This is a genomic window from Gluconobacter sp. P5H9_a (genome assembly GCF_018812085.1).
In the GTDB taxonomy this organism is placed as follows: domain Bacteria; phylum Pseudomonadota; class Alphaproteobacteria; order Acetobacterales; family Acetobacteraceae; genus Gluconobacter.
In genome coordinates, this window is record NZ_JACRVW010000002.1 from 288,357 (window position 1) to 346,027 (window position 57,671).

The following is a 57,671-nucleotide window of genomic DNA, read 5'->3' on the forward strand; positions in this document are numbered from 1 at the left end:
GCGGCAAGGTCTCGGGCGCGGGCGGTGGTGGTTTCATGATGTTCATCGTGCCGCCGGATCGCCGTGTGCAGGTGATCCGTGGCCTGAATGGTGCTGGCGCGCAGGCTGGTGGCGTGCATCTCGTGACGGAAGGAGCCGAAACATGGATGAGCTGAATCCGGTGACCGATGAAAGCCCGTTCACAGACAGTATGAGATGGGACGGCAAGGAACGGCTCGCGGGGGAAGAGTATATTCCCATCACAGAGCCGGCAGTCGAAAAGCATGTGCGTGCGCTTATCGAGAATCAGCTGGAACAGGCCATGGGGCGTGTTTACCACGTGGAGGAACGGAGCCGTCATCTGGAACGTCTGTTCGCACGCGAGCCGGTTTCAGAGCATGAAATTCAGGCGCTGACCCGCAGCAACACGGAACTGCGCAACCAGCTTCAGCAGCTCCAGGCGGAGCATCGGCTGCTACTTCAGTCCACCGCATGGCGGGTGGGACGGCGGCTGCGGGATCTGGCGCAGCGTCATCCGGTCTTTGCCCGTCATGCACGCCGAGCCGCCAAGTTGACATATTGGACCCTCACGCTGCGTCTATGGTCGCGTATCCAGGTTCGGCAGGGTGCAAAAAAAGGCATTGCCCTTCTTGCACAGTCCCCGCTGTTCGATGCCGTATGGTATTGCAAGCGTTATGCGGCAATGTTGCCCCCAGGAACTGATCCGGTCGCACATTACTACTGGACAGGTGCAGCGCAGGGGCTGGATCCGCATCCGCTGTTCAGCAGTAACTGGTATACTGCTGCGCTGCCGGTTGAGGCGGCGATCAATCCGCTTGTTCATTACATTACTCATCAGGGACGCAACCCACCCGATCCGCATCCTCTATTCGATACAGGCTTCTACCTGAAGCAGGTCGGGAAGATAGCGCCTGGACGCACACCGCTGGAAGATTTTCTGGCGCGTCCTTCTGGATCCGACATCAGGCCAAATGCTGTTTTTGACCCGGTGGCCTATGCAGAGGAATATGCTTCCAGCCTGAAAGACGGAACCAATCCTCTGGCGCATTATGCCGCAGAAGGGGAAGCGGGAGGATTCTGGCCACATCCGCTGTTTGATCCGGTATGGTACACGGCGCGCTATCCGGCAGCCATGGAGTTCGGGGCGCTGGCGCATTACCTGCGGGAAAAGAAATGCGCGAAGGGGGTAGTCTGTTCCGAGCATATGGAGCAGCTGGGGGATAAGACGCTGTCCCTGCCGTTTTCGCTATCGTTTCCGGAGGAAAATGATCCGGAAGTCTCGATCATTATTCCGGTCTATGGCCATTATTACGATACCTGGCGCTGTCTGGCGTCCGTAATGCTGCTGACGCGCAAAGTGACGTATGAGGTCATCATCGCGGATGACCGCCCATCCCGCCCGATTGCGTCCCTTCTGGGCGCGAAAGGTGCGGTGCAGATCATCAATACCGAGAATCTCGGCTTTCTCGGTAATAGCAATTCTGCCGCGAGACGCGCGCGGGGCCGCGAACTGATGTTTCTGAATAATGATACGACTGTAGGGGACAACTGGCTGGCCCCGATGCTGTCGATCATGAAGGCCGACCCCTGTGTGGGGGTGGTAGGCTGCAAGCTTCTGAACGGTGATGGCACAGTGCAGGAGGCAGGGGGAATCATCTACGGAACGGGCTGGGGTGACCCGTTCGGAAAGAATGATCAGGCAGACCGCGGCTGCTATAATTACGTCCGTGAAGTAGATGTAGTGACGGGGGCCTGTTTCCTCGTTCGCCGCCATTTATTCGAAAAAATGGGCGGCTTCGATGGCCGGTATGCCCCGGCGTTCTATGAAGAGTTCGACCTCGCCACCAGCATCCGGGATGCAGGATACCGGGTAGTGTATCAGCCTGCGAGCCGTGTCCGCCATCATGGGAGTGCGTCCTATGGCACGGAGATGCGCGACAAGCAGACGCTGAAGAACCATGCGACCTTCTGCCGCAAGTGGCAGACGCTCCTGGCGACGCAGCCTGCGCCGGATACGTCCAGATTCCTGAGCCGGGAGCGGCCCTCTCCGCGGGGCATCATCCTCGTCATTGATGACAAGGTGCCGGAATATGACAAGCATGCTGGTGCGGTCACGTTGTTTCAGTACCTGCGCCTCATGCGCGAGCTGGGCCTGCGGGTGATCTATGCGCCGCAGGATGGCAAGCCGCTGGAGCCTTATACGGCTGCTCTCCAGCAGCTTGGCATCGAAGTTCTTCATGCGCCGGACCGGCTGGACCGATGGCTGCGCGCGTATGGCCTTTACGTGGATTTCATCTGGACGGCTCGGCCGGATGTAACGTTCCCGATCTTGGCGCAGCTTCGCCGCCACACCGGCGCGCCGATTCTGTATTACACCCATGACCTGCATTATCTGCGGGAGATGCGCCGTTACGAACTGGAAGGCAGCATCTGGGCGCTTCAGGAATCCCAGCGCCTCAAGCCCATGGAATTGAAAATCTTTGATGTCGTCGATCACGTCTTGACACCGAGCGCGGAAGAAAAGCGCGATATCCTCCTGGAGGTGCCTCACGCAAATGTCACAGTTGTACCGCCTTATCTGTTTGGCGATACGGACCTGACAGACGCGCCGGCCGATTTCGCATGCCGCAGGGACCTGATCTTCGTGGGAGGGTTCGACCACACACCCAATGTGGACGCTGCGGTCTGGCTGGGTCAGGAGATTATGCCGCTGGTCTGGGAAAAGCATCCGGACAGCACACTGTGGATCGTGGGGAACGTGCCGCCGCCGAATGTGCAGGCGCTGGCGTCGGAGCGGGTAAAGGTGACGGGATTTGTGCCGGAACTGGAGCCATATTTCGAAAAGGCCCGCGTTTCGGTCAATCCGCTGCGTTACGGGGCAGGCGTCAAGGGCAAGATCGTCACGTCATTGCAGGCAGGTATTCCGGTTGTTACCACTACCTGCGGGAATGAAGGCATCCAGCTTGCAAACGGGGAAGAGGCGCTGATTGCCGATACGTCCGCGGATATTGCGCAGGCGGTCATCTGTCTTCTGGATGACGAGGCGCTGTGCCGGACGCTGATCCGGTCTGGGGCGGAGGTGGTGCGGAAGCGCTTTTCCGCCAGCCGGGCGAGGGAGATCCTTCGGAACGTTCTGGGAGATGCGCTCTGCCCGGTCTGTGGCAGCCGCCCGCGGCAAGGACGTCATGCGGATGGGGACTGGCGCCTGGGGCTGCACTGCACGAATTGCGGGGTGGATAACCGTGGGGCCGGGGTGGCGCAGGTTTTGGTGGCGCCGTGGCACCGGCAGCGGGTCAACACCGTGCGCGAGGCGCTGCCGTATCTGCAGGATCTGCGGATGCATGAATTCGGCAGGGGCGAGGCGTTGCGTGCTACCCTATCGGGGCTGGCAGGATATACCTGTTCTGAAAAGGCTATCAACGAGTTGTTCGATGAGGACGGCCTGATCGATCTGTTCCTTAGTCCCGAAGGGCAGGTACAAGACCTACCGACGTTGCATCGTATTCTGAAGCCTGGCGGTAAATATATTTGTGCGGTCCTGAAGCAGGTGAATGAAACGGCACAGTCCCTAAGGGAAATTGGCTTTCAGGTTACAATCCATAACGTCGATATGTCCGAAAGCGATGAGGCTTCTTTGCAGATCATTGAAGCTCTTCGGGACTGAGGCGTCTTTCTTGAGGAGTTCATAAAATTAGGCCTTGGCAAGCCGTTCTTTTCGATACTGAAATGAGAAAGAGCGGCTTGCCAAGGAAGATAAGATCATGTGCGGGAAAATAGACCGGCTAAACAAGGGTTAGCCAATTGTCGGTGGACCGCCCAGAATCGGTTTCTTCGAGGTTTGTGTTATTCACCTCGGCAGTTCTGAGATGAGTTGAAATCGGAAAATGGATCCCAATTTCCGAGGCCGTGCGCAAGCCGCTATCGGACTGGAGAAAAAGGATTCTAGCGGCAAAAACGGCTAAAAAGCATTCAAGGGCTTAAATCGCAGTTTTGAGTAGTGCTGCCCTAAGGGACGTATCTTATCACTCGCCAAAGGACAAACATGCCCGCTACCACCTGAAGTTCATGAAGGCGAAGCGACAGCATGGTGGCACAATTCCATCAATCATTCTCGCCATTCCCGTTGACAAAAGTTTATAGGATCGGCGTGAGATCTGATTCACTTTGTGGCTGGGGAATAATGGGCAGAGAGGACAGGTATGGCCCGAGGCGATCTGACGGATCAGGAATGGGTGGTTATTGGTCCGCTTCTGCCTCCTGAGCGCGAACGTKGGGCACGACCCGCRGGAGATAACCGCCGGTTTCTCAAGGGTATGCTGCATGTCCTGCGCCTCCGTTTGTCCGTGGCGGGACATGTATGAGCCCTACGGCAGGTGAAACTCCGTGCATGTCCGATTTTGTCGTTGGGCCGAACAGAGCCATATGGGACGTTCTGCTACAAACCCGTATGAAAATGAGGGTGACCGATGACTGGCAGCATATGGTCGATAGCACCGTGAGCGGTCCCATTCACAGGCCACAGACGCAAAAGGGGGCTCGTACGGAAGCATTTGGTCGATCACGTGGCGACTTACGAGAAAAATCCATGCCCGATACGACAATCAGGGGCGTCCTCTTAGCTTTGTAGGCAGGTCTCGGACTATAAAGCCCTGATAGCACTTCGAGCTCCAAACCTAGGACCATGCTCACCAACCGGAGCTATGACAGCGGCAGCTTTTGCCAGGATCTGTTGGTCCACGGGATCCTGCCGGTCATTCCCTCGCGCAAAGGCCGCATCACAACGCGCTATACAGAAAAGAGAAAATATCGGGTGTCGTTGTTGCCGCCGGGCATAAGGTATTCTCATGGTCTTTAGCGAGACTACATGAAATCCCCTAAGCATTTTCTAGAAAATGATGGGAAAGCATAGACTTCCCCATCATCTTTTAAAATCTGTTATCCGACCTTACGGAGATCGAAACTGGAAGAGTGAGCTTCCATTACATAGGGTCCGCTAGACACCACCTGAATGGAGAGAATGCTTGGCTCTCTGACGAACATACCACTACTCTGGAGTGGCAGAACCGCATTGCCATCTGTCCAGCGATATCTTGAGGATTCTACTTCATGCCAGCCTGACAGGTTGGACAAGGAAAGATGCGCCGTCAGTTTCGTTGTCCGGCGAGAGGCAAAAAGCGAAATATCGCCGACAAGAACACCAAGATTACGACGATCGTCCATAAACGGGCCGATCGTGTCACTTGGACGATTGGCACGCGACACCAGACGAACTGTCGTAACACTTGTCGGGATCATGAACGTAACCCGCTCATTCGCCTGCCTTAGCGGACGGATAACCTGACCAAAATCTGTGACCAAATGAAGATCAGCGTCTTCAGTGAGGGTTACAGGTGCATTCTGAGAAACCAGCCCTGCTGACTGCGCACGGAGTTCAATATCATGGAAAATGGGCTCTACGAACGAACGACTAACGCACAGTGGGGCAGCCGCGTCTTCGCTCCATGTCTTTTGCCGTCCCGTTAGAGTGGCGAGGCCGCCATCTTGCCGGAATGTACGACGATTGCCTGTATCGAGATAGCTCTCTGTCAGCATTCCGTCTGCTATTATTACAGAATGCTGTTCCGTCTCGATATGATAATAGTCGTAAGAGGTCAGTGACTTGTCATAGAAAATAGAAATTCCGTTGACGAGCATACGTGCGGGGACAAACTTGCCGTTAAAATACAGACAGTGTTCCGCCGTGATCAGCATGTCTTTATAAGGAACACCTTCAGCAATCGCATTTTTGAGAATGCGAACAGGGTAGCCTGCTTCATCCGTAGACCGCTGTGAGTTCACTACGGCACGCTTTCTGCCTGCCCAGACAATCTTCTGCGTGCTTTCCTGCCCATTTTCATAGACAGAAACGACATCTCCAATTGTCAGATCCTGAATTGCCTTGACGCCAGAAGGTGTAGCGATCATTGAATCTGCCAGGAAGCAGACTTCATAAACAAGATCGCCATCACTGTTTGCGGTGAGCGTATAACCCGCGTCTTTAACGCCAATGATGTTCATCGTAACCGACGAGCCGTCTTTGAGAGTCAGCACGACATGATCGGCATCTGAGTAATTCACAGTCGTGACGTCTGCGGCTTTGACGTCAGCAAGAGTAATACCGTCAGAGGAACCCGCTGCAGTGCCCGAGAAACCACTGATGACCGTGGTGGGGCTACCAGTCCCGGTGATGACCAGGCCTGTGTTGGTATTACCCTGAAGATCAACTATGCCACCGGCTGTAGACGGAATGGTCGCCGTTGCACCGTCAGCAAGGGTAATCGTTCCGGATATTATTGCGCCACTGAATCCGCTGATCGTGCCACCACTCGCGACGGATGTATCTCCAATCATAGCGCCCGAAGATACGTATACCGTAGCGCCGCTGTTCACGGTCGTGTTGGTTGCCTTGCCTCCCGAGGCAATATCGAGCACGCCGCCACTTTGGAGTGTAGTACTGGTTGCATTTCCCTGAACGCCTATGCCGCCCGCGACGGTAGCGGACACGGAAGAACCTCCAGCATAAACCGCTAGCGTACCGCCAGAAGAAATAGTGACATTGGTGGTCGTAGCACCTTTGTTAATAATTTCCTTGCCGTTGCTAAGAACAGTGGACCCGCTATCTACACCTGTGTTCTTAACATTCAGCACGCCACCGGAGCCGATCGTTGCTGCGTACGAGGAGCCTTTCTCTACTGTGAGATTGGCACCATTACCGGAGACAGTAGTATTATAAACCTGTCCTCCACTGCGTACGTCCTGACCTGCACCGTTTCCGGACACCACGGTGCCGTAAGCAGCGCCACCATAGACCTGCTCAACGGGATATTTTCCCTGGAGCTGTGTATTGCTCGTGACGCCGCCGCTTTCAACGCGCACAATGCTGACGCCGTTTTTGCCATCGTCAACAGCAGAGAGATAGTTGGCGCTTCCGCCAGCCTGAATGTCAATCAGTGCAGCTTTACCCGATGCAACAGTTGTCCGGATAAAACCCCCGCTGGTGGCGACCGCCGTTCCGCCAGCGGTAATGCGCGAGGCAGCAATTGTCCCGCCGTCGCCCGCACTGATCGATCCACCATTGGATACTGTGGCCTGCGCCACATTAGCACCCAAGATAGCTCTGATTGCACCACTGCTTAGAACCGTGGCCGCATACATGGCTGCACTGCTGCCCTCAACATCCACTTCTCCGCCAGAAGAAAGGATACTGCCTGTATCGGTGCCGTATACAGTTGCGAAGGTTATATGGTCATCTTGGCCAATGAATGTATTGCTGGTGGAAACACCGCCATTCTCCACCGTGAAATCGGCTTGGGCTTGCACAGTAATCCGGGTCGCGCTGCCACCGGCTTCGACCGTCATCTGGTCATAGCCGGCGCTAAGCGTAATGCCAGAAAGTGTGGTGCCTGAAGAGGCTACATACTGGGTCATACATAATGCCTAAAATTTATTAACAATTATTCACTACAAGGAATAGGTTAAATATCTCAAGTCAAGAATCGGAAATATTTTGAATAAAATTAATAAATAATAGAAATTAAGGGGCGTTTTTATAATATAACAAATATTAACGATCAAGAATATGGGGATATTTGCTTGTATATATTATAGTTTTAAGAATATTATTCTTATGGAAACAAACCTTTTCTCTATAGGAAACACCCTCCTAATAACGAATTTTATTGATTGCGGAGCTACGTTTTATCTGGGTTTATCACTCATAAAACTACCCTTTCGCGATCGGGGAACCGTTGACTGAGGTTCCAACGCGATAATTTCTTGTGTTGGATCGCAAAAGAACTCCAGGCCTCTGAAGCCCCTGATCATCCCACACAACATGGGGTTTTGAGCTCAGAGTGCCCGTCGCTACCGCTCTGGGAACATGATAGGACCAGGTACCATGAGCACTGACCCCAATATGAGCCCTTCCATTACTGCTGTTCCGATTAATCGTACCAACAGTACAGAACATGCCCTATCCACATTTGTCACTCTTTGCATGGCTGTTGCTGCTGGAGTTGCGGTCGCTAACATCTATTATAACCAGCCCATGCTGGGGATCATGAAACGTGACCTGCCAGGTTCGATCACAAACCTGATCCCAACAGGCACTCAGCTTGGATATGCCGCTGGACTGTTCCTCCTTGTGCCTGTCGGGGATATTCTGGAGCGCAAGCGACTTATTATTCTTCAGTTCATTCTCCTCGCATTAGCTCTTTCGGGTGCTGCAGTCGCACCTAATGCAATGACACTGCTCGTAGCGTCTGTCGCCGTAGGGGCCTTTGCCACTGTTGCGCAGCAGATTGTTCCCTTTGCAGCACATCTTTCATCCCCTGAACGGCGGGGGCACACAGTTGGTATTGTCATGGGAGGACTGCTGGGTGGTATCCTGCTTAGCCGAACTCTGGCTGGTGTAGTCGCCACGTACACTGGATGGCGCGAGATGTTCTGGCTGGGCGTTCCGATCGCTTTAGGCGCGGGCGCCTTGATGGCTTGGTGTCTCCCCACGAGCAAACCCGACACCAAACTCCACTACGGTCAATTACTGACATCCCTGATGGGCCTCTGGAATGAATTTCCTCAGTTGCGCCTAGCGTCAGTCACTCAAAGCCTTCTTTTCGGAGCTTTTAGTGTCTTCTGGACGATCCTAGCACTTCATCTGCAAGAGCCTCGGTTTGGGTTAGGGGCCGCCGCGGCCGGCCTTTTCGGTATCGTAGGGGCCGTTGGTATCCTCGCCGCTCCACTTGCGGGGCAGATTGCCGACAAACATGGCCCTCAAAAGACCATTGTCTTTGGGGCTGGTCTGATACTCGCATCATGGGTCGTTTTCGGCCTCTGGAATTCACTTTCAGGCCTGATTGCAGGGGTCATCATTCTTGATTTTGCGATACAGGGCGTGCTCGTGTCCCATCAGCATGTTGTCTATGCGTTGCGACCTGAGGCGCGAGCACGCCTGAACACCATTTTTATGGGAACGATGTTCTTGGGTGGAGCGATCGGTTCCGCTAGCGCAATGCTGGTTTGGCCTCCATTTGGTTGGACAGGTATTGTCTTTCTCGGCGCAGGCCTCGCGCTTTTTGCTACGTTATTCCAAGTCTGGAACTGGAAGAGATTACGAGTGAAATAAGCTTAAAGCACGAGTTGACCGCTCATTATTGGTTTACAGAGCTTACAGGCAGCTCGAGACCAAGAATTTTTAAAAGATGATTACGATAGCCCTGTATGACGTCATCAATGGCCGGCGCCTTTATGACATCTGTCGCTACATAAGTAGAGAGAGGGCTCATTCCCAGAAACTGGTTCGCCTTATGGAAGGGAAAATAAACACCATCAATCCCTTTGCCTTCAAAGAACTGTTCTGGGTCCTCAAAGGCTTCTTTCGGTGCGTTCCACGTCAGTGACAGCATATAGTGCTTTCCCTGTATCAGACCACCTGATCCATATTTGCGCGCAGGGTTGGAGCGGGTGCGCCCGTCATTGGCATACAGAGAGCCATGTCCGGCCGTGAACACTTCATCAACATACTTCTTGACAATCCATGGTGCGCCCATCCACCAGCCGGGCATCTGATAGATGACCAGATCCGCCCAGAGGAAGTTTTCAACCTCGGCCTGAATATCGTAGCCTGCATCGATCTTGGTCTGACGAATATCGAACCCGGCAGTCGTTAATGTCTCAACCGCAACGTCGTGCAGAGTATCGTTAAGCCGACCGTGAGAATGGGCAAATGCTTTTGAGCCATTCAAAAGAAGAACATTTTTCATTGGGTGTTATCCTGGTTACGTCACGGATGCGAGTATGCAGGTCATATTCTGGTGCGATAATAGCCTACCTCTCCACATGAATTTTGAATAAAATTCACAGATGAAAGAGCAATTGTGGAGAATGAATGATCCTCAGAAGAGCAAATGATAGGCCAAAATTCGCTGGCCAGCCCAGAACAAGCCGATGGCTGCAATAAGAAGTGAAGCTGGGATCGCAATCCGACTTCTGAACCAAGGGCGGTTTCTGAAAGCACCTACAGCCAGTGTTGCAAGAAGAATGATGAAAAGCTGACCAGCATCCACGCCAAAGTTGAAGCCGATGAGTGCCGCCATGAAGTCGCGATGAGGGAAGGGTACTTCACTCAGGCTGCTGGCGAACCCAAAGCCGTGAACCAGCCCGAAAGCAAAAACAACCAACAGGCGTGTTCGCCCCAGTTTCGGACTGAAGACATTTTCCAGGCCTATGAAAGAAATCGATAAAGCTATTGCGGGCTCTACAAAACGGCTCGGAAGATCGAAAATTCCATAGGTTGAAAGAAACAGTGTCGTGGCATGCGCAATGGTAAAGACTGTCGTCTGAGAAAGCAGCTTGCGCCAGCTAATTCCCAGAAAGAAAAGCCCGAGCACAAAGAGAATGTGGTCTGTCCCTTCCGGGACGATATGCTTGAATCCGAGCTTCAGATAAACCGGTAACTGTTGTCGCCACGACAGTGTGTCCGGATCAAAGCTGGCAGGCTGTTCGACGTGATCTGCTGGGAGTTTTCCCCTGTAGTCAAAGATAACGCTCTCATGCTGCCCGGCATCAAGCCAACGCGTCTGCGTATAATGCCGTTCAGGAAGCTGAACCGTATAGGCGACGGGGTAATCAATCTGAGCTCCGAGTGGAATGCGAAGTTGCAACGGCCCGGTGTCTGCAGGAAGCGGTATCTGAAATTGGAAATGAGCTGGTTTGTCAGCTGCCAGATCCATATATTCATCCCGGCTCTTGCCGGAAAAACTGTAGTTCACGAGAGTGGCGCGAAGGACAGAATTCCCTGAGAAAAGTGGTAAGGCCTCAGTGATTTTCGCAGCGACTGATCTGACCTCAGCATCATGCTGTGATCCTTGCCCAGTCGCCAAGAGGTAGTATCTGGCAGGATCACCCATGAGCACTGTCAGATCCATATCGATCATGACGGTTGCCGTATCTGGCCGATCCAGCGAAACCAAGACTCTCGTCATGGACTCCGGATCAGCGTATCCTGGAGAACAAACCAGAAATAAAAATGTAAAAACAATGACTTGAAGGACTATTCGTACATTCCGTTTAAGGTGGAATGTATTCTGGAAAACAGCCTTCATATCTTACCAGACCGTCGGCATCGTCTGTCCCGTCTGGAGCAGAACCAGCCCGCTGGGATTACCCGGGTATGGAACAACAAGGCGCCATGTAAACGGGCTACATGTGATCATCGAAATCAGAAGTCGCCGGGGATAGCCGGGCGCTCCGATCCACTCAAGACTATCAGCCTTGGCATAGACGTTTTCCATGCTCGCAGCGGCATCCTCCACCGGACGGCTGGTCATCAAACCTGCAATTTCCAGCTTCATTTCGGCAAGGACCTTGCCGTGGCTGACCATCACGATCCCGCCCTTGAGCTCGGCGATGCGATTGACCGCAAGCGCCATGGCCTCGTCACTCGTTCCCATGACCGTGATGTTATGGAGATCATGGGATACGGAGGTGGCGATGGCGCTGTCCGCCGTTTTAGGGCCATTGCCCGTCCAGAACATCTTACCCAGACGGGCCTGTCCCATATAGCGGTCTACCGTTGCAACCTTGATAATGTCATGTGCGACGTCCCGTTGAACGACCCCGTTCACAACGGACAGCGTTGCGGTTTTCTGAACAGGATCAGTGTAAAACGGAGCCTGAATAGCTGCTGTGACTTGGGTAGTTCTTCCCTCTGGCGCCAGAATTTCAAAGTCTTTTGCCGTCAGTTTTCTGCCAATATGGATGGTATCGGAGGCCCATGTCGGCCATGTGATTTTCGGCACTGGAAGCAGATATTTTCCGTCCTGAGCCGCCAGTTTTCCATTTGCAAAAACATACTTGATCTTCACGTCGGGCACGGAAGACAACAGGACAACGTCTGCATAGCGACCTGGGGTAATGGACCCAACGATCTGATCCATATGACCATGCTGGGCCGGATAGAGGCTACCCATTGCGTACGAAGCTTCAATGGGCGCACCCATCTTGATCGCCAGCCGGATGTGATAATCCATGGTTCCTTGCTTCAGCGTATCCGCGACATTGCGGTCATCTGTCACAAGGGCAATATTATTCCAGTTTTTCAGACCCTTATGTACAAAATAGGGGACCGCACGCTCAATATTGTCATCACGAAGCTGCAGGAAGAGCCCATGCTGCAACTTGTTCCAGGCTTCCTCAGGAAGGCGGGTTTCATGGTCGCTAGACAGGCCCGCTCCAACGAAGGCATTGATCGTGTCCATGTCCCACAACCCTGCGCCATGCCCATCGACGACGCCCCGATTATCGAATGTGGCCTGAATGTTCTCCCAGATCCGCTGATGGCCAGGGTGAGAAGGGTTGGAAACGGCAGGCCAGTCCATCACTTCGTCCAGCCCCTGAACCCGTGGATTATCCCGAATGTTTTCAGAAATTTCCTTGTAAGCATAGTTTCCACCGCCTTGCTCGAAGGCAGAAGGCGGTGTGGCTGACCCAAGCGCCGGGAAGATTTTCAGCGGACTTCCCAGATGTTCTGCCGTGAGCCAGAATTCAACGTTATGCGTACCGCTGACATTCGCAAACTCATGAGAGCCTTCCGTGGTCCAGGTATTCCCCAGAGGAACAACAAGTGCGGCTTCCCACTCGGGCGAGAGCATCGAGCTTTCGATATGCTTGTGAGATTCACCAAATCCTGGAACGGCTGGGAGCCCCTTGGCATCAAAGGTTGAAAGCGCATGGCCTTTCCACTGACCCGCCGGCCCAACCCATGCAATCCGCTTCCCGGCAATAACAATGTCCTGCTCGTCCTCCCAACTGAGAGTGTAGACGTTCAGAACCTTTGCATTGTGGATCAGAAGGTCCGCCGATGCGCGGCCCAGAGCGACTGCCACCAACATCTGCCGCGTCTTGACTTCATCACTGAAGGCAACGGGGTGAGCCACACGGCTTGCTGTGGGCACGGTAGAGGCCGGAATATCTGTCGCTACTGCATGAGATGCGCTCAGAGACAGGCATGAAAGCGACCATGCCAACGCTCTTACCGAAACACTTGAAAGCCTATGAAAAGATAGGGGAAAAGACATTGCTCAGGTATCCGGTCGCAGGAAACAGTATCAAATTCTAGCCGGGACCATACCGGTATCATAATGTTTTTATCAATGATCATAAATTTTGGCTGCGAGAGCGAACATCGTCCCCTCAGCCGTAATCACCGCGAAATTTATCGATACGGCGGAGAAAGGGACACCTTTTCTCCCTGTGGTATTTCGCATCCTGGTTGTTAGTCCACATGACGATCGAAATGGGGAAGTAAACATGGATACCATCATCCACATTCCATGCTCATACCTAATCAATCTTGCATACTGGCAATGCCGTTCGTAAACATTGCCTTCAGAGCGGACCAGTCTTCGGGTTCAGCCTGACCAGGCAGGCGCGATTTCTGTGTTTCCAGAGGGAATAATCTCGCGTCTGCGCCCATCAACAGTAACTGCCGCAACGTAAGAGCACCTGGGTGCGAGGGACCACGAAGGGTTTCCCCAAGACCTTACTTGACCTGACAATCCGGGACAGGCGGCGGACCTCCGACAATGATCTGGCCATTCGGACGGAAAGCCCGCACCGTTTCCGTCAGGATTAGGCAGTGCTCCTTCACGAGATGGCCCGCATGGACTGCGCAGGGCTGCCCTTTCGCTCTACTGACGGACGGCCAATGCGTTTCCGTTACAAGCGTCGAGGAGGCGCTATGTCTCGGTCAGCGCTTTTACGAAGACCTTCTGAGCCAGTCGCCCGTGCGTTTTGGAAGTCGCAACATAACTTGAGGAAGGCCCTTGCGTGTTCAAAACCCGACTTCAATGCCCACATGCACCGTACGGCCTTGCCCCCAGGAGACACGGAGCGGGGTCCCGGCGGTTGAGACAAAATAGGCTTTATTGGCCAGATTGACCGCATTGACCTGCAACGACGTGTCATGGCCCAACAGCCGCCCTGTATGCCATGACGCAAAGGCATCAACTGTTGTGTAGCTGGGAAGCCAGAACGTATTGTTCAGATCTCCAGCCCGGCGGCCAACGTAGCGAGCGCCTGCGCCGACCCGCATGGTCGTCTGGAGCCAAGGCAAAGCCGTTTCATAGGTCAGATAGCCGCCACCGGTATGCTTGGCGACGTTGGCTACAAGCTTGCCCTCGTCGGCAGGCGTGTCACGCAGGATACGCGCATAGGTGAAGGCATAATTGGCCAGAATGTTCCAGTGTTTGTCCAGCTTTCCTGTCACGCTGGCTTCCACTCCCTTGGAACCCACCAGACCGGCCAAACGCTGGAGCGTATTCCCTGTCTCATCCAGCCCCGCGGACTGCTGAACGTTCTTCTTGTGAATATTATACAAAGCCACATCTGCCGTCAGGAAACGGTCCTGATAGCGTGCACCCACTTCAAACTGCCGCCCCATGGTAGGCTTGTATCCGCCTTCCAGCACACTGCCTGCATCAAGCTGATTGGGTGTGAAGGACTGGGAATAGTCTCCATAGAAAGAGACGCGCTTTCCTAACTGATAGACCAACGCCACGAAAGGCAGAGGCTTTGTGTAGGATTCATCGGTTGTCTGCACGTAAGGACGGCGGCCTCCATACGTGATGTGGAAAAACTGATACCGCACACCGGGCGCTAAAATCAGCCCATGACCCAGATGGATATTGTCCTTGAGGTATCCTGAAGCACTGTTGATGTGCTGGCGCCAGTCACTGTTGTTGTTGTTTACAGGTCCGACCGGCTTGAGCAGCCCATAAACAGGATCAGCAGGATAGAACCCACCCTGTCGCGTACCATCAATGAACGCGCCCTGGTTTTGCTGGCGGTTCTCGTAGTCGGCACCCACAACAAGGTCATGCTTCATGCCCCACAGGACGTGATTGGAGATGTAATCCAGCGAGGCATAGCCATTGGCACGGATTGTCCCTGTATTGCTTCTATAACGGCGGGTCAGGACGCCAGTCGCTGCGTTGTAAGCAGAAGGATCAGCCTGCCGATCATGATAATTGTCCCGGTTCCAGCCTCCCGACAGGCGAATGCGGTCATGATCCGTCAGACGATACTCCATCGTCGTGGCCAGAAGATGCCGTTCGCCAAAGGATTTGGCCCAGCTTTCATCCAACCGCTTTTCTGGACCACTGACTGCTCTTCCATTCGAAAAGACGGCACCACGGTCTAGCGTATTATTATATTTCGCCCATTCGTAAGACACATCTGCTGTAAAGCGGCCGTGCTCAAAACGGAGAGACGGTGACAGGAGCTTTTGCCGGTTAGAGCCAAAGTTACGCCAGTAATTCTCGTTCTTGTAAGACCCCACAAGCCTGAAGCTCAAACCGTGGGTGAGGGGGCCACCCACATCAAAATGGCCATATCCCCCGCCCAGAGACGACCATGTTGTCCCGAGGTTGGCTCCCCATGTTTTCCGGGGCTGCTTTGTGATGACGTTAATGACGCCGCCAGGCTCCTGCATTCCGTAGAAAAGGGACGCTGGCCCTTTCAGCACTTCCACACGCTCCGTGGTGGCTAGATCGAAATTGCGGCCAGTAGGCATCCGCACACCGTTGCGCAGGATCGAACCATCGTCCACGGCCCCGAAGCCGCGTTTCATCAGGTCGTCCTGTGTGCCGCCAAAGTTATTGCCGATGGAAATGCCGGGCACATATTTCGCCACATCTTCCATCGTCTGAGGCGTCATGTCCTCAATCACCTGATGGGTCACGACGTTTGTCGTCTGAGTTTGCTGAAGGAATGTGGTGGGAAGCTTGTCCGCTATGCTGCTGGATGTGGCTCCGTAGGAATGTGCATCTGCGTGAACACGAATATGTTCAGCCTTACCGTGCGATGTTCCAATTTTTGGCTTTTTGTAACGGCTTTCCTTGCTGTTTGAAGATGACGAAGACACGTCATTGGGTGAAGCCTCCGCACCAAATCCGCTGAAAACAGATAATCCCGCGCACGCAAAAGCTAAAGTTCTAAGGGCAGCCATCTGATTTTTCCGCAAATGATAATTACTCTCATTTACGTTCGTTATGGAAGGTTTGTCATCGAGAGAGTTATGACAAACGATATCGTCCATTTTCGTAAATGGCGACAAGTTCGGAAATTTTTGCCGCCATGGAAGGAAGCGCTACAAAACGTGGTTGATAACAGCGTCCTTACGAGCCGGAAGGGTCTCGTTCCATCCGCCTCCAAGCGCTTTGTAGAGTGTTACCGTATTAGACATCTGCTGAAGATGGGTCGTGATGGCTCCAAGCTGAGCGCTATAGAGTGTCCGTTGTGCGACGAGCGTGTCGAGATAGGGGTCATAACCACCTTTAAAACGCGCGAGTGCGAGCTGATACTGGCGGCCACCAGCCTGAACCAAGGCGTTCTGCGCATGCAACTGCTCCAGGTAGGTGCCTCGTCCTGCTAAAGCGTCAGCAACTTCCCGGAATGCAGTTTGCACCGTCTTCTCATACCGTGCGATTTCCTCCTTCTTACGAGCCTTTGCCTGGTGGAGCTCTGCTGTCAGACGCCCGGCGTCAAACAGTGGAAGAGTGATCTGAGGGGCTACGTTCCAGGCACCCATCCCACTTTGGAACAGGCGAGTGATATTGTTGCTCGCCGTACCATTCGCCGCAGTGATCTGGATTTTGGGGAAAAACTCAGCTCGCGCCGCTCCGATATCGTCATTCGCCGCTCGCAAAACCTGCTCTGCCGAAAGGATGTCAGGCCGACGTGCAATCATGTCTGAAGGAAGCCCTTCCGGAACATCCGGAAAAGGCACCACATCTTCAAGGGCAGCCTTATGTTCCAGATCAGCACGCACAGAAGGCGTCAGAGGTGTGCCGACCAGGAGTTCAAGCTGGTTCATCGCCTGCTCGCGCTGACGCGTATAGATCTGAAGATTGGTTTCTGCGTCCCGCAGAGCAGCTTCCGCCTCGGCCACATCAAGTTGAGTTCCGGTGCCGACATCGGCTGTCTGCTTGACCAGATCATAAGTGTGACGGCGGTTTGCAAGGACGTTCTGTGTAACCCGAAGAGCCTGATTGTTAGCGACCCAGTTGAGCATTGCTGTCGAAACACTTGCAATGATGCTGAGGCGCATACTCTCACGCCCCAGTTCATCTGCAACATACCGATCAAACGACGCACGAGAGGCGGACCGGATACGTCCCCACAGATCGACCTCATAAGCCGAGACACCAAACCCCACGGCATATTGCCGCATATAGAACGGACCATTCCCCTGTGACAGGCTCCAGATACGGGAGTTCATTTTCTGAACGTTCGCTCCCGCAGTCCCGTTCAGCGTTGGGAAGAGGGCGGCATTTTCAATGTCGAACTGCGCGCTCGACGCTTCGACCTGATGCTGGGCAATCTGAAGGTCCCGGTTATTGGTCAAAGCCGTCTCGATCAGCGATTGCAGAACCGGGTCGCGATAAAATGTGCGCCAGTTCTCAAGGCTGCCTCCATCTGTGGACGCTACATCGGCGGCTTTATTGGGCCATGCGGTTGCCACTGGGGCTGCAAGGCGATGATAATCCGGAATCATCGTGCAGCCGCTCAGCAGGAGCGCTAATCCAGCCGTAAGAGTTGTGGTAGAAGAACGCATCTTCACGCTCCCTTCGATCCATTCACATCATGCGGTGCAACCTGCCGGCCATCTGTCAAAGCTGATGGAGGATGCATGATCAGGCGGCTTCCTTCAGCCAAACCGGTTTGGATCTCAATCCGATCTCCATAGTCCCGGCCAACAGTCACCTTGTGAAGACGCAGGCGGTTCCCGTCTTCGACGGTGGCCACAGACAGGCCGTCCGCGTTGTAAATCAGTGATTCCGTGGGAATCAGCAGGGTCGGGGCAGGGCGTGGCAAGTCAAAATGAATGGAGCCATACACACCGGAGGCAAGCTTTCCGTCACGATTATCCAGCTCGATTTCAACTGGCAGCATCCGGCTCTCACGTTCCAGCGCATGACCGGTCCGTGTGACGGTGCCTGCGAAGCTTTCCCCCGGGTGGTCCGGCACAGTCAGACTGACAGGTGTACCCGTCTGCACTGTGCCGGCCTCCTCCTGTGGCACATGCACGCGGACACGCAGTCTATCCGTGCGAGCGACCACAAACAGCGGGACTGACTGAGCACTATCCGCACTCACCAGATCGCCAACTTCCACGTTCCGCACTGTGACCACGCCATCGAAAGGGGCGGTCACAGTCGTGTAGGCACGTCGTTGTGCGCTCTCTGCCAGGGCCGCATCAGCGGCCGCACGTGCGGCATTCTGGGCTTGCTGGGTAATGCGGTCTGTATCGAAGTTCTGCTTGCTCACCGCGCCCCCCCCAACAAGGCCGCCAGAGCGCCTTGCCGTGACGCGGGCAAGATCAAGATTGGCACGAGCCTGTTCAAGGGCGGCTTTGGCCCGCGCTTCCTGACGATCCAGTTCTGGCGCATGAATGATGGCCAGAACGTCTCCCGCCTTCACGTGGGTGCCAATATCAACGCGTCGTTCAGCAATATAGCCGGATGCCCGGGCTCCAATCGCTGCCGTTTCGAAAGGGAGGGTTTCTCCGGGAAGGTCCAGAGAGATCGGTTGCGTCTCTCTGTGAACAATCATGAAACTGACATCCGGGGTCTGGTTCTGGCGCGTATCAGCCAGTGCACGGACCGCAATGCCTCGTTCACTATGCGTATAGATCCCATAGCCCAGCAGAAGAATAGCCCCGAGGCCGATCAAGGGCACGATGGGCGGGCCGCGCCGTTCTTCACGGACGCCGGTCGAGGATAAAACGGGTTCAGACATGACTGTATTCCTCAAGAATGCGGCTTTCTCGTTTTCTCAGGCGTGTGTAGAGCCAGGGCACAATGAAGAGCGTGGCGCACGTGCCCATCATCAGGCCGCCAATCACGGCGCGTCCGAGCGGGGCGTTCTGCTCGCCGCCATCGCCGAGCCCCAGAGACATGGGCAACATGCCGATGATCATTGCGAGTGACGTCATCAGAATGGGGCGCAGGCGTGCCTGTCCGGCAGCGACGGCGGCCTCGACGGCACTCAAGCCCTCGGAGCGTCTTTCCTTGGCAAAGGTTACAAGCAGGATCGAATTGGCGCTGGCCACACCGACACTCATGATCGCCCCCATGAGGGAAGGAACCGAGAACGTTGTTCCTGTGACGAACAGCATGAACACGATCCCGCACATGGCACCTGGAAGACCAAGAACCACGACGAACGGGTCCATGAAGGATTGGAAGTTCACGACCATCAGAAGATAGACCGCAATCGCTGCGACCATCAGACCAATACCCAGCCGGGTAAAGGCAGAATGCATGCTTTCGATCTGGCCTTGAACGGTGATCACATTGCCCGGTGAAAGCTCTCCCCGATGGCGTGCAATGACCCGGTCAATGTCCCGGGCAATGCTACCCAGATCACGTCCTTCCGCACTTGCATCGACATCAAGCGTTGGCTGGATGTTGCTGTGTGAAATGACGTTCTGTGCCGTGCCGCGCTTGATGGTTGCGACATTGCTCAGTAGAGCCGAGGAGTGCTGTGAGCCTAGTGCGGACGCAATGACGGTGTTGCGAAGATCACCCAGATTGTTGACCCGATACTGCGGCGTCTGCACTGCCAGCGGGTACTGAATGCCCGTTGCCGGATCGACCCAGAAGTTCGGGGTTACGGTATTGGAGGACGCCAGTGACACCATCACGTTGCGCGCAACGTCATTGAGCGTCAGGCCGAGGTCCAGAGCGCGCTCACGATCAATCGCAATCGCCAGTTCTGGCGCTGCAATCTGCTGATGCAGATGGACGTCCACCAGGCCGGGAATGCGGGAGACTTCCTGACGGACTTCCTGCATGACCTTGCGGTTATTGGCTGCGTCATAACCCGAAATGCGGATATCGACCTGCGCGGGAAGCCCGAAATTCAGGATCTGGGTCACGATATCGGCGGGCTGGAAATAGAACACGCTGTCCGGGAAGCGGCGTGCCAGTTCGGTCCGGAGTGTGCGGATATAATCGGCGGTTGGGCGATGCCCTTCCTTCAGCTCCACCATGATCTGACCGTCATTTGGTCCAACGGTCGTGCCGTCATCGAAAGGCATGGAGTACCGGAATGGAACGCCCATGTTATCGAGGACTAATGACCGTTCATGCTCAGGCACGACTTCACGGATGACGTCTTCAACCTGATCGAACAGTCGTTCCGTGCTCTCGATGCGCGTTCCTTCCGGCGCGCGGACATGGAGCTTGAATTCGCCGGCATCAATCGTGGGGAAGAAATCCTGCCCGACCTGAGTTGCGAGAAAACCGGCAGCCAGAACAGTCACGCCTGCAAGTGCAGGCACTTTCCAGCCGCTTTCGATGAGGCCATGTAACTGACGGACGTAGCTATCCCGCAGCCGGTTAAAGCGCCGGTCAAAAGCAATGCCGAACCGGGTAATGACATCAGGAGGCAACCCGGCATCGCGGCGGCGTGTGGTCTGCCGTTCTTCAGACCGCAGAAGAATAGCTGCGAAGATTGGCACCAGTGTCCGGCTGATCGCATAGGAGGCGAGCATGGCGTACACAACAGCAAGGGCCATCGGTGTGAACAGGAAGCGGGACGGGCCGACAAGGAACTCTACCGACACAAACACGCTGGAGATCGCTAGTGTCGAAACCAGCGTTGGCAGTGCAATTTCCGACGCGCCGTTAAGCACGGCCTGTCGCAGTTCTATTCCTTCATGGCGGATGCGATGGATATTTTCGATCGTTACAGTCGCATCATCCACCAGAATACCGACAGCAAGGGCCAAGCCTCCCAACGTCATCAGATTCAGTGTCTGGCCAGTCCACGACAGCACGGCAATCGAAGACAGGATGGCGAGAGGGATGGAGACGGCAACAATAATGGTCGAACGCCAGCTTGCGAGAAACGCAAGGATCATTGCCGCTGTCAGCAGGCCCGCGATGACAGCTTCAGATGCCACTCCGGTAATGGCCGCTTTGACGAACAGGGACTGGTCAAACAGTTCCTCGATCTTCATGCCCGCCGGGGCTGCTGCACGCGTAACAGGAAGAACCTGATTACGAATGGCGTTTACAACACTCAGCGTCGAGGCATTTCCGGCCTTCATGATGGAGAGCAGCACGGAGCGGCGTCCTTCGCGGCGCACCACATTCTGCTGTACGGCCGTTCCATCGCGGACCTGCGCAACATCCGCAATACGAACGATAGCGCCAGTCTTGGGGTCACGCTTGAGGGGAACATCGTTCAAACGCGCTGCGACGTCTGGCATGCCGTTCATACGCACGTCGTATTGGGTGGCTCCGAATTTCACCGTTCCGCCGGGCAGCGTCAGGTTCTGCACGTTGATGGCATTGGAAACATCCAGCGGCGTTAGGCCAACACCTGCCAGCTTGGTCTCGTCAATATCCACCATGACCTGACGGATCTTTCCGCCATAGGGCGGGGGCAGCATCGTGCCGGGAATAGGGGCGAGCTGCTGACGGATACGGTAAATGCCATAATCATACAGTTCGCTTTCCGTCAGCTTCTCCGAAGAGAGGGAAAGCTGCAGAACCGGCACGCTGGAAGCGCTGTACTGCATAATGATGGGCGGCTGAATGCCAGGTGGCAGCAGGGCGCGGATTGAGTTTGTAGCCGAAACGGTCTGTGCGACCGCAAGGTCAACGTTTACGCCGGGCTGAAAATACAGCTTTTGCAGGACCAGCCCCGGTGTCGTCTGGCTTTCGATGGTCCGCAGATTGTTGACAAAGAAGCTTTCGGAAAACTCCGTATAAGTGCTGATCCGCTTCTCGGTCTCGGCGGCATCGAGGCCGTCATAATACCAGACGACGGTGACGACCGGGATATCGATGTTCGGAAACACATCGGTAGGCGTTCTGAAGACGGCCGTGATGCCCAGAAGCAGGATGAGTACCCCTGCGACAAGGAACGTGTAAGGCCGTCGTAGCGCAAAGGCGACGATCCCCATTGAATATCTCTGTTCAGATGGCTTTGGAGCACGGAATCCGCACCCCGCTTGTCCGGCACAATCCATGTGCGGACAAATCGGCAAGCTTTTCGCCATGACATGATGCCGCGCCGCGTTTGCCGTCTTCTCACCGGAAACGACGTTCTCAGGGAAGGAGCATAACCGCCGCGGAAGGCTTGGGCGGATCATGCAACTCCACGCGCAACATCCGCTAGAGCAATCCAATCAGATGATTGCACAATCCTGCCATATCGAGTTGTAGGCAAGGACGTGAAATAAAGGCAACAGCCCCTAAAACGCCATCAAAAGTTGGTGGAGTGCCATAATGAATTAGAACGAAACTTCAAAAAAATGCCTGATTCGATCATATGCTTGCATAATCCGACCAAAGTCTCACACTACCCTTCTGGGCGGATCAGGCATGCCCCTAAATGTGCAATACCCAAACGACTGACTGAAAAAATCGGAAATTTCGCTTCATGCAGGATATTCTGTCACGGCTTCGAGACACGATCGACCGCCATTGCGTCGAACCAACAACCCGCTCGGTTGTGCCGGGCCTGCTGCTCTTTCGTGCCGATGCCCCCACGACGCCAATGGATGTGGTGTACGAACCCCGCTTCTGTGTGATTGTCCAAGGGTCAAAACAGGTCATGCTGTGTGATAAGGTCTTCGATTATGATGCCAGCAAGTATCTCGTAACGGCCGTTGACCTTCCCGTTACCGGGCAGGTGACACAAGCCACGCATGAGAAACCCTATCTGGCGCTCTGCCTGGCTCTGGACCCTGCGCAAATTGCTGATTTGCTACTCGAAATGAAGGATGCCTTTCCTACAAACGGGACGACATGCCCATCCTGCATGACGGTCAGTGCACTCACCCATGAAATCCTGGATCCAGTGACCCGCCTCGTAGGACTGTTGGAAAACCCGGAAGACATTCCCATTCTTCAGCCCGCCATCCTCCGCGAACTGCTGTATCGGTTGTTGCAGGGGCCTCAAGGCTATGTTCTGCGGCAGATTGCCACAGCGGGGACAAATCTCTCCCAGCTCAATCGGGCGATTGGCTGGATACGAACGCATTACGCAGAATCTTTCGACATTGCATCTGTTGCGAAAATTGCTGGGATGAGCCCTTCATCATTTCATCGGCATTTCCGGGCAGCCACGATGATGAGCCCCTTGCAGTACCGCACGCGTCTTCGCCTTCAGGAAGCGCGCCGCAGGCTGCTCAGTGCCACGGTTGATGCCGCTGAGGCTGGATTTGCAGTCGGGTACGACAGCCCGTCCCAATTCAGTAGAGAGTACCGACGCATGTTTGGGGTTCCTCCCGCACGGGACGCGCAACGCCTTAAATATGCGGGAGACGGAATGCTTCCAGCCTAACGAGAAGGCTTAAAAAATGACGGTATGAGCCTCTTGAAAGGAGTTGCCAGAAACTATTCTGGCAACCCTCGCCGTAAGAATTACCAGCTATACCCTATGCTGGCCTGGGCATTGCGGCGCTCGCCGTAGTAGCAATATTGTCCGTCTGCACCGTAAGCGAAGCAGTTCGCGATATATTTCTTGTCAAAGAGATTGCGAACGCTTGCAGAGACTTTCCAGCCGTGAAGCGAATGAGACATGTTCGCCAGATCATAGCTCACGGACGCATCGAAGAGAGCATATTGTGGAAGCCAGACGCTGCCATATGTTGCTTCGCCACCGTAGGTTTTCGCGGAATAGCGCATACCACCACCAAATCCGAACCCCTTCAAAGGCCCGGAGGGCATTGTGTAGAACGCGAAAAGGGAGGCATTCCCTTTGCCAGACTGGATCAACGGCTTCCCGGTCGAATCATCCTTGATCTTCTGGAAACTCACTGCGGCTGTCAGCATGAGGTTACGGAACGGCTCGGCATGGGCTTCAAATTCGAAACCGTCCGAGTGAACAAGTCCGCTCTGTACACTGTACCCTGTGTTCGCGACCGAGACGAGCACGTTGCTTTGCTCGATATGAAAACCCGCGGCGGTGAAAAGAAGAGACGTTCCGGGAAGCTGATATTTCAAGCCCCCCTCAAGCTGCTTGCCCATAGATGGGTTGGCCTGGCGAACGGTCGCACCGCCATCGTTGGAAACAGAGCCGGACTGCGGCTGAAAAGACGTCGAATAGCTGATGTAAGGTGAGAGGCCGAAGTCAAAGTGATAAAGACCGGAAGCACGCCATGTAACCTGGCTTGAACTCTGGCGGTTGTCAGAGGGTGTCAGAGACTCAACCTGATGCGAGCGATACCAGTCATTGCGAATACTTCCCGTAAGGATCAGCCGATGCCAGCGGATTTCATCCTGACCATACGCGCCGATCTGATGAGAATGAGTCACATAATTCAGATACGGGGAGAGGTCCGGAATGACCATGTGATAATCGGGATGGAGAACGTCCAGATCCGGAGCATCGCCATAGGCTTCCGTGTCATTAGCCTTCTGCTGCATATAGTCGAAGCCGAACATCAGGGCATGGCGCAACGGCCCAGTGCGGACGCGTCCTTTAACCTGGCTGTCAAACGCCAGATTATAGGTGTGTTCGTGCGTTCCATATGCAGAGCGGGACAGCATTTGCCCACTCGTACCGTCATCGCTGTCGTAGTAGCCATTGTTATACACGCTGCGATAGATGGTCTTGATATCATCGTAGCGGCCGCGCGTACTGAAGCTCCAGTCATCGTTGAAGCGATGATTGAAGATATAGGTAATTCCGCCCTGTTTGCGGTTAAATTTTTCTGAGGGGACATCCCCGTCATAGAAATTTCGGGGCAGATAGCCGTAGGAAGCCCGCTTGAGCGACCCAATCAGCGGCACGCCGCCATAAGAACCACTCTCAGGATCGTACTGGTAATTACCCAGCAAGGTGAGGGTGGTCGGGCCGTCGCCTCCAAAGGTAAAGGCCGGGCTAATGCTGAAGCGTCGGCTACCGGTTCTGCTGAGCTGGGTATGCTGCCCATTTACTGTGCCGTAAAGCCGGTAGCGGACAAGACCGTCCTTGGTCGCAAATCCGCCGACGTCAGCATCCACACGATATAGATCGAACATGCCGCCAGTTGTATTGACACTACCATAAAACCGCTGATCCGTCGGCAGTTTGCTGGATAACGCCGTCAGACCACCTGGGCTGGACTGCCCATAAAGGGCAGAAGCCGGCCCTTTGAGCAGCTCAACGCGGTCAAGTCGGAAGGTGTCCGTCTGGGCGACGGCAAAGCCGGTCGGGCTATCCTGGAACTTCAGTCCATCCAGAAAAGTCGGCACTGTAAAGCCGCGAAGATCGAAGAGATCATACCGAGTGCCTTCACCACCCCGCGTATCGGCTGTGACGCCCGCGGCGTACCGTACGGCCTGATTAAGTGTCAGGACACCGCGTGTATCCATTTCGTCACGGGTGATGACGGTGACGGACTGGGCGGTTTCAACAAGAGGTGTGTTTGTTTTTGTAGCAGAAGAGGCAATGGTTGAAGACTTGCGAGCATGAACCTCAACCCGTTCAACCCTTGCGCTCCGTGCTTTGGCATTGTCAGCGCTCGCTTGAGCCGGGGCAGGCGCCCCAGACTGCTGCGGATCCTTGGCCTTATTCTCCTGCTCAGCTGCGAAAGCTGTATCGCTCAAAATAAGGGAGAAAAGAACCGTGTAAACTATCCTGCTGCGCTGCATACCCAACTCATTTCGTTACCGGCTCGTGCTGGTTGCGAGGCAGGGACCGGTTTTTTGTTAAGAATGATACTTAATTGCGCTCCTAGACATCTTCGGAAACGGCTTCAAGCAGCCAGCGCGCAGTTGGCCCAAACGCAACTGAATAAGGCCCGATTACCGGAATCGGGTCACTTTCGAAGCAGAAAGGAAACGGTTTGTTACTGTTTTCCAGACATGGAGGCGATGAGAGGCAGAGCAACCAGGTGTGGAAACCCGATGCTTTATAGTCGCGCAGCCGTAGGCGAGTTGGCTCTCAGCTCGCGCGGGGAGACACCAAAAGTTCTGTGAAACATACTGCTGAAGCTACTGGCATTATCGTAGCCTAGATCAAAGGCGACTTCGGCAATCGATTGGCCCGTCGCAATTCGGGAAGCGGCTTCCACAACCCGTACTCTCCGTCGCCATGCCGCGAAGCCCATACCCATTTGAGACTGAAAGAGGCGGGTAAAAGTGCGCCGCGCCATACCGGCTTCACGCGCCCAATGATCGATATCGCGACAATCTCCCGGCTCCTCGTCCATCAGACCCCGTATCAAAGAAGAGGCATCAAACATCTTGCATTGAAGCGTGCCAGCACCGGGGAAATCAGGATCAACATAGATGACCTGAAACGACAGGTCGGTGCGGCAGGTTGCTTGATGCAGCGTGTGGGCAGGAAGCCAGAGCGCTTGCCCGGGGCGAAGGACGAAGCTTTCCTCATGTGTAGTAACTGTCACACTCCCTGCCATGAACACGGACAGCTGTGCCCGCTCATGTGTGTGGAAACCATCTACGAAACCGCCGGCATAATAATCTGCAAAACCGACAACGGGAGGTGGGTTTGCAGGTAAATCGGTAGAACGCTTCATAGTGTTATGATCTGGGCTGAGCATCTTTCGCAAAGACTGGCCACTGCTCCCCTCATGCTGGAGATACGAATTAGCAATGGCGGCAAGAATGTCCGATCAAGAACCAGCCGCCAGAACGTGAATGCCTAGTTGTCCGTCTTCGCCAAAATTTTATCAAGAGGCGGCATGATGGTGGCTGCCGTCATGCTTGGGAATAAACATCAGGGTGACTGAAACGGGCGTATTAAACCGCGCTGGACTTGGCCGAGACCATTTCTCCGAGAGAAGGGTCTGATGAACAATCCTGTGAAAAAATTGTCCTCTGCAGTGCGTGCCCGGGCAGTTCGGCTAGTTCTGGAACATGATGGAAATCCAGACGGGCAGGCCATGGCCCATGGCGATAGTTTGACGCCGTAAAATACGCACGGAGCTTTCTCTTGGCAGACACCGCGAGGGTACCTGGATGCAGCAACGTCAGTCATTTCAGCGCTGCTTTTCAGAGAATGTTTGGATATTTACCAAACAGAGTGAAGGGACCGCATTTTTGCAAATAAAGGGCGCTAGCTTCGAAATACATGAGCGCTGGTTTATTAAATTATGCGCTAGAGCGTTTCTAAAGCGCATGAATATTAAAAACCTTCCAGCCAAAGCAGAAATTCTGATTTGGCTGGAAGAAAAATCCTATCCGTAGCTTTTACGGGCAAGAGAATGACCTTCAGGCCGTTTTAAGAGCAACCTCTGCCTCATCCGCCGAAGCAACAACGTAGGGACCAGCAGCCTCAACCTTGATAGCAAGGAGACCGATACTACCCGGCAGTCGAGCACCAAGCGGAAGGTGTGCGTTGCCGTTCGTCCAGCGCATCGGGATGTGCTCCACGCTGTGCCAGCCGCTCAGATTTTCCTTGGTCAGGTGCGTCTTGATCTTCACCGTAACGCCACTGTCGAAGAACGAAACATCGCCAATCAACACACCCAGCATACGACGGTCGTCAACAAACGGACCAATCGCATCTGACAGGCGACTGCTGTTTGAAACAATGCGGACCGACGCCACATCGCCAGGGATCATGAACATGACGCGGTTATCGACCGTGCGAAGCGGCTGGATGCGATGGCCACGATCAGACACGAGATGCAGATCGCTGTCCGTAGTGGTCGTAGCAACCGGTGCCTGAACTGCGAACTGCAACGCCTGCGCACGCTGTTCGATCTGACGGTAAACAGGCTCAACCAGATCACGGCATACGGTCAGAGAAGCAGCAGCATCGTTCTCCCAGGACTTCGCCTTTTGGCCGAACATAAAGACATTGCTCTTCTGTTCGAACGCACGACGATTGCCCGTATCAAGATAGCTCTCGGTCAACGCACCGTTAGCCATGATGACCGAATGGCCTTCCGTTTCAATGTGGAAATAGTCATAGGACGTGAAGGACTTGTCGTAATAGATCGAACGACCATTGACGAGCATACGGGCCGGAATGAACTTGCCGTCCAGAAAGAGGCAATGCTCAGATGTAACGAGCATGTCCTGGAAAGGAACACCCTGAGCAATCGCGTTTTCAAGGATCCGCACCGGATACCCGGCCTCATCATCAGCCTTTTCCGGGCGAACGACGCAATGCGCCTTTCCTGCCCAAGAGACCTTGCTGCTGCATGCCACACCATCACGATAGGACGTAACCGTATCGCCAGGGACAAGGTCCTGCACAGCAACGTTTCCATTCGGACCAGAAATCAGGGTGTCAGCAAGGAAGCACACCTCGTAAACGAGATCGCCACTGCTGTCAGACGCCAGAGTATAGCCCACGTTTTTGACGCCAACGATGTTCAGCGTGACAGCTGAGCCGTCCTTGAGCGTGAACGTGACATGATCAGCATCAGGGTAGGTGACGGAAACAACGTCGGCGGTTTTGACGTTCGTCAGCGTGATGCCGTCTGCGGTTCCTGCCGCTGTGTCCTCTGAGAACCCGGAAATAACCGTTGTCGGGCTACCTGAGCCGGTGATGGTCAGGCCGACATTTCCATTACCCTGCAGGTCGATGGTACCACCCGCAGTTGTCGGGATTGTCAGTGTAGCGCCCTTGGCGGCCGTGACAGTGCCCGAAATCGTTGATCCAGCCTTAGCGCTGAGGACTGCGCCGCTCTGAAGTGTGGTGGTGCCAATCGTACCACCAGACTCAGCGTAGAGGTACCCGCCATTGCTAACTGTGTTGCCTGTGGCGTTGCCGCCAGACCCAACATCCACCACGCCACCGCTGATAACGGTCGTGTTTGATGTCGCACCCTGAACGCCGAGACCACCACCGCTGATAACCAGTCCACTCGCGGTAGCGCCCGAAGAAACTGCAACAGTATTGCCCGAACCGATGGTGCTGTTGGAAAGCGCAGCTCCAGATTTCAGGTTGATTGTGACCCCAGTTCCGAGCTTCTGGTAACCGCCGTCTTTGACCCCGCTTTCAAAGATTAGTGTCCCGCTAACAACTCCACCGGCGACAAACGAGGGGGCAACATACGTATCGAGCGTGCCGCCATTCAATTTCAGGGCGCCGGTCGAGGCGCCTGCGGAAACAACAGCGGAGGCGCCAGTGTTGATGATCACACTTGAAAGGGTCGCGCCAGAGCCTACAAAGACCTGGCCGCCGTTATTGATGGTTCCCCCGAAGGCCAGACCGCCGGAGCTGATATCCATTACACCGCCATTATTAATGGTTGTGTTGGAAGCTGTTCCAGTTACTGCCAGCCCGCCGCCTTTGGAAACGATAGCGTTTCGTAGAATTCCGCCAGCATTAACAACGATGGTTCCAGAAGAACCTGCGTCTGCGTTAGAGAGAATGCCACCGGACAAGACATTAATTTTTGTTCCTGACAGAGCTGTCAGGGAGGTAGTGTGTTGGTTATCGTAGTTGGTGCCGATATTGAATGTCGCGCCAGCAGCCAGGCTGATATAACTGCCGCTACCACCGGCGGAAATTGTCAATACGCCGCCCGATGAGACCGTATCGTTAAAAACTGAGCCACCACTCTGCACCACCACTGTGCCACCAGACACAATCGAAGCGCTTCCGTAAGTACCACCAGAAGATACAGATACCGAAGAGAAGCTTGAAGTATAGAAACTTCCAGGGTTTGTTCCTCCGTTGACGGTATCATCAACATATAGAACGCCGTTCGTTACGTGACTCATAATTCCCTCCAAGAGAATTCGTTAACGGTACAACCACCCAGAGCGTGAGAAATTCAAACTTCTCGATGGTATTTCTTGTGAATCCGGCAAACTTCTAGTCAGAATTTCTTTGATATCTGTAAAATTTGATCGCTGGCTTTAGCTCAACCAACCTTATTTAGAAGAGCAAATTTAACAGAAATCGTTCCATCCAGATTGTTTGCAGAATCTTGTCATAGGGACAGAGACACAATTTTGAGCGGTAGGGATATGGATGAATTTTCTAAAGGTAAAAAAAAGTTGACACCCCAAGATGGGAAAATGAAAATATAATCATAATATTTTTTAAGATCACATACTTGCAGTGGTTTTATAATATTTTTACGAAGAAAAACGCTTTCCTATTTGCTCACTCAGACACATGTTAACAATATTTTGTCATAAAAGCCTTCTCCGGATCCTAATGAAATTTCAGCTTTAAGAAACTCGGAATGAAAGAGGTTCCGATGTGTTTCATGCTTCAGAGGCGACCGAGTGCAAAATATTAGAATCCTCCCGAAGGGAAGTATTTATGAGAATGCGAAATATTTAGTCAAATCCGAATATATCGGCTCACGACCTAATCAAAGAAAAATATTTCATCATTCTCGACATAAATAAGTACAATATATTTATAAGAATGTTTTTAATTAATGCTACACATACATATGAATATTGTTATATTTTATATTATTTACACAGAGTAATACTTAAAAAAACCCAATGCGACACGAAGTTAGGAAACTCGCAGGGCAGCAGAGCGCTATTCCTCATTCCAATCTTACCGAAGGTCCAGATGGTAGAAACCGCATCACCGTCCCCAGATACCAGCCAGATTATTGCGCAGGGTCATCCCACAGATAATGAGCTGCTTGCGTTTTACCGCTCTGAAATTCGGTTTGAGACTGAAGTGGTGAATGGCCGCCTTCAGGCCCTTCTAGGATCACAGGCTTTTCTCGTGATCGCCTATGCGACAGCCATGACCGGATCTACGAAAAGATGGGGAGATAGTATGGTTCTTTTGCTTCCCCCCTTGTTTTCACTATTGGGATTTGTCCTCGCGGTCATGGCGCTTCCTGGCATCAGAGCAGCTTATGCCGCAATTGGTAAATGGGAGGGAAAGCAAAGAATGTTGCATCACCGTAGCCCCGCCTTGACTGACTTCACACTGGCTCCAAACGAGGACGAGACCCGCGATATGATGCGACGGGCGCAGCGAGGGGCTCTCTTTGCTCATCAGGCGCCTTTCATATTTATCATAGCCTGGACCCTCTTTGGCTTTATTCCATTTTATCTATACCTAAAATGACATCTCAATAATTTTGTTTTTTGTAAATAATTTTAAACTACATTCAAATTTTTATGAGATCATATTAGGGAAACACTTTCCAGTTCCAGGTGTTGATTATGTCAGGAGCGCCCTTTCTGTAAGGGTATCGACCTTATCTTGGAGCGATATTTTTCATGCCTGACCATATACTTCCCCAATCTCAGGACCATCAGCCCGGCCTTGAAGGCCTCATGCAACCCAAGGCCGAGCATATTCGTGCCAGCTACAAAGGAAGCGGAAAGCTGACAGGCAAAAAAGCTTTGATCAGCGGAGGAGACAGTGGAATTGGCCGTGCTGCCGCGTTGCACTTTGCCCGGGAAGGGGCAGATGTCGCGATCCTTTACCTTGAAGAACATGAAGATGCGAAAGAGACTGTCCGACTGATCGAAAAAGAAGGTCGCAAAGGTCTTGCTATTGCTGGGGATGTCTCTTCAAGTCAGGTTTGTAATGATGCTGTTGCCCAGACGGTCAAGGAACTGGGCGGGCTGGACATCCTGGTCAATAATGCCGGCATCCAGATCGTGCAGGAAGATATCAGCGCCATCTCTGACGAAGAATGGCAAAGACACATGGACACCAACATCAACGGTTACTTTTTTCTGGTCCGCGCAGCTCTCTCACATCTGAAAAAGGGAAGTGCCATTATCAACACTTCCTCCATCAACGCCTTTGCGGGCAATAAAGCCCTTCTGGCTTACTCGACTACCAAAGCCGCAGAAATGGGCTTTACCCGTGCGCTAGCGTTGCAACTGGTCTCCAAGGGCATTCGCGTGAATGCAGTCGCTCCCGGCCCAGTCTGGACACCACTTCAGCCGGCAAGCTGGGGGCCGGTTGATCCCCAGTCTGTCGCAGATCTGGGGAAAGATACTCCTATGGGACGGTGCGGTGATCCCTCCGAACTCGGCCCGGCCTATGTTTACCTTGCAAGCCACGATGCATCCTTCGTGACAGGCCAAACACTCCATGTGAATGGCGGCATGATCATCAACGGATAATTTCCCGGTCATGCCTTCCTGAAATCGTAGTAATCCAACTCCTCCCTGATCATAATCCATTAGGGAGGAGAAAAAAATTTAGTTTGCCGCCATATCTAACAGGTTATGGACCCGAAATTTGGGGAGTTTATGTTGCCACCATGTGGCAACAGCCCTTTTCTTCACTGGGAATTTTTTCAACAGCCGCAAAAATCTGTCATTCAAAGCCCGAAACACGCCTTATTTAATTACCGTGACGATACGTTCCATCGAAACGGGATTGGAGCCAGCCACCACTCGCACTATACTAAAAATCATGCAGGATTTGGATACACCTTGAGAATGGGCGCTGCCGATAGATTGGATAGGGTAAATCCCTATGGGGATCTGGCGGCTTTTTCCGACCCCGACCTGAACGACATTGCGGTCGCTGCAGCAGCTTTGTGTCAAACGCCCATCGCCCTGATCAGCATACTGGATCATGAAAGGCTATGGTTTTCAGCACGCGTCGGTACGGACCAACCTTTTGGGCCACTGGCAAATTCCGGATGCGGGCAGGTTATTGCCCTCAAGGTGCCCGTTGTCATTCCAGACATGCTGGCCGATCCGCATACTCAGAAGAATACTCTCGTCTGTGGAACGCCAGGGCTACGGTTTTATGCGGGCTACCCGCTGTTCGATACTCAGGGAAAGGTGGTTGGGACACTCTGCGTTGTCGATCTTGCGACACGGCCGAATGGGTTGTCTTCCCCCCAGAAAGACGGCCTCGCAGCGCTTGCCCGACAATCCATGCGCCTGATGGATCTGAGGCAGGCCGCAGTTACGCAGGAACGTCGCCTTACAGCCCAGCAGCTTCGTAGTCAGCGCGCCGCAAAACGGGCACGTGAAGCCGAGGCAGAACGCCGTCATGCATTGGAAAAATATGCGCTTCAGCAGGCTGCAGGAGCTGCCGGTGGCATTGGGATCTACGAATACGATCTTGTGTCGGGAGACATTACGGTATCTCCGGAAGTCTGCCGTATTGCAGGCCTTCCTCAGACACCAACCTTGTCGGCGGAGCAATGGGTCGCCTTAATCCATCCGGACGACAAGGCTACAGTCCCTACGCTTAACCGGATCCTTGAAGGGACTGCTCCATTACGACTGCAATATCGCATCCTCCGTTCTGACGACGGGAAAGAACGGTGGGTTCTGCGTCAGGGAATTCTGGATCATGACGAGACTGGTCGACCAATCCGTCTGATTGGTACCTTGCAGGATGTGACGCCCGAAAGAAATGCCACCGCCCGGCTGACAACACTCCTCGCGATTGGTGACGCACTCCGGACCGCCGAAACGCGCCAGCAGGCCCTGGAAGAAATCTGTCAGTTGATGGGAAATCGCCTTAACGTTCAGCGGGTAGGCTTCGCGCGCATCTCAATGCGCGACGAACGCTTTACGGTGGAGCAAAGTTGGTGCGCGGCCGACATACCTCCCATCAGTGGAGAGTTTTCGTTTGAGGCCTTCCGGCACACGTCAGATTTCCTCCGCGGAGGGTCCGTCTTCATCCTGGACGATATTACCCATACATCGTGGATGAATGTCGAACAGGAAGCCTATCAGGCTGTACAGGTTGTTGCGCAGGTTCTCGTTCCAAMAATTAAAGGAGGCGAACTGACAGGGTGCCTTTTCGTGCATTGCTCTCAAGCGCGCGAATGGACAGTGGACGAGACGTCTTTCATTCGTACGGCCGCCGACAGAATTTTTGCGGGTGTGGACGAGTGGGACACGATTGCCCGACAGGACCTCATCAACCATGAAATCCTGCATAGACTGAAAAACACACTCAGCATTGTCCAAAGCCTTGCCCATCAAGGCTTTCGTGGCGTTGAAGACCAAAGCGCGCTCGCGACATTTACAGCCCGCCTGATCGCACTGGGCTCTGCGCATGATCTGCTGATGAAAAGAAACTGGCGATCTACTGATCTTGCCAGCCTCGCAGCAGGCGTTCTGGCTCCGCTAGGGGTGAAGGAAAGGGTTAAAGTCAACGGGCCTTTCCTGTGTCTTGGTCCGGACACTGCAACGTCCTTCTCAATGGTCTTCCATGAGCTGGCGACGAACGCCTTGAAACATGGTGCACTCAATGCCCCTGACGGGCTGGTAGATTTAAGCTGGACCACTGAAGGATACGGCCCTGAAACGACCATGATATTGATATGGCGCGAAATTGGTGGCCCCTTGGTAACAAGACCTACCCGAACAGGATTTGGAATTCGGCTGCTAAAAGCTGGTCTTGGACATCAGGGGACAACAGAAATTTACTATGACGCCGAAGGTTTGCGCGTGGAGATGACGGCATCTACTGTCTCCATGGCTCGGCAGTAAACAACCACGCACTTTTTCCTTGATCAAGCCCCGTATCAGGAAGCTGGCTTAACGGAAATTCCATATATGGGTCACAAATCCTGCGCCTCGATAGCCTAGCTTAAAATCATTGATAAACGATTCAGTAGAGAGCCGCCGTTCAGGTTGATCACCTCATCCAATCTGGCAAATTCTCTACTGAAATCTTAGAAGTTCGCTGTCAGCTGCCCCCCGATAACAGCGGCGTCCTTGAAGGTGGTCGTAGCCCCTGGGCGTTGGAGATACTGGAAATCCGCCTGCAAGGTTGTGCCTCGCATAATGTGGGTGCTGTAAAACGCTTCGTACACGTTCTCCCAGTGCTGCACCCCGTAAACAGGGCCCCACTGATTATCCAGATACGGCAGACCAAGCGCGAGGGATGATTCCTGCTGAAGCGTCACGGTATGGCTCATGTCCATATGCTGGAACATGATACCGGCCTGATCACCACTTCGATGCCACGGCGTCCCGCTATCGACTATGCCGATCCATTCGTGATCCCGCATGGCAACAAGATTGCCCTGCGCATATCCAACACCGCCGATAAGAATAAGCCCATCGGTAACGCCCGGCCCATTACGGACCAGCATCTGGTCAAACATGAACCAGGCGGACGTCATCCCGGCTTCATAGCGCCGCCCAAGGCCCGTAGCCTGGAAGGAGTTACCATGGACGTCTTCGTAAAGGTTCGGATAGCGCGAGTTGTCGTACCAGGCGCCAAGCTTGTAATTGCCTCGCAGCTTATTCTTGCCAAAAGACGGCATCCACCCGATTTCAATCTGCGACGAGACCTTACCCAATCCACTCTGAGCCAGAGCCCAGCCTGAGATGCCGCCGTTGTAACTATGGGGCGAAACCGCGAAGACGCCTCCCATGATGTAGGTCTGCTCCGTTGGTCGAAGACGCAACACACCACCAAGATTTCCAGACGGCCAATCGCGGCCGCCTGGGACGTACTTCCCAGGAGCGAAATTACTGCAAACAGAGACATTCATGAAAGAACAAGCGACGTAATCAAAGGCGAAAAAGCTACCCGTGGGAATATCGCCAAGAGACAGGATAATACGGTCATTCAGGAAGGATTTGTCCGCATACATTGAGACAAGATGCGCGACAACGTTACCGCGGGCACCGTAGATCTGTTCAGGATTGGTCACTGAATCGCCGAGTGTGTGGCTGAAGCTGCGCCCATGACCGTTAATGACGAGAAGATGCGTCCAGAGACCCTTCACACCGGCAAGCTGCTGCCAATCCACATCCAGTTCGGCAGCCACCTGACCGGCCAGCACATTATCACGCGTGCGGCCACCTGTGACATTGGCCATATATTCTTCATTGAGCGCGACATTCAGGTACATGCCGTGCTTTGTAAGCCATGTCTGCGCACCACCCCAGTCTCCGAATAAATGAGGATTTCCATACAGAGACGGGACGAGGGGACCGACCGCGAACGTGCCCATGCCTTCCATCGCAAAGGCACGGGACTTGTAAGACTCAGGTGTCGCAAGGTTCTGGGAAGTTTCGCTCTGCGCGAGCGCCTGACGGCAGGGACCAATGATACCCAAAGCCGCGCACAGGAAAAATCCAACGAGTTTTTTCCTGTGCATTGGACGTCGGGTTTTCATTCAGTGCTCGTTGTCTTTGAAGTCTTCAGGAAGGTGGTGACTGTGGACTGCGCGAGATGGGCATCAGTTTCACCTTCGCCACCGCTCAGGCCAAGCGCTCCCACGAGTTCGTTGTTCACCATGATCGGGTATCCACCGCCGGCGGGAAGGGCATTCGGTAGCGTGCTGATCATGTAATTCCCGCTGTTGAGGGCATGTTCCATGTCAGCAGTCGGGCGCGCGAAAGACAGCGCCGTCTTGGCCTTGCGGATGGCCAGTTCAATACTCCCGAGTTGTGTCCCGTCCATCTTCTGGAAAGACACCAGATTTCCTCCCGCATCGACAATAGCGATAGCGACACGGGCATGACTGGCCGCAGCCAGCTTCTTGGCCTGGTCAATGAGGGTATTTGAGGTCACCAAATTCACTGTCAGATCCTTCGCTGATGCAAACCCTGTAAGACTTGATGCTGCGACAAGAATACTTAGGACGGCGCCAGCGGTCCGGCGCTGAAATAGTTTGTACAAAACACTTACCCCTGTTTCAGGTCATTGAGAATGGCATCGGCAGCGCGGAGTGAGAGCGCAGCCATCGTCAAAGTGGAATTCACCGTTCCAGACGCCGCCATTGCTGCGCCCGTTGCGAGAAACAAATTGGCGTGATCATGGGTTCTGAGCCATTCATCCACGACAGAATCACGCGGATCATGGCCCATGATCGTGCCACCGGTGATGTGATTGTTCGGCGTAAAGAACGGACTCATCTCGATTTCCGTTCCGCCAAGGGCCTTGGCAATGTCCATCAGACGCTGCCGAGAAATGACCGCCGACTTACGCACATATTCTCCCACGTCATAAGTGACTTCCGGGTGTGGAATACCGAGAGCGTCTTTGTGGTCTTTGGAGAGCACAAGACGGTTGTTCGGGTCGGGGAGGACCTCATGGTTGGCATAGATGTCCACGCCATGGGCGGTACGACGGCGGATCTCCTGATCCAGTTTCTTACCAACCAACCCCATAGACAGCGCTTTCATACCTGCACGGGAGTTCTGAGCCGTATTGTTATAGCCAATCTGTGTCGCGGCATATTCCGAACGGAAATCACCGTCACGGAAGTTCGTGATGGAGCTCATCTGAACCGAACCGCCGCCAGCCCAGATAGGCTCAGCAGACTGGAAGCTCATACCGATGCCCGGATGGTCCATCATGTTCCGGCCAACAAGGTCCGATGAGTTTGCAATCCCGTTGGGGTTGCGATCATTGGCTGCGAGCAGAAGCAGTTTAGGCGTTTCAATGCCGTTTGCAGCCACGACGAACGTTTTGGCAACGACACGATGTGACTGTTTTTCCGGGTCATAGAAGCGGATCGCCGTGATCCGGTTCTTGGCATCCGTTTCCATCGCGTAAACGACAGCGTTCGGGATGATTTTGGCCCCCAGCTTTTCTGCCTTCAGTGCGGCATAGACCCCGTTGTACATGGCGCCAATCGGACAGATCGGCATGCAGTTGTTGTTTCCACAGCACTGAGGGCGGCCATCATACGGACGACTGTTGCGGGCCTGTGGCACGGGCGTATTCGAAAAGCCAAGCTTGCTGACCACGTCAGTGAAAGTGCGGTCTCCATACCCATAGGGCATGGACGTCATGGGCCAAGGGTTCTTGCGGGGCGCAGACGGCGTGATGTCTTCTCCGTTAGGACCCATCACACCCATTTCGCACTCTGCCTCGTAGTAATAAGGCTCGAGTTCGTCGTAGCTCATGGCATAATCACGCCCCACGCCATACGTGGAATGCAGCTTGAAATCGTTCGGCAGATACCGCCAGCTCGATGCTGCCCAATGCCAGGTTGTGCCACCAACGCCTTTGATAATGCCCTGTTTGTAGGCCGTACGGTCCGGGCCTTTGACGATCAGGTAATTATTGTCCGGAAAATAGTTGGTATGCGGAGCCCAGGGAACACTGGGATAAGGCGTTGCGTAGTCATACTGGGACTTGTTGTCAGGCGGCATATTCCGCCAGTTCTCCACAATCTGCGAACGATCACGACGGGGACCGGCATCCAGCAGCAACACAGAAAGACCGTTGCGGACGAGTTTATGGGCGAGCAGGGACCCACAGATTCCTGCTCCGATAATGACGACATCAGCCGAAAGCGTTTCACCAGACATGATTTTACCTTTGAATTCTATTAAGCGACACGCTGTTTGCGACGGCTGATCAGCCACCAAACGCCACCCGCTACGATGATGGCACCAAAGACGCCGCCTGCACCGAGAAGGAGCATCACGCCCGGACTTGCGAGTTTGGCGAGAGGGACCTGCTTGCCGCCAATACGAACCTGCTTGACCGCATCGGCGGAGACCGTGGCCTGCGCATTGCCAAAGTGGCTCAGAACATAATCGGCGATCGCGGCGATCTGGCCGTCCGTCAATGGCTGCACCAGCGAACTAGGGCCGAACGCAGGCATCAGAATTTCGTGGTCATCCGTTGTGCGATCGACGCCATAAAGAATACTGGCGATCAGATCGTTCGGATTGCGCTGACCAGTCGTCGTATTCCCTACAAGAGACGGATAATACCCGTCAGGAGATCCTTTGCCGTTCGACTGATGGCAGCTCGCGCAGACAGCTTCATAGAGCGCTGCACCGTCCGTCGTCCCGGAGAGGGTACTGTTATTACGGCGCGCATTCGCGTCGGCCACGCTGTAACTTGATGGACGACCGAGGTGAGCGAAGTTGGCCACGGTCTCCCCAGCTTCTGCTTTAGGCGGGACCGAACGGAGATAGGTCACGATAGCCGAAATGTCCGCGTCAGGCAGATACTGAAGACTATGTTCGACGGCCTCAGCCATTGGTCCAGCCGCCCGCGCATGAGCGGTTTGGCCGGTTTTCAGGTATTGGTAGAGATCATGATCCGACCAGCCACCAATACCGCTCTCGGGATCATTTGTGATATTCGGCGCACGCCAAGACCCTATATCTGCGCCAGCCAGATAGGCGGATTGATTGGGTGCAAGCAGGAAATTGCGAGGCGTATGACATTCCCCACAATGCGCAAGTTCATCGACCAGATAACGACCGCGGTTCCAGTCATCGTTGTGGGTATGGTCGAAGACATAGGGCTTGCCTTCAATCCGTGCCGCAATTTTCCAGATACCCAGAGACGCACGGATGGAAAACGGGAAGGGAAGCTGCGTTTTTGGTGATGGCGCGTCTACGGGTTTTACTTCGTTCATGATGTAGGCGTAGAGCGATTTGACGTCTTCATCCGTCAGGCGGTTATAGGCGTCATAAGGCATGGCCGGATAGAGCTGTGCACCGTCTACGCGGATACCGTGTCTCAGAGCTTTGGAAAACTGCTCTAGTGTGTAGTTTCCAATGCCATATGTTTTCGAAGGTGTAATATTTGTGGAGTAAATATTGCCCATAGGAGATGCTATGGCATATCCACCAGCCAGAAACTGGCCATCCCGTCCATTGGTATGACAAGCGGCACAATCAGCCGCAATCGCAAGATAATGACCGCGACTGATCGATGGATGATGGGCCGAAGCTGGGGTCGGCTCTGTCGGCTGCGCGAACGCAGACGGTCCTGCGAAAAGCAGAGCGGTCGTCAGGGCAGTGCCGGACAGAGGACGAAAATATCGCATGTTCACTGAGATAATTTCCTTAGAATTCCGGCATGGCATCGACGGAACCGGGCTCTGCAACCCAGTAATTCGGCCCGTTATGGGCATATGTCGGGATGACGACGACATCGCGGGAGGACTGGTACATCAACGCCTTCTCGAAGGCATAAACCTTGGCGTTTGTTCCACTTTCAATGACGCCCGCATACCAGGCACGGATAATCTGAAGGAGCGTCGGGTGCAGGGGGTCTCCCTGAAGCGCAGCGTCCAGCGCTTCAACATCCTGATAGCCGTTTTTGGCAATACGGTCGCGAAGCGATGCTACCTGCCCGGAAAAGCCATGGCTCTGCGCTTCAAGAGCAAGGAGCAATGCAGATCCTATACTGAGATCCAGATTTTTATGACCTGTGGCGAAGGTTGAAAGCTGCATGAAATCCGAAACGCCATCTCGATTTGACGCGACTATTTCTTGAGCAGAACCTTTCGTCACTGTGCCTATTGCGGCGGCCGTAATGCAGGCACCGGAAAAAGCCAGGAGCCGCCTGCGGGAGAGGAAAACCGGGGCAGGGTGAGGTTCAGGAATTTTTTCCAACGGCGCTCTCCAGAGACATAGTTTGATACGTTATGCCTCTTCATCCGTTTTTCTCCCCAATAATAGAAATGACTATTTTTTGTTCGTTATAACAGGATGGTGATTTTAATTATTGTTATTGGTAACGTTTTTGGCATAAATGGAATTATATTCTTTTTATTTTAATATAAAAGAACACGATTTTGTTATAATATGAGATGTTTATATAAATATTTATTTTGTTGTTTTAGAATTTATATCTGGTTTTTGTATTTTTTCATTTTGATATATTTTTTATATTTTCTATAACGATAAAGAAATACCGAACAGAAGCTATTCATTATCTTTTGGCTATAAATTTTCTTTTCTGCTCAGATTAAGGGCGAACCGAAAAATAGCGATTGCGTTGAAAAATTATGATTCGGTTTAGTGCTACATTGGCTGATCAAGGACACAATCAAGAACACCACCATGTTCTCAGCCCAGGTCACCAGACATGAGTAAGGTTTGCTGAAAATCTGCTTCATTGAAGGAGGAAAGATCGCGCATAGCCGTGTTTGGATAGCTACGCGGCCCGTGGCTTATATCAAAAATTTAAGTAAACTGTTTTTTGATAAGCCTTTTAGAAAGGCAAATTCTATTTCAGACGAAATAAATGAAAAAGGGTTTACGCTTTCATAAGCTGCTTACCCAGCTTTCCGGCACCAGCTCCATAAGAACAAATCAGCTTCGGACAATCATTCATTGTCATGACCTTAAAATTTTCGGATTTCAGAGCACTACATGGCACTCGGGAGTGAGGGCCCCTCATTCTGGTTAAGAGAGCCCGTCCCAAAGGCAAGTCCAGCAGCAGCGATCAAAGCGGCATAATAAGCATCCGAATGAGCAAGTGTTGCATCCAGATAAGCATTCTGCGCGATACTTGTCTGCGTCATGGAGCCTACGCCACTACGATATGCGGCCGAGGATGCCTCAAAACTCGTCATCGCTGCCGTCTCCAGTTTTGCTGATGCGGTATAGGCACTCAGGCTTGTACGGAGCGCATTTTCTGCGACTACAATCTGCTTCACCGAACTGTCGACTGTTTGCTGCAATGTCGCATCTGCACTGTCCGACTGATCCTGAGCCTGCTTAAGTAACGCTGCTCTGGTTCCTCCGTCGAAGATGGGCACAGTAATCCCACCAAGGATCAAACTGCTGAAGGCATTACTCGATAAGTTAAGGGTTGGGGGAGCCTCACTTCCAACTCCCGGCACGGATGAGAGCGCCAGACGCCCCGTGGTGTAGGCCACATTTCCAGTCATGAAGATCTTGGGCAGAAATTCGCTTTTCGCTGCGCGAACCCTGCTCTTTGCCGCCTTCGCATTCGCGTATGCTGCAAGAACGTCCGGTCTGCGTGAAACGGCCTGTTGGACAAATGCATCAGTCAGGCGAATGTCGTCCAGCCCGAGCGGACGGCCAGAAATATCGAGTGTCTCAAGTTTCGTGTTCGGCGAAATACCAATGGCATTCAGAAGTTCAAGGGCCGTATTCTGTTCGTCGCCCTCTGCCTGCACAAGTCGCAGTTCAGTTTGTGCCGTAGCCTGCCGAGCCTGCGTGACATCCACTACGGTGCCTTGCCCCCGATGTAGCTTTGCGACTGCGGCGGCCTCCACAAAGCGTGCATTGTCCCGCGCCTTACGCAGCAATACGACACGGCTTTGCGCTGCAGCATGGGTGTAATAGGCCGTTGTCACCCCATAGATGATTTTCTGATGAGCCGCAGTAAAGAGCACATTGGTTGCAATCTGTGCCTGCTTTGTGGCGGCAATAACGGCCTCACGTTTGCCGAAGTCGAACAGAAGCCATTCCATACCCAAAGTCTGGATTTCGCCAGCGCCTGACCGGCTGTTACGAACACCGCCCAAAGCACTGTTTAACCCGCTCAGGCCGGAGTTGATTGCGTCCTCAGCAATGCCCACATTGCTGACCGATGGGTTCGCACCGTCATTACGGCTATGATTGTATCCGCCCACAACTGTCGCGGTCAGGCGGGGCAAGTACGCACTCTTCGTAATTCCCACAGCCAGAGCGGCATCGCGCGCAAGGTTCCAGGCACGTCTGGTTTCTGGATTGGCCGACTGTGCGATATCAATCAGTTCAGGCAGGGAATAGGCATGGCCAGCCTGTGGCGCCAATTCAGGGGCAGGGGGCCGCACATGGATCTGACTATTGGACGGCAATGTGTATCCAGCAGGGAAGGCCAGTGCATGTGGTCCGGGCTTACCGGGCACCAGTTCTCCATTTGCAGCGACATTCGGTTGCCATGGCTGATCAGGGCTGGCTGGCGCCGTTTCAAGTGCCTGGGTCGCACAGCCCGATAGCAGGAGCGGCAGCAAAAAGGTTCTTTTGAAGTGAATCATGAAGCAATCTGTTCCAGTCGTGCCGTGCGATCGGCGAGGTCTGGCCGCTTGGGAGTTGCAAGCAATTCTTCAGTCAGCCTCGAGGCATCTTTCAAAGCATTCCGGGCGGCCTGAAGACGGGGCTGGTCCGCGCGCATATGGACAGGCTCAGACATCGCATATTCCAGCGTTCGTTCGCTTTCCAGTAACGCGGATTGACTAAGAGCAGCCGCCTGAAGCTGATCTTCAGAGCTCTGAGCCTTTCCCTGCCGCTTCAGGCAATCTGTCAGTTTGCGAAGACTGGCCCCCAAATGATCGTAGGCACTTGCCGGCCAGAAGCTTGTGAACATGGCATATGTAATGAGGTTACCAAGCATGATGCCAACAATACGGTCTCGTGCGGTAGCCATGTCTGCTGTGGGGCCGTAGCCCTTCAGATCTGTCAGATAAAATGCCAGACCGATCTGAAAACCAGCATAAGCAATACGTTCGTCGCCTGTCTTGACCCACGCCGCGATCAGGGAAACAACGAAGACAAGCGCCAGAAATCCAGTGATACCATTCAGGTGTGGCATCACGGCGATAATAGAGGCGATCCCCAGCGTTCCGCCTATAAGAGCACCCGTGATGCGCAGTGTCAGCTTTGAAATCATCTCGCCCATCGTAGGCAACGCGACGATGAAGCATGTGATGATGCAAGTGTGAATGCCTGGCCAATTCAGAACCTTGAAGGTCAGATAACTTAGCATCACGGCAGCAGTCCCTTTCACTGCGAAGCGGACATGGTCGGGATTGGTAAAGGCGTCCTCAGAAAAGAAACCCGATTTTTTCTTTTCTGGCGATTTTCCAGCGACAGGGGCCGGAGGGGTTGTGAAACTCGGCAGGAGAGCGGTTATCGCTTTTAAAGACGGATGCTCCGCAGCGATCACAGGGCTTTCGATGGCTGCGGGATAGTCACCCTCCGAGAAAATCCTTGCCATGCCTTCAAGCGTTTCAGTCAGGCGAGACAACTGCTCCTGTGGCTGCCTTGCCCGGCTCGCCTCATCAGCAAGCGCAAGAACGGCAACACTGCTGTTGGCTGCCTGTCGCAAGCAGGCCAAATCGTGGAGAGACCAGATCTTTTCAAGTGAGGCCATCTTGGCGGACTTCATCATGCCCGCCGTGCCTTCCCGAAGCATATCTGTCGCTCGTTCCTGTGTTAGCGCATCAGGAGTTTGGAGAAGGCGAACAGCCGTGTAGAGCCGGGCAGCAATGCTATCCGTCAGGATCTTTTTAGGGGATGGGCAAATCAACAGCCCCAGCACAATCATGACCGCCCCCGGCACGGCCAGAAAGAGATCCGTGTAGAGAAGGGCGCGTGTCACGACTTCTCCAACCGGGACTTGATCAATCGCTATTAACCCATAGACAGTGATCAAGCCCAACATATAAGCCACAGGCTTTAGTTTGCTGGCTGAGCCCAGAAAGAAAAAACTGAACGACAAGAGGGCAATGACGATCACCAGTCCCATAGGATGATCGAGCGTCAGGTGAATGAGCGCGTAAATGATCAGAAGCAGAATGAGGATGAGGACATTTACAGCCACCCCAGCCAGAGCATTTGTCACGCGGTCTTTCTGCCACAGCGCCATGGTCACCAGGGCAGGCACGGCCAGCTCCGGAACCTGCCAGATTTCCCCAATCAGCACGGTCGTTGTGCATGCGGCAGCCATACGAAGCGCATATCCTAATCGCCCGGGGGCAGGGTCACAGACCAGCCGCCAGATCCGTGCCAATCCCAGTCCCGGCCCTCTCATGCTGGAAGACGACGGGGCATTCGCCAGAGTGTCAGGGACAGGCAGCGCCATGCCGGATCTCAACGGTTGCTGTAGCGCCAAGTCTGAGCAAAAGCGGGTTTGCCCTTTCTAGCTTGATACGGACCGGAAAGCGTTGGGCGACGTGAACCCAGTCCATTTGGCGCGGCACGATGGGCAGCGAGCGGGCAATGCCAGCAGAATCTACAGACAGGACGCCCCAACCAATACTTTCGACGTGTCCGCGTAGAGGACTATGGCGATCAATCATCGAGTGAACGGTCACGCAGTCGCCAATCTGAACGGAAGAAAGATTGATCTCACGGATATTGGCGGTAGCGTACCACTCGTCATCGGCAATGAGCGTGAACAGGACCTGAGACGGCGCAAGAACTTCACCGGCTTTAACCCGTAAACTCGTGACATAACCATCCGCAGGAGCTGTAACCATAGTCTGGCGTAGCTCGTATTTTGCGTGGTCCAGGGCTGCCTTACTGGCATCCCGTGCGGCAAGAGAGCTTTTCAGATCTCCGATCGCTGTGGTCGCTGCGACAGACTGGTTTCTCGACTGCGAAAGCGACACTTCAGCGTCGTGGAGTGCCACACGAGCCTGATCATACTGCTGCCACGGAATGTAGGATTGTCCTGCCAACGGCTTCAGGCGTTCTACCGTGCGTGCGGCCAAATCACGATTGGTTCTGGCGCGAACAACCTGGTCATCTGCCGTGGCGGCGTTCGATGTCTTGATGCTGAGCAGCCGTGTCTGATTTTCGACCTCCGCATTCGCGAGATCCAGATTGGCCTGAGCCTGTCGAACAATCAGTTCGTAGGGTTCAGGATCAAGTTGGTAAAGAACATCACCCTTATGAACATGCTGATTGACGACAACTCGGAGCTCCTTCAGCCGACCACCAACGGTGGAGGCGACGTGCACCATTTCCGCGTCAATACTTGCGCTGTCAGAAGACGGATGAGTGCTGTCTTCATGCGAGACATGGACGCCGAAGAGAATGGCTACCCCAACGCAGACGATTGCAACGATAATACCAATCGGCTTTTTGCCGGAAACTTGAACGCGCTGCATCATCAAGGCCCGAACACCAGCGTCCACACAGTCAGTGCGGCGATAACGCCCAGCGCGACATAGGTGAAGAGACGAAAGCTGAGGATGGCATCAAGGCCGGTTAAAAGGAATATCACTCGTAATCCGACAGCTACCACAACACCGATGAGGCCACAGACCATCCAGTCCGGAAAGTAAGCGCCTACAGCTGGGAAAGAAGGGGCACCTTGCAGAGTGCATCCTTCACTTGCCAATAAACCCAAGACAGGGACTAGAAAACGCAGGCGGGTAAATCGCATAAGAAGTATCAGTGCTTTCTGCGTCCAAGAAACAGAGCCTGAACCTACCACATTCCTTTCTAAACGCTACTCCGTGTCAAAAGACGAAACGTTTGGACTTGCAAGAATGAGGAGCCCCAGGGCCGAGAATATCCTCCGTCTTCCTTTTTTCCCTGAGGCCACACCAGCAGGGAAGCCAGACATCTGAACAGGCATCATTCAACCCTCACAGAGAATAAGCTGAACGTTTGGTCAGAAAATCCTTGCACGAAAGTATTTCGAACCCATACCATTCCGATTACGAACTAAGTCAGGCAGGAGACGAGTATGCGACTCGATATTGCATGTGGCCGGTTGCCGGAATCCGCTCTGGAACTCAACTTCGCCGACGCTCACCCCGGCTTGTCGCCTGAACAGGCAGCGCTGGAAGCGGATCGATGTTTTTACTGCTACGACGCCCCTTGCGTTGAGGCCTGTCCCACGGACATTGATATTCCGCGGTTCATCAAAGCAATTGCGTCTGACAATCTTGCTGGCGCCTCGCGCACCATTCTTCAGTCCAACATTCTGGGCGGGTCGTGTGCACGGGTCTGCCCGACCGAAATTCTGTGTGAGCAGAAATGTGTTCACACCGCGATTGAAGCTCATCATGCCGTGCGAATAGGCGCACTCCAGCGGTTTGCTACAGACTGGCAGATGCAGCAGAAAACCCACCCGTTTCAGCGAGCGGCAAGCACTGGGAAGCGTGTAGCCGTCGTAGGAGCGGGGCCGGCGGGACTGGCCTGCGCACATCGTCTGGCGATGCATGGGCATGATGTCACGATCTTTGATCGACACGATGCACCGGGTGGCCTCAACCAGTATGGTGTCGCGGCCTATAAGCTTGCTGACAATTTCGCCCAGAAAGAAATCGATTTCCTCATGGAAATTGGAGGGATTACCTTCCAGAGTAACGCGACGCTCGGGGAGAATATCACGCTTGCAGGCCTCCGCGAGACCTATGATGGCGTTTTTCTGGGGCTGGGTCTGGCAGGTGTCCGCGCTCTAGGCCTGGAAAGCGAATTCGCAGAGGGTGTTCTGGATGCGGTCGATTTTATTGAGACCCTGCGTTCCCGAAACCTTTCCGAGGTCGTGGTTGGCAGGCGGGTTGTCGTGATTGGCGGCGGCAATACGGCGGTTGACGCAGCAGTTCAGGCGAAACGTTTGGGCGCAGAAGAGGTGACGCTGGTTTATCGCCGCGGGGCTGCGCACATGTCCGCTACGGAAGTTGAACGGGAATGGGCCCAAACAAACGGCGTAACGGTCAGATTTTGGGCGTCTCCCAGTCAACTCAATGTCGAAGACGGAGCCATCAGGAGCATTACATTTCTTCGAGGCACGCCTGATGGCGGGTACGATCCGCAGAATGCCTTCACACTCGCAGCGGACATGGTTCTTAAAGCAATCGGACAGGTTTTTGTCCCAGACCCAGTGCGAAACGACCAGATCCTCGTGGAAAATGGGCGCATCGTTGTGAATGAAACAGGACGCACCTCCATGCCGGGAGTTTATGCGGGCGGCGACTGTACGGCAGGAGAAGACCTCACCGTTGCAGCCGTTCGGGACGGACGGAACGCGGCTGAAGCGCTTCATGGTGAACTGATGGCATCCAACACGGAAAGGGCTGAGCACAATGGCTGACCTGCGCACAGTTTTTGCTGGGATCAAATCTCCCAATCCATTCTGGCTAGCTTCTGCTCCGCCGACGGACAAGGAATACAACGTTCGCCGGGCCTTTCAGGCCGGATGGGGTGGTGTTGTCTGGAAAACGCTTGGGGAAGATCCACCGGTCGTCAATCTGAGCTCCCGCTATGGAGCCCTGGGCTTTGAAGGACGTCGCCTGATCGGTCTCAACAACATCGAGCTGATTTCGGACCGTCCGCTTGCGACCAACATCGCGGAAATCAAGCGCGTCAAACGTGAATTTCCGGATCGTGCCCTTATCGTCAGCCTGATGGTGCCCTGCGAGGAAGATAAATGGAAAGCCATTCTACCGATCGTTGAGGAGACAGGCGCAGACGGGATCGAACTGAACTTCGGATGCCCGCATGGCATGTCCGAGCGCAATATGGGTGCGGCGGTCGGGCAGGTCCCGGAATACGTTGAAATGGTAACACGCTGGTGCAAGCAGAACACGCGGATGCCGGTGATCGTCAAGCTGACGCCAAACGTGACTAACATCCTGATGCCCGCACGCGCCGCGCGGGCAGGTGGGGCGGATGCTGTATCCTTGATCAACACCATTCAGTCCGTCATCGGCGTAGATCTGGATGCCATGGCGCCCATGCCGGTTGTGGGCGGAAAAGGGACACATGGAGGCTATTGCGGGCCTGCCGTGAAGCCAATTGCGCTACGCATGATCGGAGAGATTGCCAGAGATCCTATTATGGCTGGAATTCCCATCTCCGGAATTGGTGGAATCAGCAACTGGCGGGATTCTGCCGAATTTCTTGCAATGGGATCAGGATCGCTTCAGGTCTGTACCGCCGCGATGCATTATGGGTTCCGCATCGTGGAAGACATGATTGATGGCCTGTCCAACTGGATGGACCAGAAAGGCTATGAGCGGCTGGAGGATCTGACAGGGCGGGCGGTTTCGCAGTTCGTACCGTGGAACCAGCTCAACATGAAGTTCAAGACCCTCGCCAATATCGATCAGGATGCCTGTGTCGGGTGTGGTCTTTGTCATATCGCCTGCGAGGATACGTCCCATCAGGCCATTTCCAAGAAAAACATCGCTGATCGCCGACATTACGAAGTGATCGAAGACGAGTGCGTTGGCTGCAATCTTTGTGCGCATGTCTGCCCGGTGGATGACTGCATCACAATGGTTCCACAACCTGTCGATGGAGAGCTGACGTGGCCCCATCATCCTTCCAATCCTAATCGCATTCCCGCCTGAGAGGCATGACACGGCGGCCAAAAGGTCAGCCAAGAGGACGGATGAAAGAGGACTGGCATGTTTCATAGCAATATGCGGATTGATGGGAACGCTCTTTGGGCAGATCTGATGGATACGGCCCGGTTTGGTGGAACGCCAAAAGGCGGCATCCGTCGGCTGACACTCACTCCCGAAGACAAACAGGTTCGCGAGTGGTTCGCTGCGACCTGTGAAAGCCTGGGCTGCACCATCACAGTTGATACGATGGGCAACATGTTTGCCCGCCGCCCGGGACTTGATAACAGCCTGCCTCCGATCACGATGGGCAGTCATCTGGATACCCAGCCCACCGGCGGAAAATTTGATGGTATTTTAGGTGTTCTGGGCGGCCTCGCTGTTCTACGGGCGCTTCATGAAGCCGAGCATACAACGCGCCACCCCATCGAACTGATCAACTGGACGAATGAAGAAGGGTCACGCTTCACGCCTCCGATGATGTGTTCAGGCGTTTTCGCAGGCGTTTTTACGGAACAGGAGGTTCTGGACAAGCGAGATCGCGCAGGGGCACGCTTTGGGGACGAACTGATTTCTATCGGATATCGCGGTGAAGAGATCTGTGGCGATCATCCCATCGCGGCCTATTTCGAGCTGCATATCGAGCAGGGGCCCATTCTTGAGGTCAAAGATCGCGTCATCGGTGCTGTCTCCGGCGTACAGGGAATGCGCTGGTATGAAGTGACGGTAAAGGGCAAGGATGCTCATGCTGGCTCCACCCCCATGCCCATGCGTCATGATGCACTACTGGCAACGTCCAGAATGGTTGTGGCCCTCTCAGAGATCGCGCAGGCCCATGCCCCGGGAGCCGTGGGAACAGTGGGCCTGATTGAAAATCGCCCGAACAGCAACAATGTCGTGCCTGGTGAGACGTTCTTTACCGTGGATATCCGCCACCCGGATGATGCTGTCGTCGTCGCCATGGAGCAGGAGTTCATGGATCGCTTCCACGGCATTGCTGAAGCTGGAGGAGTGACGCTGGAGATTGTGCCTCTCTGGGATGCGCCCGCAGTTCATTTTGACGCGCGGTGCGTGGAGATGGTCGCGGACTCTGCACGCCAAATGGGCTACGATCCGCTTCCGATTGTCTCAGGTCCGGGTCATGACGCTGCGTATCTCGCACGAGTGGCACCAACGGCGATGATTTTTGTACCCTGCAGGGATGGCCTGAGTCACAACGAGGAAGAAAGCATCACGGAGAGCGAAGCCGAAGCAGGGGCCAATGTTCTGCTAGGCGCTGTTTTGCGGGCAGACAGCACGCTCTAAGGTTCTGCCAATCAGGGGCTTGTCGTCCAGCCTGTCTGCTGTCAAAAATCGCCTCCCGCAAAGCAGGCTGGGAGAAAGACAATGCCACAAGACAGTCTGGAGGCGTCTCCCAGCCCCAGAAAGAGAACTCGTGCCGGTGCGCCGCGCCGCGCCACCGTTCCGCAAATTCTGAATGCTGCGGAATGGACCTTTGGCACCCGCGGCCTTAAAGGAACGCGCCTTGAAGATATTGCCAAGGTCTGCGACATCCCCAAGGGCAATATTCTCTACTATTTTGGCTCCAAAGAAGACCTGTACAACGCCACACTGTCACGCCTGCTAGATGTATGGCTGACAGATGCCGATCACTGGCTTTCTTCTGACAAGGACCCGCTGGAAGGGCTCAGGGGATACATAGAAGCCAAAATTGCATTCTCCCGCGCACGGCCAGAAGGATCGCGTCTCTTCGCCCAGGAAGTGCTCTCAGGCGGCCACATGGTTCAGGACTTCCTGCGGGGAGAACTCCGAGCCCATGTAGCCCGACATGTCGCAATCTTCCTGGAATGGCAGGCGAAGGGCATCATGGCGCCTATCGACCCGACGCATCTGTTGTTTCTCTTGTGGTCCGGTACGCAGGCATATGCGGATATGCAGGTCCAGTATGAGGCTGTTCTGGACCGTACACCTCTTACTGACGGCGATTATGAAACTGCCGTCAACACTCTTATGACGCTTGTCCGTCCGCTGTTCTCCCAACCGGCCTCAGGCGCGTCAGAAGCAGATGAAAACAAAACCCTGAAAAGAAGCCTGTAAACCACGCGAAATTCTGGAATACAGCTAATGCTGGCAGGAAGACGTTTGCGAGCCCCACCAGCACAGCCAGACCCAAGGCCCAGATCGCAGTAGGGTTTACGCCACCTCGGTACCAGTAAGCTGCCGATGGGTCTGTACTGTACAGCGCAGGCACGTCCAGGGTTTCCCGCTGAACGAAATAGTAGTCAGCCAGAAGAATTCCTGTCACAGGAGCGATGAACAGACCCAGTATGTCGAGTGTCAGGTGGATCAGATCCGGCCGGGCATAGAGGTTCCAGGGCGTGAGAGCGATGGCACCAATCGCCGCAATGACACCGCCGCCGCGCCATGAAATGGATGCCGGGGCTATATTGGAAAAATCAAACGCCGCTGAGACAAAATTGGCGGAAATGTTGATCCCGATGGTCGCGAGAACGAAGGTCAAAATTCCTACGATCATGATGGTCTGACTATCCAAACGCGTCACAGTGTCCACCGGATCAACGAGGATTTGTCCCAGAACAGGCTGGGTGAGGGTTACTGTTGTAAGTGCAAGCGCGCAAAACGCCATGAAATTGATTGGCAGGCCCCAGAAATTACCGCGTCGTACCGCACTCAGGCTAATGCCGTAGCGGGCAAAATCGCCAAAATTCAGGATAATCGGAGAAAAGAATGCGATCGTCAGAGAGATCACATTCAGCACGCCGGTCAGATGTTGTCCGACGGAAAGAGCAGAGTGGGGAAGGACTGAAAAGCTGATCTGTCCCCGCGTTTTCCAGAGAAGCACGCCGTCAAGCAGGACCATCATGACGTAAATGGCTGGCCCTGCCCAGTCTATGAAATGCCGGATGGACTCCATTCCGCGCCAGAATACCGCCAACTGCAAAGCCCAGATGAGCAGAAAGGCCAACCAGCCGAGAAGAGACAGTCCCACCAATCCGTGATGATGAACATTACTATAGTCTGCAAGTGACGGCATCATACGAAGAACAAACAGAACTACCGCATTGGATGCCAGCCATGTCTGGATTCCATACCAGCCCACGGCAATAATCCCACGCACAAGCGCCGGGACGACCGCACCGTAGACGCCAAAGACGCTTCGGATAATGACAGGGAAGGGAGCGCCGGATTTCAAACTTGGAACCGCGATCAGGTTGCAGAGAAGCTGCACGGCAACAATCGCAACAAGCAATCCGATAAGCACACTGCTGACCGGCAATCCCATCATGAACAGCGTGCCAACCGTCATGTAGCCTGCGACACTGTGGACATCAGACATCCAGAGGAAGAGAAAGTCCTTCCATGCCCAGTTCCGGTCCTGAACAGGCGCAAGATCCGCATTGGTCAGGCGCCCTGTAGCGTACGCGTCCGGTGACTGTGTCATTCTGGTGATCCTCGTTCTCGAAAAAATTCCGGAAGCGCAATCGTTATGTTGACCGGCTGGTCAGATTAACCATACAGTTTCGGTAAGACAACGACATAATGCCAACCACTTTTCCTGAAGGGAAGGGATGTCATGCTCCTGATCAAGGGTGGAACAGTTGTTACGTCTGAGAGGCGTTTCAGAGCAGACGTCCTGTGTGACGATGGCGGGAAAATCGCGGCTGTTCAGGCGGATATGGAAGCGCCGACCGGCAGTACCATCGTTGATGCAGATGGGCTGCTTGTCATGCCAGGGGGAATAGATCCTCATACGCATATGGAAATGCCCTTCATGGGCACGACGGCTAGTGATGATTTCTATACAGGCACGGCCGCCGGGCTCGCCGGAGGCACAACGAGCATTATCGATTTTGTCATTCCCGAACACGGGCAGTCGCTGCATGACGCGTGGAAGACATGGCGGAGCAAAGCCGAAAAAGCGTCTGCTGACTATGGCTTCCACGTCGCGGTGACGCACTGGGACGACCAGGTTCACCAGGATATGGAAACACTGGTGCAGGACTGCGGGGTTAATTCCTTCAAACACTTCATGGCCTACAAGAACGCCCTGATGGTGGATGATGAGACGTTTCTTAACTCCATGCGCCGAGCGGGAGAGCTGGGCGCTTTATGCACCGTGCATGCCGAGAATGGAGATGCCGTCTCGTTTCTTCAGGAGTCTCTTCTGAAAGCGGGAAACGCTGGCCCTGCGGCGCATCCGCTCTCCCGTCCATCCAGCGTGGAAGGTGAGGCTGCTCAGCGCGCCATTACACTGGCGGCCGTCAGCAATACCCCGCTCTATATCGTGCACGTGTCAACACGCGAGGCGACCGAAGCAATCGCAACCGCCCGGCTTCGCGGCTTGCAGGTTTATGGCGAAGTTCTTCCACAGCATCTGGTTTTCGATGAAAGCGTTTACCAGTCTTCAGACTGGTTGAAGGCATCGCGCTATGTCATGAGCCCGCCTTTCCGCGAGAAATCGCATCAGCAAGCGCTCTGGGGCGGGCTCTCTTCCGGCCAGCTCCACACCACCGCAACGGATCACTGCTGCTTCTGCCGCTCCCAGAAAGAAATGGGCCTCACCAACTTTACGCGCATCCCCAACGGTGTTCCCGGCATTGAGGATCGCATGAGCATTCTGTGGCATCATGGCGTTGTGGGCGGCAAGATAACTCCGGAGCAGTTTGTTGCCCTCACGTCTACCAATACGGCGCGTATCTTCAATATCCATAGCCGGAAAGGCATGATTGTTGAGGGTGCAGACGCGGATATTGTGCTGTGGGATCCATCGGCCTCACGAACCATTTCTGCCGCCACACATCATCAGAATGTCGATTACAATATTTATGAAGGTATGACCGTTACAGGCGCGGCAAAAAAGACAATCAGCCAGAGCCGTATCCTTTGGGATGACGGTACACTGCGTGCTGAGCGCGGGCAGGGCCAGTATGTCGAGAGAGCGGCTTTTAAGAAAAAAACACCTGACAGCCTGACGGAGGCAGTATCGTGACTACATTGACGAACGAAAGCCTGTGCGCCCTTGCCATGAGTGAGGGACGCAACTGGATGCCCTTTACAGCCAACAGACTGGTTAATGGTCGGGGCGATCATCGCGTTGTGGCCTCTGCCAAGGGGCCTTACTATACGATGGCCGATGGCAAAACGGTCTTTGATACGCTGTCTGGGCTGTGGTGTACGCCTTTAGGCCATGGAAACCCACGCATTGCGGACGCGCTTCGTCAGCAAGCAGAAACCCTGGATTTCGCACCCGGATTCCAGATGACCCATGCACCAGCTGTCACGCTGGCAGCGCGCATTGCAAATATGGCCCCTGAAGGCCTTGAGCATGTATTCTTTGCGAATTCAGGCTCCGAAGCTGTTGATACAGCACTCAAAATTGCCATTGGCTTTCACAAGCTTAAAGGCGACGGCGGCCGTTTCCGCCTCATCGGACGCGAACGCGGCTATCATGGCGTAGGATTTGGCGGGATGTCCGTCGGGGGAATTGTCCCGAACCGCAAGATGTTCGCCACGGTAATGGTCCCTGGCGTGGATCACCTCCGACATCCTTATGATCACGCGCATGTCGCCTTTTCAAAAGGGCAACCGGAGTGGGGTGCCCATCTGGCAGACGATCTTGAACGACTGGTAGCGTTGCATGACGCCTCTACCATTGCAGCCGTCATTGTCGAGCCAATGCAGGGATCAACCGGCGTTCTTGTCCCTCCTGTCGGATATCTTCAGAAGCTACGGGAAATCTGTACGAAACACGGCATCCTTCTCATTTTCGATGAAGTCATCACAGGTTTTGGACGCATGGGAGAAAATTTTGCCTCCCAAAGATTTGGCGTCACACCGGATATGATTACCTTCGCCAAGGCCGTCACCAATGGGATCATTCCCATGGGCGGCGTTATCGTCACTTCAGAAATCTACAAAACATTTATGAATGGCCCGGACGCAGCCATAGAGTTCGCTCATGGCTATACCTATTCAGGGCATCCAATGGCCGCAGCAGTGGCTCATACGGTGCTCGACATCATGGAAGAAGAGGGGACCAATGCGGCTGTCAGAGCGCTGGAGCCTATTCTGGAAGAAGAGGTGCATGCATTGCAGGACCTGAAGTCCGTAAAAGATCTGCGAAACATCGGCCTTACCGCTGCGATCGAACTCAATCCCCTTTCTGACAAATCTGCCCTGCGAAGTGTCCAGCTTTTTGAGCGCGGTCTGGAAGAGGGCGTGCTCCTTCGCGTCACGGGAGACACGATTTCTTTTGGCCCTCCATTTATTTCGACTCCGGACCAAATCAGAGGAATGATAGCGCAGGTCCGAAACGTGCTTCTGAGTTGCGAAAAAGACTTTTAAATATTCATTCAACCCCCTGAATCACAAATAAATATCCTTCAGGAAAGCCGAATGGTGGGTTCATCATTCGGCTGAAACCCATTAAAATATCTCTACATTGTGTGAATACCGTATTTTCGAATAAATTTTATTTATTATTTCATTATTGTTCCGAAATGTGTTTGAGTAGCTGTTATTCAGTTTCGCCAACTGAGCTTTCGGAGAAAAAAAGTGAAGACACTGGCTTCTCGTCTGTTCCTCGGTACTATTCTGAGTTCCGTAATCCTCTCCGCAGAAACTGGGCGTTCCAGCGCGGCCCCATCCCATCATCTCCGTCATGTGACGCCATCTCATCATGCGGCCCCGGGCACCCCAACAAAGCCACGTTCCCGCAGAACCTCCATGATGGCATCCAGCGAAGAGAGCGTCGGGGTTCGTGGCTCGAGAAGCGCGCGCAACTCTGGGGGAGGGATGATGCGGGTCGAAACTGCACCGTATGCAGTCCAGTCTGTTGGGCGCCAATATATCGAGATGAGAAGCCCGACATCGACCGGCCTTGATGTTGTCCAGAATCTTCCGAGTGTCAGCATTGCCATGCCGGATACATCTGGCATCAAAGGTGGTGCGCTCTATATGCGGGGCTTTACTGACGCCGATACGGCTTTGCTTCTGGATGGGGCTCCTGCATCACTTGCCGCTTACCTTCAACAGAACGTTGATGCAGAGAATATCGAAACCGTCACCATGACGCCTGGGAGTTCTCCCATCGATGCACCTGCATCCAATGCAACTGCGGGCACGCTGGACGAGCGCACACGGACACCGGGCAAGAAAGCCGGGGGAAGCATGGATTTTTCCTACGGCACCAACAACATGTCGCGAGAATTCGTACGCCTGGAGTCCGGGGAGATCGGTAATTCCGGTATCAGGTCTTACATTTCCGTCTCGAATACCCATTCAAGGCAATGGATGGGTGCAGGAACAAACCGCCGAACACATGTGGACGTTGGAGTTTTTAAAGAATTTACCAATGGATCCACTGTGAAATTCTTCGGCTCATGGAACAATTCCATGTTCACGATTGACGCCTATCCGGATGCTCAAACATTTTATAATTACAAGCATACAGGGCAGGGATATAATCGCACTAATGTCTGGGATAGAAATTCACCGTCCGCTGGGAATTACTGGCAGGGCAATATTGACTCTTGGAACCAGTTTTTTGTCACAACGCAAGCCCATATCATCATCAACAAACGCCTGACTTTTGACCTTTCTCCCTATTTTGCGACAGGCTTCGGCTGGGACGGCTCAACCGCTGGCACGCCAGCCTCGACGGGTACCACATATTTCTATGGGAACGGGCAGAAAGCAGATCCTTCTACACCGTTGAGCACATACTGGGCGCAGCACTGGTCCCCGCAAGTCGGGCTTGTCGCCAAACTGGGTTACGACATTGATCGTCATAACCATCTGTCTTTCGGATACTGGTATGAGAACAACGCCGTCGACTATTTCTTTCCGACCATGGCAACACAACCTAGCGGACGGAATGCCAAAACCAATGACAACGCCTATAAACTCTATACAGCAGATGGTCAGGAAGCAATTTACAGGTACGATGCCGGCTACGAACTGAATTCTTTCTTTATCGAAGATACGGCAAAGTATTTTAATGATCGCCTGACCATAAATGGCGGCTTCAAATACATCATGTCCAACTATTGGGATCGCGCTTCCGGGCTCAGTCAGTTTACGATCGGAGCGAATTCAACCGCGCCGCTTCCGCATCTTTCTATCTCATATAAAATTGACTCTCACAGTCAGGTTTACATGAATGCTGAAGGTGATTTCCGCCAGCCATCCCCCTCACAGCTCTCAGGTTCAACATCACTCCCCAAGAACCAGTATTCCATCACGGAACAGATTGGATATCGCTATAACAACCGGTACCTGACGTTCGATATTTCGGCATTTAATTCCAATATCACCAACCGTCTTCTCACCACCTATCTGCCCAATACCGCTTATGCAGTTTCCAATGCAGGAAACCAGACGATCCGCGGATTTGATGCCATGATTGCGGGAAAGGATTTCCATCATTTCAGCCCGTACGCGTCAGTGGAGTACCTGCATGGTACTTTTGACTCAAATATTCCCTATGGAGACACATATCTTCCCACTAAGGGAAAACAGTCCATTCTCACACCACGCGTTCTTGCAAATTTTGGACTGACCTACAGCAATGCAGGATTTTTTGGAAACTTCAGCCTTCACTATACCGGCCCTCAGTCAGTAACACTCGTGGGTGATCAGAGAATGCCAGGGTTTGTTACCAATACCCTCGCGCTTGGGTATCATTTCAAACCGCTCTATTTCCTGAAGACCCCTACGTTCCGCCTGAATTTCTCTAACCTGACAGGATCAATCATTCGGGTCGGGACAACTGGCATTACCAATAACTACCATAACGTGACCCTGCTCGATGGCAGTACCCTGGCAGGCAGCAACGGAGCATCCTTCTATGTTCTTCCAAGGTTCTCGATGACAGGGACGATCTCATCAGATTTCTAAGATCACCCGGCTCTGAAGAAGAGGGGCTGAGCTTTGTACCAGACGAAACGGT

The 57,671-nt window shown here is 53.8% G+C and carries 36 protein-coding genes (1 of these 36 only partly in view); 15 read left to right on the plus strand and 21 right to left on the minus strand.

Annotated features, from left to right (window positions below):
- From KP708_RS03220 to KP708_RS03230, 3 genes are all read left to right on the plus strand, one after another.
- Positions 1 to 155 carry the 3' portion of a hypothetical protein gene (locus KP708_RS03220; RefSeq protein ID WP_215750368.1) on the plus strand. Its footprint begins 934 nt before the window's first position, so only the last 155 of its 1,089 coding nucleotides appear in the window; its start codon lies beyond the left edge, outside the window; it ends in the stop codon at positions 153 to 155.
- Positions 143 to 3,664 carry a glycosyltransferase gene (locus KP708_RS03225; RefSeq protein WP_215750369.1) on the plus strand — a complete coding sequence of 1,174 codons (3,522 nt, stop codon included), beginning with the start codon at positions 143 to 145 and terminating at the stop codon, positions 3,662 to 3,664. Before KP708_RS03220 ends, KP708_RS03225 begins: the two co-directional genes overlap by 13 nt.
- A 535-nt stretch (positions 3,665 to 4,199) precedes the next feature.
- Positions 4,200 to 4,361, plus strand: a complete 162-nt coding sequence (locus tag KP708_RS03230; protein WP_215757143.1) for a transposase — start codon at positions 4,200 to 4,202, stop codon at positions 4,359 to 4,361.
- Between the two features lie 574 nt (positions 4,362 to 4,935).
- On the opposite strand, the gene KP708_RS03235 is transcribed toward KP708_RS03230, so the two are convergent.
- Positions 4,936 to 7,467 carry a Hint domain-containing protein gene (locus tag KP708_RS03235; protein WP_252347401.1) on the minus strand — a complete coding sequence of 844 codons (2,532 nt, stop codon included), beginning with the start codon at positions 7,465 to 7,467 and terminating at the stop codon, positions 4,936 to 4,938.
- Positions 7,468 to 7,936: 469 nt separating this feature from the next.
- Here KP708_RS03235 and KP708_RS03240 point away from each other — a divergent pair, with 469 nt between their 5' ends.
- Positions 7,937 to 9,163, plus strand: a complete 1,227-nt coding sequence (locus KP708_RS03240) for an MFS transporter (protein WP_252347402.1) — start codon at positions 7,937 to 7,939, stop codon at positions 9,161 to 9,163.
- Positions 9,164 to 9,188: 25 nt separating this feature from the next.
- Here the strand turns inward: KP708_RS03240 and KP708_RS03245 are convergent, their stop codons facing one another.
- From KP708_RS03245 to KP708_RS03275, 7 genes are all read right to left on the minus strand, one after another.
- On the minus strand, positions 9,189 to 9,800 hold the full coding sequence (locus KP708_RS03245) for an NAD(P)H-dependent oxidoreductase (protein WP_215750371.1): 612 nt from the start codon (positions 9,798 to 9,800) through the stop codon (positions 9,189 to 9,191).
- A 132-nt stretch (positions 9,801 to 9,932) separates the two neighbouring features.
- The gene (locus KP708_RS03250; RefSeq protein WP_252347403.1) at positions 9,933 to 11,021 is read right to left on the minus strand and encodes a HupE/UreJ family protein; all 1,089 of its coding nucleotides are present in this window, start codon (positions 11,019 to 11,021) and stop codon (positions 9,933 to 9,935) included.
- Between the two features lie 123 nt (positions 11,022 to 11,144).
- Positions 11,145 to 13,115 (minus strand): adenine deaminase, encoded by a 1,971-nt coding sequence (locus KP708_RS03255; protein WP_252347404.1) that lies wholly within the window; start codon positions 13,113 to 13,115, stop codon positions 11,145 to 11,147.
- Between the two features lie 755 nt (positions 13,116 to 13,870).
- The gene (locus KP708_RS03260) at positions 13,871 to 16,045 is read right to left on the minus strand and encodes a TonB-dependent siderophore receptor (RefSeq protein WP_215750373.1); all 2,175 of its coding nucleotides are present in this window, start codon (positions 16,043 to 16,045) and stop codon (positions 13,871 to 13,873) included.
- A gap of 141 nt (positions 16,046 to 16,186) precedes the next feature.
- A complete protein-coding gene (locus KP708_RS03265) occupies positions 16,187 to 17,653 on the minus strand; it encodes an efflux transporter outer membrane subunit (protein WP_215750374.1) in 1,467 nt (488 codons plus the stop codon).
- 2 nt (positions 17,654 to 17,655) lie between these two features.
- Positions 17,656 to 18,837 (minus strand): efflux RND transporter periplasmic adaptor subunit, encoded by a 1,182-nt coding sequence (locus KP708_RS03270; protein ID WP_252347405.1) that lies wholly within the window; start codon positions 18,835 to 18,837, stop codon positions 17,656 to 17,658.
- On the minus strand, positions 18,830 to 22,015 hold the full coding sequence (locus tag KP708_RS03275; protein WP_215750375.1) for an efflux RND transporter permease subunit: 3,186 nt from the start codon (positions 22,013 to 22,015) through the stop codon (positions 18,830 to 18,832). The genes KP708_RS03270 and KP708_RS03275 overlap by 8 nt, the downstream gene beginning before the upstream one ends.
- Positions 22,016 to 22,494: 479 nt before the next feature.
- Here KP708_RS03275 and KP708_RS03280 point away from each other — a divergent pair, with 479 nt between their 5' ends.
- Positions 22,495 to 23,400 (plus strand): AraC family transcriptional regulator, encoded by a 906-nt coding sequence (locus KP708_RS03280; RefSeq protein ID WP_064274858.1) that lies wholly within the window; start codon positions 22,495 to 22,497, stop codon positions 23,398 to 23,400.
- An 80-nt stretch (positions 23,401 to 23,480) separates the two neighbouring features.
- Here KP708_RS03280 and KP708_RS03285 read toward each other — a convergent pair whose 3' ends face one another.
- The 3 genes from KP708_RS03285 to KP708_RS03295 form a co-directional block, all read right to left on the minus strand.
- On the minus strand, positions 23,481 to 25,694 hold the full coding sequence (locus KP708_RS03285) for a TonB-dependent siderophore receptor (RefSeq protein WP_215750376.1): 2,214 nt from the start codon (positions 25,692 to 25,694) through the stop codon (positions 23,481 to 23,483).
- Positions 25,695 to 25,954: 260 nt separating this feature from the next.
- On the minus strand, positions 25,955 to 26,581 hold the full coding sequence (locus tag KP708_RS03290) for a helix-turn-helix transcriptional regulator (RefSeq protein ID WP_215757144.1): 627 nt from the start codon (positions 26,579 to 26,581) through the stop codon (positions 25,955 to 25,957).
- Positions 26,582 to 27,275: 694 nt separating this feature from the next.
- Positions 27,276 to 29,744: a Hint domain-containing protein gene (locus tag KP708_RS03295; protein ID WP_215750378.1), complete on the minus strand. Its 2,469-nt coding sequence runs from the start codon at positions 29,742 to 29,744 to the stop codon at positions 27,276 to 27,278.
- A 658-nt stretch (positions 29,745 to 30,402) separates the two neighbouring features.
- Here KP708_RS03295 and KP708_RS03300 point away from each other — a divergent pair.
- From KP708_RS03300 to KP708_RS03310, 3 genes are all read left to right on the plus strand, one after another.
- Positions 30,403 to 31,071, plus strand: a complete 669-nt coding sequence (locus KP708_RS03300; RefSeq protein ID WP_215750379.1) for a hypothetical protein — start codon at positions 30,403 to 30,405, stop codon at positions 31,069 to 31,071.
- Positions 31,072 to 31,226: 155 nt separating this feature from the next.
- Positions 31,227 to 32,087 (plus strand): glucose 1-dehydrogenase, encoded by an 861-nt coding sequence (locus KP708_RS03305; protein WP_252347406.1) that lies wholly within the window; start codon positions 31,227 to 31,229, stop codon positions 32,085 to 32,087.
- A gap of 321 nt (positions 32,088 to 32,408) precedes the next feature.
- Complete coding sequence (locus tag KP708_RS03310) at positions 32,409 to 34,430, plus strand: GAF domain-containing protein (protein ID WP_215757145.1); 2,022 nt, start codon at positions 32,409 to 32,411, stop codon at positions 34,428 to 34,430.
- Positions 34,431 to 34,615: 185 nt separating this feature from the next.
- Here the strand turns inward: KP708_RS03310 and KP708_RS03315 are convergent, their stop codons facing one another.
- The 9 genes from KP708_RS03315 to KP708_RS03355 form a co-directional block, all read right to left on the minus strand.
- A complete protein-coding gene (locus KP708_RS03315) occupies positions 34,616 to 36,073 on the minus strand; it encodes a carbohydrate porin (protein ID WP_215750381.1) in 1,458 nt (485 codons plus the stop codon).
- A complete protein-coding gene (locus KP708_RS03320) occupies positions 36,070 to 36,471 on the minus strand; it encodes a heme-binding protein (protein ID WP_371822736.1) in 402 nt (133 codons plus the stop codon). The genes KP708_RS03315 and KP708_RS03320 overlap by 4 nt, the downstream gene beginning before the upstream one ends.
- Before the next feature lie 113 nt (positions 36,472 to 36,584).
- The gene (locus KP708_RS03325) at positions 36,585 to 38,219 is read right to left on the minus strand and encodes a GMC family oxidoreductase (RefSeq protein WP_252347408.1); all 1,635 of its coding nucleotides are present in this window, start codon (positions 38,217 to 38,219) and stop codon (positions 36,585 to 36,587) included.
- Between the two features lie 20 nt (positions 38,220 to 38,239).
- A complete protein-coding gene (locus KP708_RS03330) occupies positions 38,240 to 39,700 on the minus strand; it encodes a cytochrome c (RefSeq protein ID WP_215750383.1) in 1,461 nt (486 codons plus the stop codon).
- A 19-nt stretch (positions 39,701 to 39,719) separates the two neighbouring features.
- Positions 39,720 to 40,271: a sorbitol dehydrogenase family protein gene (locus KP708_RS03335; RefSeq protein ID WP_215750384.1), complete on the minus strand. Its 552-nt coding sequence runs from the start codon at positions 40,269 to 40,271 to the stop codon at positions 39,720 to 39,722.
- A gap of 758 nt (positions 40,272 to 41,029) precedes the next feature.
- On the minus strand, positions 41,030 to 42,652 hold the full coding sequence (locus KP708_RS03340) for a TolC family protein (protein ID WP_215750385.1): 1,623 nt from the start codon (positions 42,650 to 42,652) through the stop codon (positions 41,030 to 41,032).
- On the minus strand, positions 42,649 to 44,478 hold the full coding sequence (locus tag KP708_RS03345; protein ID WP_215750386.1) for an FUSC family protein: 1,830 nt from the start codon (positions 44,476 to 44,478) through the stop codon (positions 42,649 to 42,651). Before KP708_RS03345 ends, KP708_RS03340 begins: the two co-directional genes overlap by 4 nt.
- Complete coding sequence (gene mdtN, locus KP708_RS03350) at positions 44,459 to 45,508, minus strand: multidrug transporter subunit MdtN (protein WP_215750543.1); 1,050 nt, start codon at positions 45,506 to 45,508, stop codon at positions 44,459 to 44,461. The genes KP708_RS03345 and mdtN overlap by 20 nt, the downstream gene beginning before the upstream one ends.
- Positions 45,509 to 45,510: 2 nt before the next feature.
- Positions 45,511 to 45,786 carry a YtcA family lipoprotein gene (locus KP708_RS03355; RefSeq protein WP_215750387.1) on the minus strand — a complete coding sequence of 92 codons (276 nt, stop codon included), beginning with the start codon at positions 45,784 to 45,786 and terminating at the stop codon, positions 45,511 to 45,513.
- Positions 45,787 to 46,092: 306 nt separating this feature from the next.
- Between KP708_RS03355 and KP708_RS03360 the strand changes: the two genes are divergently transcribed.
- The 4 genes from KP708_RS03360 (at position 46,093) to KP708_RS03375 (ending at position 50,797) form a co-directional block, all read left to right on the plus strand.
- The gene (locus KP708_RS03360; RefSeq protein ID WP_215750388.1) at positions 46,093 to 47,445 is read left to right on the plus strand and encodes an NAD(P)-dependent oxidoreductase; all 1,353 of its coding nucleotides are present in this window, start codon (positions 46,093 to 46,095) and stop codon (positions 47,443 to 47,445) included.
- Positions 47,438 to 48,706: an NAD-dependent dihydropyrimidine dehydrogenase subunit PreA gene (preA, locus tag KP708_RS03365; RefSeq protein ID WP_215750389.1), complete on the plus strand. Its 1,269-nt coding sequence runs from the start codon at positions 47,438 to 47,440 to the stop codon at positions 48,704 to 48,706. The genes KP708_RS03360 and preA overlap by 8 nt, the downstream gene beginning before the upstream one ends.
- Before the next feature lie 57 nt (positions 48,707 to 48,763).
- On the plus strand, positions 48,764 to 50,005 hold the full coding sequence (locus KP708_RS03370; protein WP_215750390.1) for a Zn-dependent hydrolase: 1,242 nt from the start codon (positions 48,764 to 48,766) through the stop codon (positions 50,003 to 50,005).
- 81 nt (positions 50,006 to 50,086) lie between these two features.
- On the plus strand, positions 50,087 to 50,797 hold the full coding sequence (locus KP708_RS03375; protein WP_215750391.1) for a TetR family transcriptional regulator C-terminal domain-containing protein: 711 nt from the start codon (positions 50,087 to 50,089) through the stop codon (positions 50,795 to 50,797).
- Here the strand turns inward: KP708_RS03375 and KP708_RS03380 are convergent.
- A complete protein-coding gene (locus KP708_RS03380) occupies positions 50,709 to 52,163 on the minus strand; it encodes an NCS1 family nucleobase:cation symporter-1 (RefSeq protein ID WP_215750392.1) in 1,455 nt (484 codons plus the stop codon). The two genes, KP708_RS03375 and KP708_RS03380, sit on opposite strands and share 89 nt — an antisense overlap.
- A 132-nt stretch (positions 52,164 to 52,295) precedes the next feature.
- On the opposite strand from KP708_RS03380, the gene hydA reads away from it, so the two are divergent.
- The 3 genes from hydA to KP708_RS03395 all read left to right on the plus strand — a co-directional run bounded on the left by hydA (position 52,296) and on the right by KP708_RS03395 (position 57,619).
- Entirely contained in the window at positions 52,296 to 53,711 is a 1,416-nt protein-coding gene (gene hydA, locus KP708_RS03385; protein WP_215750393.1) for a dihydropyrimidinase, read from the plus strand.
- Positions 53,712 to 53,746: 35 nt separating this feature from the next.
- Positions 53,747 to 55,066 (plus strand): aspartate aminotransferase family protein, encoded by a 1,320-nt coding sequence (locus KP708_RS03390; RefSeq protein WP_215750544.1) that lies wholly within the window; start codon positions 53,747 to 53,749, stop codon positions 55,064 to 55,066.
- Between the two features lie 210 nt (positions 55,067 to 55,276).
- Entirely contained in the window at positions 55,277 to 57,619 is a 2,343-nt protein-coding gene (locus tag KP708_RS03395; protein ID WP_215750394.1) for a TonB-dependent receptor domain-containing protein, read from the plus strand.
- Positions 57,620 to 57,671 lie beyond the last annotated feature (52 nt).

Coding starts and splice junctions, on each gene's coding strand:
- KP708_RS03225 (WP_215750369.1), top strand. CDS start 143: ATGGATGAGCTGAATCCGGTGACCGATGAAAGCCCGTTCACAGACAGT.
- KP708_RS03235 (WP_252347401.1), bottom strand. CDS start 7,467: ATGACCCAGTATGTAGCCTCTTCAGGCACCACACTTTCTGGCATTACG.
- KP708_RS03240 (WP_252347402.1), top strand. CDS start 7,937: ATGAGCACTGACCCCAATATGAGCCCTTCCATTACTGCTGTTCCGATT.
- KP708_RS03245 (WP_215750371.1), bottom strand. CDS start 9,800: ATGAAAAATGTTCTTCTTTTGAATGGCTCAAAAGCATTTGCCCATTCT.
- KP708_RS03250 (WP_252347403.1), bottom strand. CDS start 11,021: ATGACGAGAGTCTTGGTTTCGCTGGATCGGCCAGATACGGCAACCGTC.
- KP708_RS03255 (WP_252347404.1), bottom strand. CDS start 13,115: ATGTCTTTTCCCCTATCTTTTCATAGGCTTTCAAGTGTTTCGGTAAGA.
- KP708_RS03260 (WP_215750373.1), bottom strand. CDS start 16,045: ATGGCTGCCCTTAGAACTTTAGCTTTTGCGTGCGCGGGATTATCTGTT.
- KP708_RS03265 (WP_215750374.1), bottom strand. CDS start 17,653: ATGCGTTCTTCTACCACAACTCTTACGGCTGGATTAGCGCTCCTGCTG.
- KP708_RS03270 (WP_252347405.1), bottom strand. CDS start 18,837: ATGTCTGAACCCGTTTTATCCTCGACCGGCGTCCGTGAAGAACGGCGC.
- KP708_RS03275 (WP_215750375.1), bottom strand. CDS start 22,015: ATGGGGATCGTCGCCTTTGCGCTACGACGGCCTTACACGTTCCTTGTC.
- KP708_RS03280 (WP_064274858.1), top strand. CDS start 22,495: ATGCAGGATATTCTGTCACGGCTTCGAGACACGATCGACCGCCATTGC.
- KP708_RS03285 (WP_215750376.1), bottom strand. CDS start 25,694: ATGCAGCGCAGCAGGATAGTTTACACGGTTCTTTTCTCCCTTATTTTG.
- KP708_RS03290 (WP_215757144.1), bottom strand. CDS start 26,581: ATGAAGCGTTCTACCGATTTACCTGCAAACCCACCTCCCGTTGTCGGT.
- KP708_RS03295 (WP_215750378.1), bottom strand. CDS start 29,744: ATGAGTCACGTAACGAACGGCGTTCTATATGTTGATGATACCGTCAAC.
- KP708_RS03300 (WP_215750379.1), top strand. CDS start 30,403: ATGTTTTTAATTAATGCTACACATACATATGAATATTGTTATATTTTA.
- KP708_RS03305 (WP_252347406.1), top strand. CDS start 31,227: ATGCCTGACCATATACTTCCCCAATCTCAGGACCATCAGCCCGGCCTT.
- KP708_RS03315 (WP_215750381.1), bottom strand. CDS start 36,073: ATGAAAACCCGACGTCCAATGCACAGGAAAAAACTCGTTGGATTTTTC.
- KP708_RS03325 (WP_252347408.1), bottom strand. CDS start 38,219: ATGTCTGGTGAAACGCTTTCGGCTGATGTCGTCATTATCGGAGCAGGA.
- KP708_RS03330 (WP_215750383.1), bottom strand. CDS start 39,700: ATGCGATATTTTCGTCCTCTGTCCGGCACTGCCCTGACGACCGCTCTG.
- KP708_RS03340 (WP_215750385.1), bottom strand. CDS start 42,652: ATGATTCACTTCAAAAGAACCTTTTTGCTGCCGCTCCTGCTATCGGGC.
- KP708_RS03345 (WP_215750386.1), bottom strand. CDS start 44,478: ATGGCGCTGCCTGTCCCTGACACTCTGGCGAATGCCCCGTCGTCTTCC.
- mdtN (WP_215750543.1), bottom strand. CDS start 45,508: ATGCAGCGCGTTCAAGTTTCCGGCAAAAAGCCGATTGGTATTATCGTT.
- KP708_RS03355 (WP_215750387.1), bottom strand. CDS start 45,786: ATGCGATTTACCCGCCTGCGTTTTCTAGTCCCTGTCTTGGGTTTATTG.
- KP708_RS03360 (WP_215750388.1), top strand. CDS start 46,093: ATGCGACTCGATATTGCATGTGGCCGGTTGCCGGAATCCGCTCTGGAA.
- preA (WP_215750389.1), top strand. CDS start 47,438: ATGGCTGACCTGCGCACAGTTTTTGCTGGGATCAAATCTCCCAATCCA.
- KP708_RS03370 (WP_215750390.1), top strand. CDS start 48,764: ATGTTTCATAGCAATATGCGGATTGATGGGAACGCTCTTTGGGCAGAT.
- KP708_RS03375 (WP_215750391.1), top strand. CDS start 50,087: ATGCCACAAGACAGTCTGGAGGCGTCTCCCAGCCCCAGAAAGAGAACT.
- KP708_RS03380 (WP_215750392.1), bottom strand. CDS start 52,163: ATGACACAGTCACCGGACGCGTACGCTACAGGGCGCCTGACCAATGCG.
- hydA (WP_215750393.1), top strand. CDS start 52,296: ATGCTCCTGATCAAGGGTGGAACAGTTGTTACGTCTGAGAGGCGTTTC.
- KP708_RS03390 (WP_215750544.1), top strand. CDS start 53,747: ATGAGTGAGGGACGCAACTGGATGCCCTTTACAGCCAACAGACTGGTT.